The sequence below is a fragment of the Symbiopectobacterium sp. genome (genome assembly GCF_047692315.1).
GTDB lineage: Bacteria > Pseudomonadota > Gammaproteobacteria > Enterobacterales > Enterobacteriaceae > Symbiopectobacterium.
Window position 1 is genome coordinate 57,672 of record NZ_JBLLJS010000021.1, and the last position, 57,671, is coordinate 115,342.

Sequence of the window (57,671 nt, forward strand, 5' to 3'; positions counted from 1 at the left end):
CGTACCACGCTTCGCACCTGGTGGGCGGAAACAACCTGGCAAATGCAGCGCCTGCGTGATAACCCGCACTGTGCCGATCAAGAACATGCGGCGAAGCAGGATGAGAGCGACCCGGGCCTGAATGTCGAACTGACGTTCGAACCTGCACAGGATATTGCTGCGCCTTTCATCGCGAAGGGAGTTTATCCTAAAGTGGCGGTGCTGCGTGAGCAGGGCGTTAATTCTCACGTTGAAATGGCAGCTGCGTTCCATCGCGCCGGTTTTGACGCCATCGATGTGCATATGAGTGATTTTCTGGCAGGTCGTCGCTCACTGCAAGACTTCCAGGCTCTGGTCGCTTGTGGTGGCTTCTCTTACGGTGATGTGCTGGGGGCGGGCGAAGGCTGGGCGAAATCTATTTTGTTTAACGCTCGAGTGCGCGATGAGTTTGCCGCTTTCTTCCAGCGGCCGCAAACTTTGGCGCTCGGCGTGTGCAACGGTTGCCAGATGATGTCCAACTTACGTGAACTGATCCCTGGTGCGAACCACTGGCCGCGTTTTGTGCGCAACCTGTCCGATCGTTTTGAGGCGCGTTTCAGCCTGGTTGAAGTCACGAAAAGCCCATCGCTGTTCATGAACGACATGGCCGGATCGCGCATGCCAATCGCGGTCTCTCACGGTGAAGGACGCGTTGAAGTGCGTGACGAGGCTCACCTGGCTGCGCTGGAACATGAACATCTGGTCGCTCTGCGCTTTGTAAACAACTTCGGGCAGGTGACAGAAAATTACCCGGCTAACCCGAACGGCTCTCCGAACGGGATAACGGCGGTCACCAGTTCCAGCGGCCGTGCTACGGTGATGATGCTACACCCTGAACGTGTGTTCCGCACCGTCAGCAACTCCTGGCACCCGGAAAGCTGGGGTGAAGATAGCCCGTGGATGCGCATGTTCCGCAACGCGCGTCGTCAGCTTGGCTGAGGTCTAGCAGAACATTAAGTTTAAAAGGGGCTATTAGCCCCTTTTAATGGAAATAAATCAGTCAATGTCTGCGTTGTCGCGATATGGTGACAATTTGGATTATGTTTGTCTCCATTCGGATAAGTTTAATTTATTGATTTTATATTTTGCATTGCATAAATCGTCTTTTTTTGACGACAGGTTTTAGCGATCAACGGAGTGAAATGGCGCTAACGAAGACACTTTATGGCATTTAAGGTGATTCGTGTAAATTTAAGTTATTATTTATCAATCAATTAAAATCGATATTGCGGATTGGAATGAATGGTGCATAATATCGGGCGTTGCTCATTCACCTCGTTATGATTGCGCTGTTGATGATTTCTTTTTGCGCTCATAACACCCCGAATGATGCCACAAGAAAGGGTGCCTATCGTCCACTACACCGATAACAGTCTGCAATGCAGCTTTATCAAGCATCGGGCGACACGTTGAGTGAGGCACCGCCTATTCAGTTGCCCGGTTAGCTTCTACGCAACCGGGCAACGCCTGCTCTCTTTTCTGCTCTTTTCATCACATCCGCTTGCTCAAGGGAAAAACATTGCGCTTTTATGCCACTTCGTTAGCATCATGACGGATGAATAAACAACGAGATGATTTCTTTGAAACGCTGGCGTCTGTTTCCGCGCTCTCTGCGCCAATTAGTGATTATGGCGTTCCTGCTGGTGCTGGCCTATCAGGCGTATGACAGCCTGGATACCCTGAGTGAACAGGCTGCGGATATCAACAAATCCATGCTGGTTGATGCGCGTCGCAGCGAAGCCATGAGCGGTACCGCACTGGCGATGGAGCGCAGCTATCGTCAATACTGCGTGCTGGATGACAGCACGCTGGCAACCCTCTACCAAAGCCAGCACAAACAGTATGCACAGATGCTGGAGGCGCATAGAAATGTCCTGCCCGATGCGCGCGCTTATCAACAGCTAAGCCAACATCTTGCCGATCTGGCGAATCTGGATTGTGCCAATAGCACACCCACCAACGCCGCGCAGGAGCAACTGACGCAATTTGCGCAGGCTAATGCGCAACTGTTGCAAATGACCCGTGAAGTGGTGTTTTCGCGTGGTCAACAATTGCAACAGGGTATTGCCGAGCGCGGTAAGTTCTTCGGCTGGCAGTCTCTGGTACTGTTTATGGTCAGTTTGCTGTTGGTGGTGCTGTTTACCCGTATGATTATCGGACCGGTCAACGGCGTAGAGCGCATGATAAAACGTCTGGGCGAAGGGCGCTCGCTCGGCAATACCAGCACCTTTAAAGGGCCCCGCGAGATTCGTACGCTGGCGCAGCGCATCATCTGGCTGAGTGAGCGGCTTTCCTGGCTGGAGTCGCAGCGGCATGAGTTTTTGCGTCATATCTCCCACGAGCTGAAAACGCCGTTGGCAAGCCTGCGCGAAGGCACCTCGCTGTTAGCTGACGAAGTGGCGGGACCGTTGACTGCCGATCAAAAAGAGGTGGTGGCTATCCTGGATAACAGCAGCCGGCATCTGCTGGAGCTTATCGATCAGTTGCTGGATTACAACCGAAAACTGGCAGATACCCCAACGGAGATGGAGCCTGTCGAGATTGATGAAGTGGTGGATATTGTGGTCTCTTCGCACAGTCTGCCTGCTCGCGCCAAAGCGATCCACACCGAAATGCGGCTTGATGTTACCCAGTGCTGGGCCGAGACCACCTTACTGATGCGCGTTATCGACAATCTCTATTCTAATGCGGTGCACTATGGCAAGGAATCCGGTAACATTTGGATTCGGAGTCGCCAGCATGGACACCGGGTTCAGATTGATGTCGCCAACGACGGCGCGGCGATCCCAGAAGCAGAACAAAGCATGATTTTTGAGCCCTTTTATCAGGGAAGCCACCAGCGCAAAGGCGCGGTTAAAGGCAGCGGGCTCGGATTAAGCATTGCACGCGATTGTATTCGTCGTATGCGGGGGGAATTGAGCCTGATACCGGTGGATTATGCTGACGTCTGTTTTCGTATTGAATTGCCCTTAACCGCTGAGAATGAATAACAAATGAAAGCATGGTGCTCTGACAACATGGTACGCGGATCGGTTTTGGCGCTTTTAGCTCTGCTCGCAGGCTGCGTTGACAGCACCCATCACCGTATTGCGATACGTGATGTCGAAAATGTCACACCGAAGGAACAAGTGAGTGATTATCGGCTGGCGCAGTGCGACAGCCTGTGGCGCACTGACGATCGTGACGCGGTGAACAATGCACTTTACTGGCTGGCGCCATGGATTGTGCTGAGCGATTAACCCCACTACAGGCGCGCGAAACAGCACAGATGCTGGCCGGAGAGACGTGGGATCAGGCGTTCAAGCAAGGTATTTTACTCGATCAAGTCAAACTTACCCCGGCGGAACGGCGTCAGGCGCTCGATCGTCTGAATGGTTATCAAGCGGATTTCCCTGCGGCATTGCGCCCGCTGCTGCAAGCCTGGCATGACAAGCAAACCTTCTGGCTGGCACTGACCGACGAACGCTTGCGCACTCAGTGCTTGCAGGAGGCCAACGACAAACAGCTCGAAGCGATGCGGGCGCAACAGAATAATTTGCAATATCAACTGGATGTCACGACGCGCAAGCTGGAAAACCTGACTGATATTGAACGCCAGCTTTCCACGCGTAAACCGATGAGCGGTGAACTTCCGGAGCCTGCGGCTTCGCATGAGTGTCTGGTGCGGCGGAACGCCACAGTGCGCCTGCGACGTCAAAATAGGAGCCTACACGCCCATGACAATTTGGAAAACGGCTGATTTGCTGCTGGTGGATGATGATCCCAGCTTGCTGAAACTGCTGGGTATGCGTTTAACCAGCGAAGGAGATTCCATGTTGTGACGGCTGAAAGCGGCGCTGAGGCGTTGCGCGTTCTGGCACGCGATAGAATTGATCTGGTCATCAGCGACTTACGCATGGATGAAATGGATGGCCTGGCGCTGTTTTCTGAGATACAGAAGCATCAGCCGGGGCTGCCCGTCATTATTCTCACCGCGCACGGATCGATTCCTGATGCCGTAGCTGCGACGCAGCAAGGGGGTGTTTGGCTTTTTGACCAAGCCGGTGGATCGCGATGCACTTTACAAAGCGATCGATGATGCGCTGGCGCTCAGTGCCCCCGCCGGAGAATCCCACTGGCGGGAAAACATCGTTACGCGCAGCCCGGTGATGTTGCGTTTGTTAGAGCAAGCTAAACTGGTGGCCCAGTCTGATAGCGTGCTGATTAACGGGCAGAGTGGAACCGGGAAAGAGGTGCTGGCGCGCGCGATCCACAGTGCCAGCCCGCGTGCAAAAAACGCGTTTATTGCCGTTAACTGCGGCGCATTGCCGGAACCGTTGCTGGAGTCTAAACTGTTTGGCCATGCCAAAGGCGCTTTTACCGGCGCGGTCAGCAGTCGCGCCGGGCTGTTTCAGGTGGCAGAAGGGGGAACGCTGTTCCTTGACGAGATAGGTGATATGCCGCTGTCGCTTCAGGTCAAACTGCTGCGCGTATTGCAGGAACGCAAGGTACGTCCGCTGGGCAGCAACCGGGATATTGATATCAATGTGCGTATTCTTTCCGCCACGCACCGCGATTTGCCGGTTGCGATGAAAAAAGGCGAATTTCGTGAAGATCTCTACTACCGTTTAAATGTAGTGACCATGAAATTACTCGCGCTGCATGAACGAGCTGAGGATATTCCGCTGTTGGCAAATCATCTGCTGCGTGACGCGGCTAATCGCCATAAGCCTTTCGTTCGCAGTTTTTCCAGCGATGCAATGAAACGCTTGATGACGGCGAGTTGGCCCGGTAATGTGCGTCAGCTGGTGAATGTGATTGAACGCTGCGTGGCGTTAACCAGTGCACCGGTGATTAACGATGCTCTGGTAGAACAGGCGTTGGAAGGTGAGAATACCGCGTTGCCGACCTTTGTGGAGGCACGTCACCAGCTTGAGCTGAACTATTTACGTAAGCTGCTGCAAATTGCCAAAGGCAATGTGACGCAGGCTGCCAGAATGGCGGGGCGTAACCGCACCGAATTCTACAAGTTGCTCGGACGTCACGCGTTCAACGATTTTAAAGAGTGACAACGCGCTCTGCGCGGTGTTGCTCTTGGCTTTACCGTTTGATTGAATGTTTTTTACTGATGCCCGACTGCGGTCGAAGAGAAACAGGTTCACAAAGGTTATTTCATGAAAAAAATAGATGCGATTATCAAACCGTTCAAACTGGACGACGTGCGTGAAGCGTTAGCCGAAGTGGGTATCACCGGCATGACCGTCACGGAAGTAAAAGGATTCGGACGCCAGAAGGGCCATACCGAACTGTATTGCGGTGCAGAATATATGGTCGATTTTCTGCCCAAGGTAAAAATCGAACTGGTGGTTGCCGATGACATCGTCGATACCTGTGTAGAGACCATCATACAGACTGCACAGACCGGCAAGATTGGCGACGGCAAGATTTTCGTGTTTGATGTGGCGCGTGTGGTGCGTATCCGTACCGGCGAAGAAGACGAAGCGGCTATCTGATGCTGAGTCACGATCCCCGCAGGGTGGGGATCGTGGCGCGCAATATCAAGGTGCGGTTGGCGTCCAGCCAGCCAGAACCTTTTCCTTGCTGTATTCTGCTGCCTGCTCTGCGGTGAGCTGGCGACGTCCGTCATTTTTTTCTGCGCCCGCACCGGTGGATTGGTATTCGAAGAAACGCGAATCCTGCGGCTGGAACCAGATTTTCTCGCCTTTGATATTCTTACCGGACATTTTGTCCCAACCGTAGATCACATCGTCCATCTGGGTGTTGATAAACACCGTCTGTCCGATGGCGTTAGGATCGGCATAGCGGCCGTCGGGGAAGGTGGTGGTCGGGTGCCAGGGGCGGCCGAGCGCATAGCTTTTCGCGGGCACATTATTACTTTCTTTACACACCCTACTGTTGGCGATCACCAGACCATACTTCTGGTTGATGTCGGTGCTGGGGGCTGTCAGATAGCCATAGGATTCATCGCCGGGATTGACGCGCGTACGGGCGACGATATCGCAATCATCAAACAGCGCCGTGCCGTTACCAAAAATAAAGTCCACGGTGCTGCTGATACGGCATTTCTCAAAGAAGCTGCGCCCACCTTTGACATACAGCGTGTCTTGATAGCCGACCAGACTGACATCGTGGAAGTAGGCACGATCGCTTTTCTCGGCCACTAACAGTGCCACGGCCTGAGTGTCTTTTATCTTGGTCGGGTCATCGCTCTTTTTGGCTTCATTGCCCAGATAGTCAAAATCGTTGCGGATTGTCAGCGTGCGCGCACTGAAATCAGGCGCATCGATCTTCACCGTATAGCTGCCGGATGTGCCCCATTTGGAACCGTCTGGCTTCAGTGCACCGGCGGCAGTGTCTACGGCAATAATGGTGTGGTCACGATCTTCGCCTTTGAGGTGGACATTGGGGCGTGTAATGACCAGGCGCTCGTGGTACGTGCCATTTTTAATGTAGATAACGAAGGGCGTCGTGTCTGCGGGAGCACTGGCGATCGCCTGACCAATGGTTTTGAAGGTGTTGGCTGCGGCAGGGGCTGTGGCGGAAACCACGGCGTTAACATCTGTGCTGGCTAATGCGTGCTGCCAGGGGGCGGCCGCCAGAACGGCCAGCGCAATCGCGCCCGAGAGAGGTTTAAACATACCAATCATTCCTTAACTGTAGTGTCCGAGAGGTAAAGCCCATCCATTCGCACGATGGGAAAGCGCCCCTGGGCAAAAGTCCAGGGGAGAAAACCTTAGTGTTTTTTCTTGAGCAGAGAATCGGCCAGAGGACGCAGCGTTTCGTCGGCGCGAATGCTGTCTGCGATGATCTCGGCTACGGCAATAGCGCCTTTTTGCTGGAAGTGGGTCGTATCCGGTTTGGTGATGCTGCCGCCCTGATCTTTGTAGTACGGGTAGCGTTTGGGATCAATCACCAGCCAATACTGTTTCCAGTGCTGCCCGTTATCCCGGTTAGCCAGTGCAATCGTGTCGGACTCAATATCCAATAAGGGAACATTGTTTGCCTTGGACGTGTCTTTGATGGTTTGGCTGTAGTCGCCGATAAAGGCAAAACCGTTTTCGGCATTTTGACGCGTGAAGTGACTGTGAACGGCAGGCGTGCCGTCTTTGCCTTGCGCATCTTTCACGCGGGTTGTCGGTGTCAACAGCACTGGAATCATCTGATGCTGGCGGGCATAGGTGATGTAGCACTCCAGCGCGTTCTGGAATGACATATCGGATTTGCCTTGCGGGAATTGGCGTTTGCCTGCCGCATCGTTGGGATAGGTGCAGAGGTTGCCGACATCCGCTGCGCCACGTACCGCTCTGGCACCGTTACAGTTCTGATCGTTGTGGCCCATCTGAATGAAAATGTAGTCGCCGGGCTGCATCAGCGGCTGCATCTGTCGGAACCAGCCTTCATAAAAGAAATCGCGCGAGCTGCGTCCGGCACGTGCGCCGTTGATCACTTTGACGCTGCCGTCATGACGGAATTGCTGCTCAAATACCTGTCCCCAGCCCATACGTGGGAAACGCAGTTTCTCATAGTTGGCGGCCGTGGAGTCACCCACGATAAAGATGCGCGTTTTGGCCTTTTTGATCTCATCCAACTGACGACGCGCATAGCTGTAATCCAGCGCTTCATGGCCGCCATCGGCGGAAAGCCCAACGATTGGACGAAACACACTGTCTGTCAGTACGGTGTGGCCCGCTTGTCCGCTGTCATTGTGGTAGTTACGGTTGTGATTGATAACCTCGACCAACTGGCTAACTGCTTTTTGCTGTGTCGCTGGGTAGTGCAGCGGATCAAAATGCGCCGGGTTACTGATACCTGCTTGTTTCAATGCGGCGCTGAAACCGGCATGAAAGACCGCATTGGCCTGTTTCCAGGTTGCCGCTGAGAGCGCGGGCGTGCCAGCATCATCAGAGAGCTGTTGTGGGCCGATATAGCCTGCCGCAGCCGCCATGTCTGAGGCGATGCGATCGGTGAAAGGGTTGATGTTGGCGGTGTTCCCTTTACCCGACTGGGCGGTTGGCAGCAGCGCGCTCAGGCAGATTGCGCGCGCCTGATTGTTCAGCAAGCAATTATTTCCGCCGGACTCTACCGCAGACAGGCGCAGCGGTGCCGTCAATTCAGACACATCCAACTGATAGTGACCCTGCTCATCCGTTTGCGTCTGTCGACGATGCCCTTGCTGGTCACGCACAATAATGGTGGCGGGCAGGCGCGCATCGCGGTGTGAAACGGTGCCTTCGAGCGTGGTGTGTTCTCCTAACACGGTGGTGGGCAACGTCTCGGTGGCAGGCGCTGCATTTTCTTGTGCATGGGCATAGCCCACGGAAGCGCTAATCAGCAGCGCGAGTGTAATACGGTGAGAAAATCGTGTAGACATGGTCAGATACATCCCTTGTAGCGAAAAGTAGTAAAAAAGACGACGTCGTTTTGGGTGTGTGCAACGGTTCTGCACCAGTGATAATGATTTTTACACAAACTCCTTGTTAGTTCGGCCAAAAAAGTGGGATGCAGGCAGGCCGTGGAGCAAATAAACGGAGGTAAAACCCCATTCTTTAAAATGAAACGTTATTTTAATTATGGCGTGGCGGATTTTTGTGATCGACACCGTTTTTTATCATTACCGGGTCGGGTGGGAGCATAAATTTGTGATCGTGGATAAGATTAACGCGAGGACGTTTGTCCTCGCGCCATGTTATTGCAGTTGGAGATCTCACACCACTTTATGTGGACCAAAGCACTCATAGTTTAGCTGTGAGGGGGCGATGCCCAATTCAAGGAGTTGGCGAGCGACGAATTGCATAAAGGCTACCGGGCCGCACAGGTAAAAATGCATAGCCGCATCGGTCAGACGGGGCGCCAGTTTGTCCAGTGCCATTAACCCTTGATAGTGGAAATCTTCGACCGGACGATCGTCTGCACCGGGCTGGCGATACCACACGTAGCGTGTTAACGCGGGCCAATGCTGATTGATGCACGCCAGTTCGTCGCCGAAGGCATGTACATCGCCGTTTTCAGTCGCGTACAGCCACAGCACATCCGCATCGTGGGCTTGATCCTTTAACGTGTGCAGCATGCTGAGCAGTGGCGTTTGCCCCACGCCCGCAGAGATGGGTGTGACGGGGGTCGCGGAAGAGGCCGACAAAAAGAAATCCCCGTGGGGTGCAGCCAGTGAAATGATATCGCCTTCCTGTGCAATGTCATGGAGATAGCCGGAAACACTACCTTGGTCTTCGCGTTTTACCGCAATGCGGTAGGTGCGGCCATTAGGCGCGTGAGTGAGGGAATACTGACGAATTTCCTGATGAGCGAGACTCTCGTGTCGGATATAGACCGCCAAATATTGGCCGGGTTTAAAAGCCACCACGGGCTTACCATCGACAGGCTCCAAAGTGAAACTGGTGATCAACGTACTCTGCGCCTGCTTTTTCACAATACGGAACGGGCGCGTGCCTTCCCAGCCACCGTGCTGGCTGGCGGCATCCTGATAAATGGCTTGTTCACGCTGAATAAAGACATTGGCCAGGACATCATACGCTTTCCCCCAGGCATCCAATATCTCCGCACCGGGGTTAAACAGTTCCTCCAATGTGGCCAGTAAATGCTCGCCAACAATGCAGTATTGCGCGGGCTGGATAGAAAAACTGGCATGTTTCTGCGCAATACGCTCTACCGCAGGCAGCAGCGGAGAGAGGTTGTCGATGTTGGCCGCATAGGCGCAGATGGCGTTGAATAAGGCTTCTCGCTGATCGCCGTTGCTCTGGTTGCTCATATTGAAAATATCTTTCAGTTCAGGATTGTGACTGAACATGCGCTGATAAAAGTGGGCGGTCAGTGCCGGACCGGTTTGTGCCAGCAAGGGGAGGGTGGATTTCACGGTGGCTATGGTTTTTGCGTCTAGCATGGTGACTCCAGGTGGTTTTATAAGATGTATTTTTAATAAATCTTACGCGAGCGGTACGGCGTTGTAAATCCCTGCTTTATGCTGGTGTTTATTGTGTCGGCGGGAACACAAAATGAAGAAAATGCAGGATGCAGATGAAGAAAACTCCCTTGCCAGCGCACTAAGTCATTAGGCTGCAAAGCCTTGCGCTGCCTGAAGCTAATCGTTTGTGTAAAAACCTCTGTCAAGCCCTATCATGCAAGGGGATAAACAGTTTACATTGTAGGCCATTACCCGTCTGGGGAATTTTTACCGTTTATGCAGTTTTACTGTACGCCATGTCGTTTAGCTGTTCATAAGTGGTTTAACTGAACATATAGTTAGCTGAGTTAGGAGATGCGGATGTTAAAGCGTGAAATGAACATTGCCGATTACGATGCCGAACTGTGGCACGCAATGCAGCAAGAAGTGGTGCGTCAGGAAGAACATATTGAACTGATTGCGTCAGAAAACTACACCAGCCCCCGTGTTATGCAGGCTCAAGGGTCTCAGTTAACCAACAAATATGCGGAAGGATACCCCGGCAAACGTTACTACGGCGGCTGTGAATACGTTGATATCGTAGAACAGCTGGCGATTGACCGCGCTAAAGCGCTGTTCGGTGCCGATTACGCTAACGTGCAACCGCACTCCGGTTCTCAGGCCAACTTTGCCGTGTACACCGCGCTGCTGCAACCGGGTGACACCATTCTGGGGATGAACTTGGCTCATGGCGGCCACCTGACTCATGGCTCGCCGGTTAACCTGTCTGGCAAGCTGTACAAGGTGATCCCTTACGGTATCGATGAAAGCGGTAAAATCGATTACGAAGAGATGGCTGAACTGGCGCAAACCCACAAGCCGAAAATGATTGTGGGCGGTTTCTCTGCCTACTCAGGCGTGGTGGACTGGGCGAAAATGCATGAAATCGCTGACAGCATCGGCGCTTATCTGTTTGTGGATATGGCGCACGTTGCGGGTCTGGTCGCGGCGGATGTTTATCCTAACCCGGTTCCTCATGCGCACATCGTCACCACCACTACCCATAAAACGCTGGCGGGTCCGCGCGGCGGCCTGATTCTGGCCAAGGGCGGTGACGAAGAGCTGTACAAGAAACTGAACTCTGCCGTGTTCCCTGGCGGCCAGGGTGGCCCGTTGATGCACGTTATCGCCGGTAAAGCGGTGGCGCTCAAAGAAGCGATGGAGCCTGAGTTCAAAGTTTACCAGCAACAAGTGGCGAAGAATGTCAAAGCGATGGTTGACGTCTTCCTGACACGCGGTTTCAACGTAGTCTCAGGCGGTACCAGCAACCACCTGTTCCTGCTCGATCTGGTGAGCAAGAACCTGACCGGTAAAGAGGCAGATGCCGCTTTAGGTCGCGCGAATATCACCGTCAACAAAAACAGCGTGCCGAACGATCCGAAGAGCCCATTCGTTACCTCCGGTATCCGTATCGGTACTCCAGCGGCTACGCGCCGTGGCTTCAAAGAAGCGGAAGTGCGTGAGCTGGCGGGCTGGATCTGCGATGTGTTGGACAACATCAACGATGAAGCGACCATTGAGCGTGTGAAACAAAAAGTACTCGCTATCTGCGAGCGCTTCCCGGTTTATGCCTAATCGCCAGTCACGTTTCTGTTAACGCCAGCCTTCGGGCTGGCGTTTTTTTTACCGTACGTCCCCATCATATATGCGTAACCCCCTGATATACCCACTCTGATACCCCCAAAGCCAGAATCAGAATATGAAAGTTTTCTCCTGCGCCCCGTCTACCCTTTGAGACAGTTCTTATAGCAAAGGTGTTGTTTCCAGGAGGTCTTCTTTTAATTGATAACAATAAATTATGTTTATTAATAGTTATTAATTAATTTGATATTAATATCAGAGTAATTATGAAATATCAATGATTTATTTATTTGGGAGAAGTGCCGGATGAGGTCTTCGTCATTCAAGGTCAAACCATTGGTGGTGACAGTAAGTGCCGTGCTAGGCGTTCTTTCTACTTACCCATCATCCGCTGCATCGATCGATGTATCCACCAGCTCAGGCGGCCTGAGCATCACCAATACCGGGGTGATTACCGGAACCGATTTTGGCATTACCAATACGTCGACCATTGGCCCACTCAGCAATGCTGGCGTCATCACGGGGGACAGCGGAATTTACAACACCGGATCTATCGGCAGCATGACTAACTCCGGTTTGCTTTCCGCGAATGACAATATTGGTGTGTGGAGTAATGCCGGCAACATTGATTCGTTGTTTAACACCGGCACCATTACCGGGCATAAAGGGGTCTATTTCGAAAACGGCAGCTTCCTGGGGGATTTTAACAACGCGGGATACATCAACGGTGATGAAGATGCTGCCTTTATGGTGAATGCCAGCAACCTGTGCACATTCGAAAACTCGGGCGAGATAAGCGGTAACCAGGGCGTCGTACCGGAAAATGATGCCATGCTGTATACGCTGGTCAATTCCGGCGTGATCGCTTCCGGTGATGAAGATGTTGCCATCCTGCTCAACAGTTCCAGTATCTATTCCATCGATAACACCGGTTTGATTACCGGTGATGCGGGGATCGTTCTGGAAAATGACGCCGGCGTGGAGTCGTTAATCAACGGCGGCACGATCAGCGCTGAGTTGGGTATTGGCGTATTTGGCGACAACGTTGAGGAAGTGAGTTCGATCGGCTCAATTTCCAACAAAGGTATTATCGATGCCAGCGATGGGCTGATTGTGGCAGGTGGTGCGTATGTCGGTACCTTCTTTAACTCGGGCACGTTGAGCGCCAATCTGGGGATAGGTGCGTTTGGCAACCCAGAAAATGCCGTCAGCACGATTGCCTCCATTAACAACAGCGGACTGATTGACGCAGATGACGGCCTGGTGGTTGAAGGCGGCTCCTATGTCGGGACGTTCTTTAATTCTGGTTCCATTGACACCAACATCGCCATGGGGGTTTACAATGGCGGAACGCTCGGCGCTATCAATAATGAAGGCATTATCGGCGGTGAGTCCGCCTCTCTATCCATTGATGGGGGGAGCGTGGGGTCGATTTATAACGACGGCGTAATTGCCGGAAACATTTACTCCACCAGCGGCCTGACCTTCTTTGGCAGTGAAGGTGAGGACATCGGTACCTTGACCGGGTATGACAAAGGCAGCATCGGCACCATTTCCATCGCGGCCGGCGACCTGACCTTTGTCACGGGTAACACGGTGCTCAATGACAACGTCATTCTGGGTGAAGGACAATTGGTGAATGGTTCCGCCCAACTCCTGATCAACAATGTGCTCACGATCGATGGCGACTATCAACAAGGTGGTGGGGCTGGTCTGCTGTTTGGCGTGAATAACTACCTCGCCACCAACGGCGATATCAACTCCTATAACGGATATGGCCGATTGGTGGTGTCTGGCAGTGCCAATATTACCAGCGGATCTAACGTGGGGCTGGTGGGTAACGGCCAATATGCGTTCGCACAAGGGCAGCGTTATGTGGTGATTCGTGCAAACAGCGACGGCACAGACTACAACGCAGATAAACTGGATTACTGGGCTGAAAATTATACTGGCCTGCTGACCGGTAGCACGGTAACGCACGGCAGCACCAGTGATCTGGTGGTGACGCTGGGAGACTGCAATGGAGATTACAAACCGATCAGTTATGCCACAACGTCAAACGCTGTCTCTTCCTTGAATGGCTTGTTTAATTATGGTGGTACGGAATCGTCATTGCTCAATCTGTTTAATGCCGGTGCCGCTGTTGGCAATACGGCAGAGGCTAACCGCGCAGGCGCGCAACTGAGTCCGGCGGCCATCGCTTCTGCATCGGCTCAGGCGGCAGCACTGCCGGCCATGTCGGTGCTGGATGTGTTAGCGCAGCGCAGCGCGGCGAGGCCATTCGTCTGGCAGGGGCGGGCAGTGGTATTTCTACCGGTGAAAATGACGACGGTCCGGTGGCCTGGGGTCAGGGCTTTGGTGGAAAGGTTAACCGAGGTCAGCAAGGGGATATCGCCGGTTACGACGGACATTTCGTTGGCGTGATGTTAGGGGGCGATGGCGAGGTCAATGACAACTGGCGCCTGGGGGGATTAGGTAGCTATACCACCACCATGGTGAACAGCAGCGGCGATAATCTGGGCAGCTCGGCCCACGTCAAATCTTACGGCCTGTTCGGCTATGTCAACTATGAGGGTAACCCTTGGTACGTAAACCTTACTACAGGGGGCATTTTCCACCATTACGGCACCAAACGTCAGATTGATTTCACCGGGTTTAACGGCAATACGGCTGCCAGCTTCAAAGGGAACCAGTTCATTGCCTCCGGTCTGGTCGGGTATCCGCTCTCGATGTGGACTCGGTTGACACCGATCGCTGCCTTGACCTACAGCAAACTGGGTCAGGATGGCTACACCGAATCTGGCGGCAACGGTGCGGGATTACGGGTCGACGATACAACGGTCACCTCGCTCAAAAGCGATCTGGCGTTAAAACTGGATCACCGCTTCAAGATGTCAGACGGCGAAATCCAGCCGTTTATCCAGGGCGGATGGCGTCATGAATACCATGACGATGCCTTGCAGTCGGTGGCCAGTTTCTCTGCTGACAGCACCGGGGCGAGTTCATTTGTGGCGCGTGGCTCAAAGCCTGTCGTGGATACCGGGGTGTTCTCGGCGGGGGTTTACCCTTGTTGGCTCTCGCGATCTCAGCGTCACGATAAAATATACCGGTGAAGTGGCCCGGCATTATCAAAGTCACATCGGTAATCTGCAACTGCGTTGGCAGTTCTGATACCGATTTGCCAGAGGCGCAGTGATGCCTCTGGCGCATTATTTCAGTTCATGCATCGGCACCTGGGAGTTTTTTTGTGCTTAATCCTACTCACCCAGTGACGGCACCGCTCACCGTGGAGACGGCCATGCGGCGCGCGTATGCACACTGGCGGGCTGGTCAGGCGGCGCAGACAGAGCTGCTCTGTCTGCGCATTTTACGTGTATCACCGCAGCAGCCGGGAGCCATGCATCTGCTTGGTATCATGGCTCATGCGTATGGTTTCCTGGATCGGGCTGTTGGCTATTTGGAGGCGGCTACCCGCCAGCCACAAGCACCAGCGGTGTTTCACAGCAATCTGGCGGAGATGTATCGTTAAAAGGGGCAACTGACGGAGGCTGAGCAGTCGGCCCGCAAGGCGGTCGCCGCCGATCCGCACCTGATGGATGCCTGGAACAATCTGGGTATCATCGCACAAGAGAGTGGCAAACTGCCTTTTAGCGAAACCTGTCTGCGCAACGTGCTGGCTGCTCGCCCTACCAGCCCGCAGGCACACAATAATATGGCAAATACACTGCGTCGTTTAGGGGAGAGTCAGCAAGCATTGCATCACTATCAGCAGGAGCTGACGCTCGATCCTCATTTTGTTCAAGCTTGCATTAACCAATCCTCACTGTTACGCGAACTTGGCCAGATAGAGTAGGCCGTCGGGTTAGCGGAGCAGGCGATAGCCCTCGCCCCGCGCTGCGCGGAAGCCTATCTCAATCTTGCCGATCTGGCGATTGCTGCCTGTCATCAGCAGGTACTCGAACTTTCTGCGCAAGGACGCTACGCCGAGGTAGAAGCTTTGCTGAAGCACACGCTGGCTAAAGGTAACGGGCCACCGACGTTATGGCACCTGTTGGCGCGGGCACTGCGTGCTCAGTTAAAAATGGAGCCAGCATTGCGCATTATGGCAATGCTGGTGCGGGTTCGGCCCGGCGAGATGACGGCGCGCTTCGATCTGGCATCACTGCTGCTGGTGACGGGCAATTTCTCACATGGCTGGCGCGAATATCGCTTTCGCTACCAAATGGAACATACAGCCAAGGTGTGCCGACATGTGCAGAAACCACGCTGGGAAGGGCAGCGACTCGCCGGAAAATGCTTGCTGATTCACGATGAACAGGGCTTCGGCGACACGTTTCAGTTTTTGCGCTTGGCGCAAACTGCCCGCGAGCGCCGCGCCGCGCGCATTATATTGCAAGTGAACAACGAATGCCTGCCACTGGCACGTCGCTGCGATGGTTGGGATGAGATTATTGTGCGCGGGAGTTTACCACGGCCATTTGATTATCACTGTGAACTGATGAGTTTGCCGATGGCACTGGGCCTGCAATTGACAGATTTGCCCGGCACTGTGCCTTATCTGTTTGCCGATCCCCTGCGCATTGCCGTCTGGCAGCGTCGGCTGGCGCATTTACCCCGTCCGCTGGTTGGGCTGGTTTGGGCGGGGCGACCCGAGCACAATAATGATAAAAATCGCTCGATGACCCTGAACGATCTTGCGCCGTTGGCACAGCCTGGCGTTGCCTCGCCCTGCAAAAAGGCGCTGCCGCATCACAAGCTGCTACGCCGCCTGCGGGCATGAATCTGCTGTCGCTGAGTGATGAAATCGCCGATTTTGACGATACGGCGGCTATCTTGTGTGTCATTGATCTGTTGATCTCGGTGGATTCTTCTCCGGTACATCTGGCGGGCGCGCTGGGGCGGCCAGCATGGGTGATGCTGCCTTACGAGCCAGAATGGCGCTGGTTGCTGGCGCGTGATGACTCTCCCTGGTATCCCTCATTAACGCTGTTTCGTCAACCACAGCACGGGCAGTGGACGCCGGTGGTGCAGGCCATGTCACAGCGGCTTGCATCGTGGCCGCAGCATCCGCCATGTTGAGTCGCGCATTTCTCGCCGCATGCAGCATGCTGTTGCTGCTATTGTCCACCGGCTTGACAGGGTGCCACTCCGATCCGCGCTATCATGCCGAACAGTTGGCTCTGCGCGGTGATTTACACCATGAAACGCTGTGGGTTGCCCCCTTTCGCTTAACCACCTATGTGCGCATTACGCGTGTCGATCGTCCATTGCACGTTTATATCGAGGGCGACGGTCGCGCATGGCGCGATCGCTATCGGGCGTCGCGCTATCCCATGCCGCGACGTGCGATGGGGCTGGCATTGGCAGCGGCGGATACTGCCGCCAATGTGGTTTATCTGGCGCGTCCCTGCCAGTTTACGCCTGTCGAACATACATCTGCTTGTCGCTCGGAATACTGGACGGACAAACGCTTTGCGCCCGACGTCGTCGCGTCGATGGATGCGGCCATTTCGCACTATCTGCGCCAGTTGCCGGGGCAATCCGTGGTATTGACCGGGTATTCTGGCGGCGGCGTCGCGGTGCTGATTGCTGCACGGCGTAAGGGCATTGCTCTGCTGCGCACGGTGGCGGGTAATCTCGACCATGTTGCCGTTAATCGCTTACACCGCGTAGCCCTCATGCCCGATTCACTCAATCCTGCCGATGTGGCGAACGAGATTGCCGCTGTTCCGCAACTGCATTTCAGTGGCGATACCGATCGCATTGTCCCTTCCGTTATTGCCCATTTTTTTTGTTGCTGGTGTGGGGCGCGGTGCCGATGTGCGTGAAGTACACGACCTGGGGCATGAGGGGGATTGGTCCGCCGTTTGGCCTGCCTTGTTGCAGATACGCGCACCCTGTGAAGATCCCGCACAATGGCATCTGCTCCGCTCCTGATAGACCGAATTTTGCGAACCAGCTCTGGGAAGCCACGGCCTTACCTGTTAGGCTAAGACGCCTTTTTGGGGCGCGATGATGAGTCTGTAGCCGAGCAGTGGCAACATGTGCTGCGCAGCTGACAAGGAGAGACGATGGTTTTGCAATCCACCGACTGGCTGGCGCTCAGTTATTTCACCTACTTTTTTTGCTATGGCATTTTCCTGCCTTTCTGGAGCGGCTGGCTGAAAGGGGAAGGTCTCTCCGCTGAAAACATCGGTTTGCTGCTCGGTGCCGGGCTGATCGCGCGTTGCGTTGGCAGCCTTTTCATCACGCCTTGTGTAAAAAACCCCGCCCATCTTATCAATGCGATACGTCTTTTGGCGTTACTGTCGCTGCTCCTTGCGCTCGGTTTCTGGCTGGGGAATGCCTGGGTGTGGCTGCTGTTGGTGATTGTGGGCTTTAATCTGTTCTTTTCGCCACTGGTGCCGTTAAACGATGGGCTGGCCGCCACCTGGCAGCGCCAGATCGCCATGGATTATGGCAAAGTGCGGGTCTGGGGATCGGTAGCCTTTGTGATTGGATCCGCCGTGACGGGGGAGTTAGTGGCCGCCTGGGGACACACGGCAATCCTGGCAACACTGACCGTTGGGCTGCTCTGTATGCTGTTGGGAATGCTACTGCGACCTTCCGTGATGCCGGTTGCCGGCGCGGGTGGAGAACACGCTGCGCCAGCAACGCCCTGGCCTCAGTTATTGCGTGAATCAGGCGTGTGGCGTTTCCTGGTTTGCGTTGCTCTGCTGCAAGGTGCGCACGCGGCCTATTACGGCTTTAGCGTCATCTACTGGCAAGGAGCTGGCTATTCGCCAGCCGTGATTGGTTATCTCTGGTCACTGGGCGTGGTGGCCGAGGTGGTGGTGTTTATGTTCAGCAAGCGCTGGTTTCAGCGCTTCAGTGCTCGCGATCTGTTGCTGCTGTCTGCGCTGTCAGGCATTGTACGCTGGAGCCTGATGGGAGCCACCGTAGCGCTGCCCTGGCTGATTGTGATACAGATATTGCACTGCGGTACCTTTACCCTGTGCCATCTGGCCGCGATGCGCTTTATCTCTTCGCGTCGTGGTGGGGATGTGCTGCGTTTGCAGGCCGTCTATTCGGCACTGGCGATGGGCGGCAGCATTGCGGTGATGACGGTGGTATCGGGCTTTTTGTTTGAGCATCTCCAGCACGGTACGTTTTGGGTGATGGCAGTGCTGGCGATTCCCGCGCTGTTTTTGCGACCCGCTGCGCCCGCTCAGCACCCGTAAAGCGGGTATCACATCCATTTCGGAATTAGGATGACACTCGGGAAATCCGGGTGTCATCACCTGCGTCAAGAGACGATACATTATGTTACTTTATAACACTTTCGGTGGTTGTTGCACTCGGTTAGGGTGGCGTTGGGGCATGCTGTTCTCACTGCTCGCACTCGCTATACCTTCGGCATGGGCGCATCCCCATAGTTTTATCGATATTCAGATCACGGTGGAAGGGGAGAACGACACCATCACCGGGTTACGTATGCACTGGACGATGGATCCGATTACCTCGGCAGACCTGCTCTACGATGCCGGTAATGCGAAAAGTGACTCTGAAATCTGGAAAAAGCTGGCGGCAGAAGTGATGGCGAACGTGTCGGGGCAACACTATTTTACCGAGATCTATCGGGATAACGCAGCGGTGAAGTTTCAATCGATGCCGACAGAATATCACCTGTCGCGGCAGGGTAACAAAGCGGTGCTGGAGTTTGTGTTGCCGCTGGCGCATCCGCAGGCCTTGAAAGGCGCGCCGCTACAGATTTCTACCTATGACCCGACCTATTTTGTCGATATGTCCTATCAGGACAAAAACGCTGTCCGCCTTGCGCCTGCGCTGGCGGAACACTGTAAAATATCGTTGTTTACCCCGAAACCTAGTGCTGATTTACGCTCTTATGCGCTGTCGCTGGATAAAGCCGATGCCCCGATGAGGATCTGGCGCTGGGGAAACAGTTTGCACAACGTATTACGCTGGAATGCCATTGACTGTGTTTGAAAAACTGAAACGCAAGCGCACATTGAGAATTTGCCTTGGCCTGTGGCCGTTAGCGGTTTTTTTACTGCTGCTGGCGGTGGGCACTCACGTGGCGCTGCGCTACTGGCCGGATATTCTGCTGCAAAGCGTTGCCTAGCAGAAGGTGATGCATCAGCGGATGTCAGCGCTGCTCGAGGCGGTGGATAAGCAGCCGCATCAGGCGGGGTTGAGCCTGCTGGCGTTCAGTCTGGTATACGGCATCTTGCACGCAGTGGGGCCGGGGCACGGCAAAGTCGTGATTACCACCTATCTTGCCACGCATCCGGCACAGCTTAAAAACAGTCTGAAACTGACGTTGGCGTCATCGTTGCTGCAAGGCATCATGGCGATTGTGTTGGTGAGCGTGACGTTGGGGGTTCTGCAACTCTCCAGCCGGGCACTGCACGCCAGCAGTTTCTGGATGGAAAAGGCCAGTTTTATGCTGGTGGCGCTGCTGGGATTGTGGCTCAGCGTGCGTGCCCTGAGGCGTCTGTGGGGCGCGTGTACCCATGCGCGACATGTGAGTATGCCAAAAATTCAACGCGTGAGTGTATTAACCCCGGGTTCGCGTGTGCGACCTTTAGCGCCTTCATCTGCGGTGACTGATGATGACGTATGCGGTTGTGGTCATCGCCATCTCCCTTCGCAGGCGGAATTGCAACGCGGTGATGACTGGCGCACCCGATTGGCGATTGTGTGTGCCATGGGGTTGCGTCCCTGCTCAGGGGCCATCCTGGTGCTCTTGTTCTCCAAAGTCATCGGCGTGTTTGCCTGGGGCGTTGCTTCCGCGCTCGCCATGGCGCTGGGCACGGCCATTACCCTCTCCGTGTTGGCGCTGTTGGTGTTCTTTTGCCGTCGAGTGATTGAACGCATGGGGCGCTCGCGTGCACCTGCGCTGTGGCAACAGGCGGCCTGGAGCACACTGTCTCTGACGGGCGGTATGGTGCTGTTCGGCGCCGGAGTTCTGCTTTACTTAACGGCACAACCTGCGATTACGGGTGGCATCCGCCCGTTTTCCTGACGTGCCTGATTCTGTTTTTTCTCCCTGACCGTTAGCTGGCGTCAAAAAGCCATTGCGTCTTCTCTGGCGCGCAGCATATCATTTTATACGGATAATGAGACTCATTATCCGTATAAAATCAGGGATAAAAATGAAGAAAACATTGCATTGGATAGCGGCCATCGCGCTATGGAGTATAACCTGCCTGTCATATGCCGCTCCAATCGTTATCGAAGATGTCAGTGGTCGCAAGGTTGAAATTGCTGGCGAAACCAAACGCATTATTTTGGGCGAAGGGCGACAGATTTACCTGCTGGCGGCCTTTGATACCGATGTACCGTTTAAACGCGTGGTAGGCTGGCGCGACGATCTGCCAAAAGCGGATTTTGATGGCTATATGGCCTATGAAAAACAGTTTCCGAGTATCACATCGCTGCCGACGTTTGGTGGCGCTAAAGACGGTACCTTTAACGTTGAGCAGGCGTTAACGCTTAAACCCGATTTGGTGCTGATGAACCTGGAATCGAAAGCGGCGACCGATGAAGGCAAACTGATTGAAAAGCTTGAGCAGTTGGGTATTCCGGTGGTGTTTATCGATTTCCGTGAGAAGCCGTTTGAGAATGCGGAAAAGAGTATTCACATCATGGGGCAACTGCTGAATAAATCGCAGCGTGTGCAGGAGATCATTCAGTTCCGCCGTGACCAGATTGCCGTGGTGGAAGAACGCTTGAAGCACTATCAGGGGCCGCGTCCCACAGCCATGATCGATCGCGCTGGCGGCTATGATGACGAATGCTGCATGTCCTTTGGTAACGAAAACTTTGGCAAGATGGTGGAAGTCGCCGGTGGGAGCAATATTGCCAAAACGGCGATCCCCGGCACCTTTGGCATCTTAAATCCGGAATTTATCATCAGTGCGCGTCCGGATGTGGTGATTGTGACTGGCGCAAACTGGAAGAACTATAACACGGCGAACAAGTGGGTTGGCGTCGGTCCAGGGGCGGACACGGCGGAAGCCACCAAACGTCTGACTGCGCTGATGCAGCGTTCGGCCTTCAAAACCTTGCCGCTGCCGTATCAACCGGGATATTGGGTAACATTGCCGCCGCAGCAGAAATAACTACGCATGAAAAAGCCCGCATAAATGCGGGCTTTATGACAGTTCAACGCATCAGCGATCACATCGTCGGCTCAGACACCAATCCATCGATCATCACCTGCGGTATGCCTTGAGAACAGCGCTCTATGCGCCCGCGCACACCATACACCTGCGCCAGGCTATCAGCGCTGATTACCTCGGCGGGGGCACCATCGGCAATCAGTTCACCGTTTTTCAGCATCAGTACATGGTCGCCGTGGCGCAGTGCAATATTGATATCGTGCACTACCACCAGCGTGACGATATTGCGCTTGCGCGTCTCTTTACGCACCAAATCCATCACGTGAAACTGATAGTTCAGATCCAAGGCGCTTAAGGGTTCATCCAGTAGCAGCAGGGAAGGTTGGCGAATCAGCGATTGCGCCAGCCCCACCAGTTGCTTTTGGCCGCCGGAGAGCTGATCCAGATAGCTCGTCGCCAGATGTTCAATGCCGAGCTGGCGCAGCAGCATGAGCACCTCATTATTCTCTTTCTCGCGCGAGTTCAAACCGCCCGAAGCACGCTGCGCCACGATGATCGATTCCAGCACATGCAAATGCACACCCGCGGGCAACGATTGCGGCAGATAAACTACCTGTTCCGCTCGCTTGGCGAACGGCAATTGCATCAGTTCAGTGCCATCCAGATGCAATTCACCTTTGGCATTGCCAAGCCCGGCCAGCGCGCGTAGCAGTGTCGATTTACCACTGCCGTTCGGGCCAAGCAGTACCGTAATTTTACCGCGCGGAAGCAGCGGTACGTTGAGATTCTGGATAATTTGTCGTTTTGGGTAACCTGCTTCGAAACGGGATATCCGCAAACCGGCGTGAGACATCGTTTGGTTCATACATTCCCCCGGTGGCGCAGGATAATGCTCAGGAAGAAGGGCTCCCCAACCGGCGATGTCACGATCCCAACAGGAATCATCACGCCGGGGATCAGGTTTTTAACGCTACCGACGCCAGCGATAACACCAGCGCACCAATCAGCGCGCTGGTGGGCAGATAGAAGCGATGATCTTCACCGAACACCATGTGGGCAATGTGGGGAGCCACTAAACCGATAAAACCGATCGGACCGACAAAGGCCACTGACAGCGCCGAGAGAATACTGATGCGCAGTAGCGTCGCCAGACGTAGACGGCGCACGTTGATGCCAAAACTGGTGGCACGATCTTCGCCAAGACGCAAAGCAGTCAGCTTCCATGAACTCATAAACGACAGTGGCATCATGACGAATCAGTGCCAGCACCAGCACACCCAGCTTTTCCCACGAGGCGCGCGCCAGGCTGCCCATGGTCCAGAACACCAGCCCCTGCAAGGTATCTTCATTGGCAATGAATTGCAGCATTGATACCAGCGCATTGAAGGTGAATACCAGCGCGATGCCAAACAGTACCACGCCGGACGTTGCAACGTTGGTCCAGCGGGTAATACCATCGAGCAACAGTGCTGCCATCAGCGCAAATAAAAATGCATTGGCGGAGATAAACCACTGGGCCGAAATGCCGGGAATACCAATCCCCAGCACAATCGCCAGAGCAGCGCCGAATGCGGCGGCCGAGGAGACGCCCAGAGTAAACGGGCTGGCTAACGGGTTATTCAGGATGGTCTGCATCTCCGCACCCGCCAACCCTAAGGCCAGCCCGAAGATCAGCGCCATCAGCGCATAGGGCAGGCGAATATCCCACACAATAACGCGGGTACCTGCATCGGCCTGCGCCGGGTTCGTCAGGGTTTGCCACAGCACATCGAGCGAAAGCCTAGACGGCCCCATGGTGAAGTCCAGCAGCAGAGACGCAACGATGGCGGCAACCAGCAGCAGCATGATCAGCAACCGGTGGCGCAGAATATCTTGATAATGGCGGAGGATATCCGATTCAGCCGCCTTCTGGCGGCTGATGTCAGTGGTGGTATTCATCGACTACTTGGCCAATTTTTGACTGAAAATAAACGGCGTGTCCGGAAGCTTGGTGAAGCGACGTACGATATCGTGGTAGGTCTGGTCCGGGTTTAATGCTGCCAGCGCTTGCGGGTAGGCAATTTTCGCCAGATATTCCATGCCGACAATGTTGTACGGATGGTTATAGAAGTGGTGATACACCCCGTAAACCTGACCTGCTTTGATAGCGGGGACTTGATCGATACCTGGGCGGCTCAGCAGCACATCGGCTTTCGCCTGGATATCCTCGGCCGTGGCGTTGTAGCCGAACGACAGAATTTTGTTGGCGCTGTTGCCGCGTTTGGAGCCGGTCATGATGTAGGCATCCGGTTTTTCTGCAATGACTTTTTCCAGCGAGATAAAACCGGTGGCACCCGGCAGCAGATCGGCGGCGATATTGGTCACCCCAACGGCTCTCAGCAAACCACCCCAGCCATTATCTTTATGGCTGAAACAGCAGGCATCGCTGTTTCCTGCAATAGGTTCGATAAAGACGCGCGGTTTGGGCGTAATCGCTGCGCTCTTTTGCTGGATGTCTGCGGCGTGTTGACGATAGAAGTCGGTGTAGGCTTTGGCGTTCTCTTCACGGTTGAGCACCTTGCCAAGCAGGTCGATGCTGTCAGCGGTGTTCTTGGCCGGATCGATTTCGTAATCGACAAACAGCAACGGAATGTACGGTTCGTTTAGCTTGTTGACGACGCCATTACCTTCGAGTGACGCCTGGGCACGCAGTTGCGCCACCATCAAATCCGGTTTTTTGACCAGCACGCTTTCCAGCTCGATATCGCCTTTGTCACCAAAGCCCATATCAAGAATGTTTTCCGCTTCCGGCCATTTACCCTTCAACAGATTCCAGGTGGCGGTATCCTGCTTTTTCGGCAGCTTGTTCCAGGCCACCAAACGCTGGAACGGATCGTCACGATCCAGCAGCGCCAGCGCCATAATGTCACGTCCGTCCTGTAGCACCAGATGCTTCGGTTCTTGTTGCAGGGTGACGGTATTGCCCGCCATATCGGTGAGGGTTAATGGATACTGTGTGGCGTGGCTGAAAAGCGGTGTGGCAAGAAGCGCGGTGAAGAACAGAGAGTTGATGGATTTTTTAAACATGGTGTCGTCCCGTTACCATCTGTCCTGATGAATTAAGCCTTTCCTAATACAAATCAGACAGATGTAATGCATTTGATAATCATTATCGTATTACCATACGCCAAAAGTTAACAGGATCGCAATGTAAGGAAAAATATCTGATGTTGTCCCTCCCACCGACGGCGAACGGGACAATGGACAGCCTTAGCGTTTCAGGGCTTCGCTAAGTTGTTCACGGATAGTTGCCAGAATGGACTTCACCATGCGCGGGTTACCTGCAACCAGGTTGCCAGAAGCGAGATAATTGTGGCCGCCCACGAAGTCAGTCACGATACCGCCCGCTTCACGCACCATCAGTTCGCCACCGGCGAAATCCCAGGGCTTCAGGCCAATCTCGAAGAAACCGTCTACGCGACCCGCGGCCACATAGGCTAGATCCAGCGCGGCAGAACCGATACGACGGAAGTCAGCGCAGGTGGTAAACAGGGCTGACACCATATTGATGTAAGAGGTGGCATGCTGTTTCTGCTTGAACGGGAAGCCAGTGGCCAGAATGGTGCCTTCCAGATCGCGGGCGTTGCCGCTGCGCAGACGATAGCCGTTCAACTGAGCGCCCTGACCGCGCGTTGCGGTAAACAGCTCATTGCGCATCGGATCGTAAACCACAGCCACTTCGGTGCGGCCTTTGATGCGCACAGCAATGGAAACAGCAAAATGGGGGAGACGTTTAACGAAGTTGGTGGTGCCATCCAGCGGATCGATAATCCATTGCACTGTGCCGTCTTCACCGACTAATTCGCCGCACTCTTCACCAATGATGGTGTGCTGGGGATAAGATTTGCGAATCACCTCAATAATCAGGCGTTCGGCGTCGCGGTCAACGTTGGTGACAAAATCGTTGCTGCCTTTTTGGCTCGCTTCAACGGCGTCAGGGGTTTCATAATTCTTGGCAATTAAATTACCGCCCTTGCGCGCAGCGCGCACAGCGATGTTAAGCATCGGATGCATGGTATCGTCCACTAGGATGTTAAAGAACAGAAAGCGAGGTGCAGTATAGCAGGGGAAAGAGAAAATAGCGAAGTCTGTGATACACTAACTCCTGTTTTTCACTCTTTTTTCTTCTTTATTACTGCTGAGTCAACATGTTAGAGAATATTCGCATCGTTCTGGTGGAAATCTCGCACACGGGCAACATGGGGTCCACCGCCAGGGCGATGAAGACCATGGGGTTAAAAAACCTCTATCTGGTGAATCCGCTGATCAAGCCGGATTCACAGGCGATCGCACTGGCCGCGGGTGCCAGCGATATTATCGGCAATGCCACGTTGGTGAACACGCTGGATGAGGCGCTGGCCGGGTGCAGTCTGGTGGTCGGCACCAGTGCGCGTTCACGTTCTCTGGCCTGGCCTATGCTGGAACCGCGCGAGTGCGGCGTACGCAGTGCGCGTGAAGCGCAGCACGCGCCAGTGGCGCTGGTGTTTGGCCGCGAACGCGTAGGTTTGACCAACGACGAACTGCAAAAATGCCATTACCACGTGTGTATTTCCGCCAACCCAGAGTACAGCTCGTTAAATCTGGCGATGGCGGTACAGTTGATCGCCTACGAAATTCGTGTCGCACATCTCGACTTGCTGGCGCAGACCGCACCGGAGGTCTCGGAAGAACCTTACCCGCTGGTTGATGACCTGGAACGCTTCTATACCCATCTGGAAGAAACGCTGCACTACACCGGTTTTATTCGCAAGGCACATCAAGGTCAGGTGATGCACAAGCTGCGCCGCTTATTTACCCGTGCGCGCCCGGAAGAGCAGGAGTTGGCCATTCTGCGCGGCATTTTAAGCTCAGTGCAGAAAAACCGGCATGACAGCAAGGAAGAGAACGGCGTAGAATAAATACCTGAGTGAATCACTCGGTTAAATAGTTGACTAAAACACTCGGGAATGTCAGACTCAAAGGGTGCTATGCAAGTACATGCATTCTCAGTGCATGTTTATAATAACCGTGTTCGATAATAAGCTGTTTTATCTATACAGGTACCACTATATATGAGACTGACATCAAAAGGCCGTTATGCCGTTACCGCCATGCTTGATGTGGCGCTGCACTCCAAAGAAGGGCCGGTTCCTTTGGCTGATATTTCCGAACGGCAGGGAATATCACTGTCGTATCTGGAACAACTGTTCTCTCGCTTGCGCAAAAACGGACTGGTTTCCAGCGTCCGTGGGCCGGGCGGTGGCTACCTGCTGGGCAAAAACGCCAATGAAATCGCCGTCGGTGCCGTGATTTCTGCCGTAGACGAATCCGTCGATGCGACCCGTTGCCAGGGGCGTGAAGGCTGTCAGGGCGGCGATTGTTGCCTGACGCACACACTGTGGCGCGATCTCAGCGACCGTATCACCGATTTCTTGAACAATATCACGTTGGACGAACTGGTGAATAACCAGGAAGTGCTGGATATAGCGGATCGTCAGGATGCCGACATTCGTCGCACCGCTAACGGACGTATTCAAGAAACTATTAATGTTAATCTGCGCGCCTGACAGTTCATCCTCGCAGGAATAATAAAAACAAAACGCATTGTACGCATTGTACGCATTGTACGTTTTGAAGTGATGTACGGAGTTTATGAGCAATGAAGTTACCCATTTATCTAGACTATTCAGCCACGACGCCGGTTGATACGCGCGTGGCTGAAAAAATGATGCAGTTTTTGACCCTGGACGGTACGTTTGGCAACCCGGCTTCCCGCTCTCACCGCTTTGGTTGGCAGGCGGAAGAGGCGGTGGATATCGCGCGTAACCAAATCGCCGATCTGGTCGGTGCCGATCCGCGTGAGATTGTGTTTACTTCAGGCGCGACCGAAGCGGACAACTTGGCCATCAAGGGGGCTGCCAACTTCTATCAGAAGAAAGGCAAGCACATCATTACCAGCAAGACCGAACACAAGGCCGTGCTGGATACCTGCCGTCAGCTCGAGCGTGAAGGCTTTGAGGTGACTTACCTTGCGCCGCAGCGTAACGGTATTATCGATCTGCATGAGCTCGAAGCGGCAATGCGTGAAGACACCATTGTGGTTTCCATCATGCACGTGAACAACGAAATCGGTGTGGTGCAGGATATCGCGGCTATCGGCGAAATGTGTCGCGGCCGTGGCATTGTATTCCACGTCGATGCGACGCAGAGCGTGGGCAAACTGCCTATCGATCTCAGCAAGATCAAAGTGGACTTGATGTCTTTCTCCGGTCATAAAATCTATGGCCCGAAAGGCATTGGCGCGCTGTATGTGCGTCGTAAACCCCGTATCCGTATCGAAGCTCAGATGCACGGCGGTGGCCACGAACGCGGTATGCGTTCCGGTACCCTGCCTGTGCACCAGATCGTCGGCATGGGTGAAGCGTACCGTATTGCCAAAGAAGAGATGGCAACGGAAGTGGCTCGTCTGAGCGCACTGCGTCACCGTCTGTGGAACGGCATCAAGGATATTGAAGAGGTGTACCTCAATGGCGACCTGGAACAGGGCGCGTCGAATATCCTGAACGTCAGCTTCAACTATGTCGAGGGTGAATCCCTGATCATGGCGCTGAAAGATCTAGCTGTCTCTTCCGGTTCTGCCTGTACCTCTGCGAGCCTCGAGCCATCCTATGTGCTGCGTGCGCTGGGCATGAATGATGAATTGGCGCACAGCTCGATCCGCTTCTCTCTCGGCCGCTTTACTACCGAGGAAGAGATCGACTACACCATCGATTTGGTACAGAAATCCATCGGGCGCCTGCGTGACCTTTCCCCGCTGTGGGAGATGTTCAAGCAGGGCGTGGATCTGACCACTATCGAATGGGCTCATCATTAATTCGCGGCACGGGGAACCTTAATCATGGCATACAGCGAAAAAGTTATTGATCATTACGAAAATCCGCGCAACGTCGGCTCCTTTGACAATGCTGATCCCTCGATTGGCAGCGGTATGGTGGGCGCTCCGGCGTGTGGCGACGTAATGAAATTGCAAATCAAAGTCAGCGACAACGGCATTATTGAAGACGCACGTTTTAAAACCTACGGTTGTGGCTCGGCCATTGCTTCCAGTTCGCTGATCACCGAGTGGGTGAAAGGCAAGTCGCTGGACGAAGCTGAAGCGATCAAAAACACCCAGATCGCTGAAGAGCTGGAACTGCCGCCGGTGAAAATTCACTGCTCTATTCTGGCGGAAGATGCCATCAAAGCAGCGATTGCAGATTACAAAAGCAAACGCACAGCGAAATAATCTGTCAGCGAACCGTGCTGCCCGGCGTGAATACGTTGGGCAGCAGGCGTGCTAACGATACCGAGGTTGTTGTATGTCTATTTCTCTTAGCGATAGCGCAGCGCAACGTGTAAGCACTTTTATGGCAAATCGAGGCAAAGGCGTCGGCCTGCGCCTGGGCGTGCGGACGTCAGGTTGCTCTGGCATGGCTTATGTGCTTGAGTTTGTTGACGACCTTAACGACGACGATGTGGTGTTTGAAGATAAAGGGGTGAAAGTCATCATTGATGGCAAAAGCCTGGTTTACCTCGACGGCACGCAACTGGATTTCGTCAAAGAAGGTTTGAACGAAGGGTTCAAGTTCAATAACCCCAACGTTAACGGCGAATGCGGCTGCGGCGAAAGCTTTACGGTCTGATTCGTTTTGCCCGTGTTAACGGGGGTATGCTCATGACGCATTGGCGCAGGGCGGCTACCCGTTAGCGCCAGAATGTCCGAGCACACTATGGATTACTTTACGTTATTCGGGCTGCCGGTTCACTACAACGTGGATGGCAGCCTGCTCCTTTCTCGTTATCAGGAACTGCAACGTCAGTTTCATCCCGATCGTTTCGCCACGGCTCCCGAGCGAGAGCGTCTGCTGGCAATCCAGCAGGCTGCTACGGTTAATGATGCTTACCAGTCGCTGAAACATCCGCTGAAACGCGCTGAATATATGTTATCGTTGCACGGTTTTGATCTGGGTAACGAGCAACACACGATGCGCGATACCGCCTTTCTGATGGAGCAATTGGAAGTGCGCGAGCAGTTGGATGCGATTTCGCATCAGGCAGATGCTGAAGCCGCGCTGGCTGATTTTGCTAACGAGTTAACGGCCATGATACGGCAGCGCAGTGCGCAGATGCAGTCCGAATTGGCGCAGGCGTCGTGGTCTGTGGCCGCAGATACAGTGCGCAAACTCCGCTTTTTGGATAAGCTGCAACAGCAGGTGGAACAACTCGAAGAACAACTGCTGGATCGCTAATCTACGCAGTGATGCACATAATCGAATAACGTCCTTTTTTCTCTCGTCGGCGCAACTGTGGCACCGACAGCCAATTGATGGAAGCTCAATATGGCCCTATTACAAATTAGTGAACCTGGCCTGAGCGCGGCACCACACCAGCGCCGTCTCGCGGTGGGGATTGATTTAGGCACTACCAACTCGCTGGTGGCAACGGTGCGCAGCGGCGAAGCACAAACGCTGGCGGATGCCGAAGGGCGTGAACTGCTGCCGTCGGTGGTTCGCTACGGCGCAGAAAGCATCGACGTCGGTTGGACGGCGCAGGCGCAGGCGGTGAACGATCCGGCCAATACCGTCAGCTCTGTCAAGCGACTGATGGGGCGCTCGCTGGCCGATATTCAGCAGCGCTATCCGCATCTGCCTTATCACTTTCAGGCCAGCGACAACGGCTTGCCCGTGTTGCAAACCGCCGCTGGTAACAAAAACCCGATTCACGTTTCTGCCGATATCCTCTCTGCGCTGGCGGCACGTGCTGAAGCGGCGCTGGGCGGCGTGCCGGATGGCGTGGTGATCACCGTTCCCGCCTATTTTGATGACGCACAGCGCCAGGGCACTAAAGACGCCGCGCGTCTGGCCGGGCTGCATGTGCTGCGTTTGTTGAATGAACCCACGGCGGCAGCAATCGCCTACGGGCTGGATTCAGGCAAGGAAGGGGTGATTGCTGTCTACGATCTTGGCGGCGGCACCTTTGATATCTCCATTCTGCGTTTAAGTCGCGGGGTGTTTGAAGTGCTGGCAACCGGCGGTGATTCTGCGCTCGGCGGCGATGATTTCGATCACCTGTTGGTGGAATGGTTACGTGAGCAGGCTGGCGTCGACGATCGGTCTGATGCCCGCGTGCAGCGCGAACTGATTGAAACCGCGCTGTGCGCCAAGGTTGCGCTTAGCGCTGCGCCGTCAGTGACGGTGCAGGTTGGAAGCTGGCAGAGAGAGTTGAGCCGTGAACAGTTTGATGCGCTTATCGAGCCGCTGGTAAAACGCACGCTGCTTTCCTGCCGTCGGGCACTGAAAGACGCGGGCGTTCAGGCGGATGAAGTGCAGGAAGTGGTGATGGTGGGGGGCTCAACCCGCGTGCCGCTGGTGCGCTCGCGCGTAGGCGATTTCTTTGGCCGTACGCCCCTTACCTCGATCGATCCAGATAAAGTGGTAGCGCTGGGCGCCGCCATTCAGGCAGATATTTTGGTGGGTAACAAGCCGGACAGCGAGATGCTGCTGCTGGATGTGATTCCACTTTCACTCGGTCTGGAAACCATGGGCGGTCTGGTCGAGAAGGTGATTCCGCGCAACACCACCATCCCGGTGGCGCGTGCGCAGGAGTTCACGACGTTTAAAGATGGTCAGACCGCCATGATGATCCATGTGCTGCAAGGGGAACGCGAGCTGGTGCCGGATTGTCGCTCATTGGCGCGATTCTCGCTGCGCGGCATTCCGCCGCTGCCCGCAGGCGGTGCGCGCATTCGCGTCACCTTCCAGGTGGATGCAGATGGCCTTCTGAGCGTCACGGCGATGGAGAAATCCACGGGCGTGGAAGCATCGATTCAGGTCAAACCGTCGTATGGACTGAGCGATGATGAAATCGCTGCGATGATCACCGATTCGATGCAGAATGCCCAAAGCGACGTGGCGGCACGTATGTTGGCGGAACAGAAAGTCGAAGCGGCAAGGGTGCTGGAAAGCGTGCAAAGCGCGCTGGCAGCCGATGCGGACTTGCTGAGTCGCGAAGAACAGGCGGCCATCGCTCAGGCGGTGTCGGCGTTGCAACAGGTGAGTGCAGGCAATGACGTCGCGCTGATTGAAGCCGCAATAAAAACAGTAGATCAACAAACCCAGGGGTTCGCCGCGCGTCGCATGGATGCTTCCATTCGTCGGGCGCTGGCAGGACACTCTGTGGATGAGGTGTGAGCATGCCTAAGATAGTTTTTTTGCCTCATCAGGATTTGTGTCCTGAAGGCGCGGTATTGGAAGCCAAAGCGGGCGAGACGATTCTGGACGTCGCCCTGCGCAATGGTATTGAAGTCGAACACGCCTGCGAGAAATCCTGTGCGTGCACCACCTGCCATTGCATTGTGCGCGAAGGGTTTAATTCTCTCGCGGAAAGCACAGAAGATGAAGACGACATGCTGGATAAAGCCTGGGGGCTGGAGCCAGAAAGTCGTCTGGGCTGTCAGGCGCGTGTAGCGGGCGACGATCTGGTGGTTGAGATCCCGCGTTACACCATTAACCATGCCCGCGAGCATTAACAGGAGCCGCATATGGGATTGAAATGGACAGACAGCCGTGCCATTGGTGAAGCGCTGTATGACGCGTTTCCCGATACGGACCCGAAAACGGTGCGTTTTACTGACATGCACCGCTGGATTTGCGAGCTGGATGAGTTTGATGATGCACCGGATGCTTCCAACGAAAAGATCCTGGAAACGATACTGCTGGTGTGGCTAGACGAAGCAGAATGATTATTCGGGGCTGCCTGACGGGCGGCCCTTTTTTTCAGCGCTAACCGCTGTTAAGTAAATTATCCACGGAGCTGATATGACAAGCGAAGCTATGCAGATTTCACTCTCCACCCAGCCCGCTGATGCGCGCTGGGGAGAAAAAGCGTCGTTAAGCGCGAACGAACAGGGATTCACTATTCATCTGCCTGCAGGGGCTGCGCTGGGCACCATTCAACGCGCGGGGCGCAAGATTGATGGGCAAGGTATCAAGCACGTCAAGCTGGTTGGCGAAGGTTGGGATCTGGAAACCAGCTGGGCGTTCTGGCAAGGATATCGTGCACCGAAAGGTAAACGTACCGTTGAATGGGCACCGTTGGAAGATGCGCAGCGTAAGGCGCTGGATCTGCGCTTGAAGGTCGTCGACTGGGTGCGCGATACCATTAACCTGCCCGCAGAAGATCTGGGGCCAGAGCAACTGGCAACGCGTGCGGTGGATTTGCTGCACGATGTGGGCGGCAATGCTGTCAGTTATCGCATTACCAAGGGTGGAGATCTGCGCGATCAAAACTATATCGGTCTGCACACCGTGGGGCGCAGTTCTGAACGCCCGCCAGTGTTGCTGGCGCTGGATTTTAACCCGACCGGCAGCCCGGATGCACCGGTGTTTGCTTGTCTGGTGGGAAAGGGCATCACCTTTGACAGCGGCGGTTACAGCCTGAAGCCGAGTGGGTTCATGGATTCCATGAAATCCGATATGGGTGGGGCGGCGCTGGTTTCCGGCGCGTTGGCGCTGGCAATTGCACAAGGATTAACCCGTCGCGTAAAAATCTACCTGTGTTGCGCCGATAATATGGTGAGCGGTAATGCTTTCCGTCTGGGGGACATTCTGCGCTACCGTAACGGTAAGACGGTTGAAGTCATGAACACCGATGCGGAAGGGCGTCTGGTGCTGGCGGATGGCCTGATCGACGCCAGTGCGCAAACCCCGCAGTGGATTATCGATTGTGCGACGCTCACCGGTGCGGCGAAAACCGCGCTCGGTAACGACTATCACGCCCTGTTCAGTTTTGACGATGCCTTTGCTGAACGCCTGCTCACCAATGCCAAACAGGAAAACGAGCCGTTCTGGCGCTTACCCCTGGAAGAGTTCCACCGCTCACAACTGCCGTCCAGTTTTGCTGAGCTGAATAACGTCGCAGGCGCGGCGAACAGCGCTGGTGCCAGCACGGCGGCGGCGTTCTTGTCGCATTTTGTGTCGTCTTACCAAAAAGGTTGGCTACACATTGACTGCTCTGCCACTTATCGCAAAGGGGCGGTGGAGCAGTGGGCGACCGGAGCGACCGGTTTGGGCGTGCGCACGCTGGCTAATCTGCTGCTGAGCGGAGACCAGGACTGAGTGAAAATAGGGCTTGAGTGAAATAAAAGTATGACATTTACACCGCAAAACAAGCTGGAAGAGGTACTGATGAAGGCGACTACCGAGCCTGCTCATCGGCCTGAGTTTTTCACTGAACTGATGGACGCGACCGTCTATATCATCGGCAACAGCGATGACGCGAGCGAACAGGGAGCCAGTACGCTGCCTGTTGGCAGCCAGGTTGAGATCCAGCACTGGGAAAAACTGGATGGCAGTACGGCTATCCCATTTTTCTCCTCACTGGAAGCGTTGCAGATGGCTATCTCAACGGAAGCCTCTTTTCTGGCGCTGCCTGCGCGCTCGCTGTTTGAATTGACGCAGGGGCAAACGCTGTTCCTTAATCCTAAACTTCCCTACGGCAAAGAGTTCCTGCCGCAGGAGGTGGAGCATATGCTGGCGGGAGAAGGCAATGGCTTTGTGCAAAGCCGCGTTGTTGAACAACCGATGGAAGTGCATCTCAGCCAGCCAGATCCCTCCCCCGATCAGATGATTGATTCGTTGACGCAACTGCTTGCCAAGCACCGTCCGGTGCGCCGTGCGTGGGTTGCGCAGATTCAGGAAGGTGAAGCGGAGCCTAATCTGTTGATCGCTCTGGAACTGGTCGATTTGAACGAGGTTGAGGCAGTTGTTCAGGCGGTGGGCACCGTTGCCAGTGATACCGTCGTGGGCGATCAGCCGGTGGATATTTGTCTTGTCGATAAGGAAGAAAAGGACGGCGTAAGCCACTATTTTCTGCACCACGCCACGCCGTTTTATGAGCGTAAGTGGGGTAGCTTCCTGCGCGAGTTCAAACAGACGGGCAAAGCGTAATTGACCTTATGCATCCCCTGTCAGGGGATGCCATCTACTCCGGGTTGCCCGTGGTCGCCCGCAGCAGCAGTAAATCAATCAGCAGCACCAGATTGGACTCGAACGAGCTGACCTCTCCTGCTTCGGCAGCAAAATGAACGGCGTCATCATGCAAGCGAAAATGCAAATCTGCCACGTTGGCGAGTGGATTCAACGACGCGCGGGTGAATGCGACGACCGTCATGCCGATGTTCCTGGCGATTTGCGCTTTTTCAATCACCTGCTCGGTTTCTCCGCTGCGCGAGATCGCGATAAAAATCTGGCATTTGGGCGCATTGCTAAGAAAAATCCCTTTACTGTCTCCAAGGCCGGAGACAAACGCATCTTTGCCGAGTATTTGCAGTTTTTTGGCGAAATACTCGGTGAACAAATGAGAGAACCCGGCACCGTAAAGAAAAAAATGGCTCTCGTGGCGCAAGATATGGCAGAAGGCGTCCATCAAAGCGGGCGTCACGTACGCGAAGGTTTTTTCGTAGTTGGCGACAAAATGGCGATAGGCTTCGGGTATGCCGTCGCTGGCAAGGGGGGAGTGGCTAGCAGCAGACGCGCGTGGTATCTCGGCTAGCAGCTGTTTGCAGTGGTAGATGAATTCGCTGTAGCCGCTGAATCCCATTTTTTGGCATAGGCGCACGATGGTCGCCGTAGAAACATAGGTTTGCTGCGCCAGTTCACGCACCGTGATTTTGCCGATCAATGACGCATGCTCGGCGATAAAAACCAGCACGCGATGCTCTGCACGCGTCAGATCTCTGCCGTGATGAACCAGTGACGTCAACCGGCTATCCATCGTGATGCTCCTGCGCGGCAATCAACCTTGCGCGATAGGGGTATCGTCCTGACCGCCCCATTCGCTCCAGGCGCCGTCGTAAAATGTGACATTGGGCACGCCCAACTGCGTAAGTGCCAGGATTACCACCACTGTTACGCCGGAACCGCAGCTGGCAACAATCGGGCGGCTGAAATCCACGCCCGCTTTATGCAGAATGGTTGCCAGTTCAGGGCTGGGTTTCAGGGTACCCTGTGTCACCAGATCCCCCCATGGCACGTTCAGACTACCGGGAATATGGCCGCGATGCAGGCCCGGGCGGGGTTCATCCACTTCTTCCCGAAAACGCGGGGCGGGGCGCGCATCGACGATCTGCGCTGAACCATCGCGGCTGATCGCCAGCACCTCTTCACGAGAACGGATCGCGCCTTCGGTCAGTACAGCGTTGAAATGCGCTTTTGTGGGATGCGCCTCTCCCTGCTCAATGGGATAGCCCTGCGCTTTCCATTCGGCGAGCCCGCCGGAAAGAATGGCCACCTGACGAGCACCAAAGTGGTTTAACATCCACCAGGCGCGCGGGGCAGAGAACAGGTTACCTTCATCGTAAATCACCAGCGATTGCTGGTCGCTGATACCCAATTCGCCCACGGTGCTGGTGAAAGCTTCCGCGCTGGGCATCATATGGGGTAACGAGGTGTTGGGATCGGACAGCGCTTCAATATCAAAAAAAAACCGCGCCGGGCAGATGCCCTGAGCGGTATTCAGCATCGATATCCCGGCTGGTTTCACCCGGAGGTAACATGCGCGCATCGATCAGTGTGATGTCATCGGAAGCCAGATGCTCCGCGGGCCAGTCGGCGGAAACAAATAAACGGGAAGAGGAAGCTGACATATAAACCCCACGCAAGGATGGTGCGTGCCACCCTGAGTGAAACAGTGGTAAATATTGTCAGCCATTTTTCCTTTTCCGACAAGCAGCTATTCGGATTTACCTGTGTTCACCGCCACGCCGTCGCGGTAGGCCTGTTTCAACTGCGGCCAATATTCCCGGTTCGCCGCGATCATCTCATCAAGGATCGCTTTGGCATGTTGCATGGTGGGCACGGTACGATTGAGGGTAAACGCCTGCAACGCTTTCTCGTAGCTGCCTTCAAGGGTCGCTTCCACCAGTAATTGCTCGGAGGCCAACTGCTGCTCCAGCAGCGCACGGTGGAAAGTAGGCACATTCACCATGCGCACCGGTTCCGGCCCATGAGCGGTAATATAGGCAGGCACTTCCACCATCGCATCATAGGGAAGATTGGCAATAGCCCCTTTGTTCTCAACGATCACCAGATGGCGCTGGCGCAGATCAAACGCCAGTGAGCAGACTACGTCGACAATAAACGCCCCGTGCACGCCGACATGGAATGCATCCGGTAAAATGCCGGTTTGTTTATAGGTGGCTGCGGCGGCAAACAGCTTCTTCTCACGTCCATCCATCACTTCGTTGGCGCGGGTGTAGTTGGGATCCTGATGCGCGACGATGTCGTTAGGCATCAGATAGTACTGCAAATAGGGATTCGGCACGAATTCCGGGAAATGATCCATTACCGGCTTGATATTGCGCTAGGTTTTCACCCAGGAGGGATCGGCGTGCTGGGGATCGGTGTCGGCAGCATTCGCTGTCAGCAGGCCATAACGTGCGATATGCTCACGCAACTGCGGTAAGCGATCTTCACCGTCTACCAACACGCGGGTAAACCAGCCAAAGTGATTCAGGCCGAAGTAATCAACGGTGATCTCTTCGCGGTTTACGCCCAGCACCGCAGCAATATTGCGCATCGCCGCCACCGGCATATCGCAGATATTGAGCACTCGCGCGTCAGGGCGCAGGCGACGGATCCCCTCCGCAACAATGGCAGCCGGATTGGAGTAGTTAACAATCCAGGCCTCCTTGTGTGCGAAGCGCTCAACCAGATCGATCAGTTCCACCATCGGCAGAATGGTGCGCAGGCCATAAGCCAGTCCACCGGGACCGCAGGTTTCTTGCCCAACGACGCCGTGACGTAGCGGGATCTTCTCATCCTGCCCGCGCATTTTGTATTGCCCAACGCGCATCTGCGCAAACACAAAATGTGCGCCGGAAAAGGCCACTTCCGGGTCGGTGGTGACGCAGAAACGAATACTGTCTCTGTGATCGCGAATCACCTTTTCGACCACCGGAGCGATGGTGTCCTGACGTTGACTGTCGATGTCATACAGGCGGATCTCGGCGAGCGGGAAGTCCGTCAGGCGTACCATCAGGCTTTTCACAATGCCTGGCGTATAGGTGCTGCCGCCGCCGGCAATGGTCAGGATGAAAGGGGGTTTGGTCATCGTCTGTCTCCTTTTAAAGCGCATTTTCTACGGCTTCACGAACGGTTTTCACATGCAGGCCGTACACCACCTGGACGTTGTTGCCCTGACGGATAACAGCTTTGGCACCGGTAGTTTTCAACTGTTGGTCGTCGACCAGCGCGGTGTCTTTCACTGTTACGCGCAGTCGGGTGTAACAGTTATCCACCACCTCAATATTGGGTTTGCCGCCCAGCCCGGCGATAACGGTGGCACCGTCTGGGACGTTACTGCCTTTTTCCTGCGCTTTGCTTTGATAGTCGGTTTTGGAGTAGGGCCGTGTCTCGTCTTCATCCGCTTCACGTCCTGGCGTTGGCATGTCGAAGTAAAGAATCAGGGTGCGGAAGACAAAGAAGTAAATCACCGACATGGTCAGACCGACCGCGATGTACATCGGCCAGTTAGATTTGGCGATGCCCAGCGGCAGGTTATAGAGCAGGAAATCAATCACGCCGTTAGCGCCAATGGCATGTACGCCAAGCAGTGAGAACAGCATCATGCCCAGCCCGGTCAACACCGCGTGCACCACAAACAGTAACGGCGCGACGAACAGGAAGGAGAATTCCAGCGACTCGGTGACACCGAGCAGGAAAGAGGTAAAGGCCGCGGGAATAAGAATCGCTTTAGCTGCGACGCGTTTTTCTGGCTTGGCAGTGACATACATCGCCAGTGCCGCAGCGGTCAGGCCGAACATTTTACTGATGCCGCGTGCATCCCGGGCGACGGTGGGGCTCTCAGTTGCGTGACGCTCGGACACGCCATTTCGGCGAAATAAATATTACGTGCGCCCTGATACAATTTGCCGCACACGTCTGCGGTTCCACCCACTTCGGTATAGAGGAACGGGGTGTAGACCAGATGATGCAGCCCTGTCGGGATCAGAATGCGCTCAAGGAAGCCGTAAATCGCCACGCCGAACGGCCCTGCGCCTTTGATCGCAAAAGCCAGTGCGCTGATGCCGTGCTGGGCATAGGGCCAGACGGAACTCATGACAAAACCCAGCAAGATCGCGCTGGAGATCGCCAAAATGGTTACAAAACAGTGGCCGGAGTAGATGGCCATCACGCCATTAAACTGCTTTCTGGAATAACGGTTAAACAAATAACCGGCAAATGCACCAATGAGGATACCGGCGAACACGCCCATCTCCAGCACCCGCACGCCCAGTACCATGCCTTGCCCGGCAGGGCGCATCTCCGCTGCGGGCACCAGTTTGCCTTGCAGTTGCAGCGTAATATTCATCGCGTTGATGAAAATGATAAAGGTCACCAACCCGATCAAGGCGGCATAACCTTTGTCCCGCGCGGCAAGGCCGATGGGGATACCGACGGCAAACACCAGCGCCAGGTTGGCCAGAATGGCAACGGCGGATTTGGCGATCAGTTGACCAAAATTCTGAATCATGGGGTGGTGAAGCAAAGGCAGATATTCGGCCAGGTTGCCGTTACCAAACACCTTGCCAAACGCGATAAACAACCCGACGATTGGCAGGATCAGCACCGGACCGTACAGTGATTTGCCGAAATTCTGCAACGCATTGACGGCTCTTTTCATTTTTTGCCCTCTTCGTGCTATTGTTAAGGGTAACGTCTGTCAGGTGTAACCTGAGAAGGAGTAGCGTACAGGCAAAGCCTAGCAGTGAATCATGCAGTAATTCCAGTTATATTATTGTTTTAAAAACAAATTACTCAAAAGGTAACAAATTACTCTGGGAAGTGTGATCGCGCAGCGATTGCCGTGGTACGGGCATTTGTTCGCCCCTGTCTCTATGCGCATAATGACGTGACAAAAAGATACGATTTTTTTAAGAAAATGTTATATAAGCCGGTAGGCAAGGGAATGCTGCCACCCTATAATCGGCGGCACTTTCACTGACTGGTATGATAATTCTTCTAATCCGGTCGTTATTCGCTTGTGACATAATGAGGTCAATATGACGGTAGAACGTACCTTTTCCATCGTAAAACCCAATGCCGTAGCCAAGAATGCCATCGGTGCCATTTACACGCGTTTTGAAAGCGCCGGATTCAAGATTGTGGCAGCGAAAATGGTGCAGTTAAGCCGCAAGCAGGCAGAAGGCTTCTACGCCGAGCATCAGGGCAAACCGTTTTTTGACGGGCTGGTGGATTTCATGACCTCAGGGCCGATTATGGTGCAGGTGCTGGAAGGGGAAAACGCCATTCAGCGCAACCGTGACATCATGGGGGCCACCAATCCGGCGAATGCACTGGCAGGTACGCTGCGCGCTGATTATGCGGACAGTTTCACCGAAAACGCGGTACACGGCTCCGATTCTCCGGAATCTGCCGCGCGTGAGATAGCCTACTTCTTCAGCGCCGAAGAGATCTGCCTGCGTTGCCGTTAATCCGCTGCGGCGGTTTTTCTTCCGCCAAACGTAAAAAAACGCGACGGCGGTAGCATCGCTGTTTTAAACTTTGTACAATGCCGCGCCCCGGATGAGCACGCACTGTTTGTCCGGGGCGTTTCTTTATCAAAAACGTCGTCATCTGTCGCGCCACAACGTGTAATAACGAGGCCAAGAGTTACCATTATGAGCATGTCCCAGTCCCCGTCTTTGGCGGAAAGCACTACCCTGTCTGCCACCACCTGTTCCTCCACTGCTGCTGATGCGGCACCTGTCGTTAAAACCGACGGTGAAAAGATCAACCTGTTGGATTTGAACCGTCAGCAAATGCGCGCTTTTTTTGCTTCTATTGGCGAGAAGCCGTTCCGCGCCGATCAGGTGATGAAGTGGATGTATCACTACTGTAGCGATGATTTCGCCGAAATGACGGACATCAACAAGGTGTTGCGTCAGAAGCTACAGCAGATTGCCGAAATCCGTGCGCCGGAGGTGGTCGCTGAGCAGCGTTCCTCGGACGGCACCATCAAATGGGCGATTCTGGTCGGTGGGCAGCGTGTCGAAACCGTGTACATCCCGGAAGAAGATCGCGCCACGCTCTGTGTTTCCTCACAGGTGGGCTGTGCCCTTGAGTGCAAGTTTTGTTCTACCGCGCAGCAGGGGTTTAACCGTAACCTGCGCGTGTCGGAAATCATTGGTCAGGTATGGCGAGCCGCGAAAATTATCGGCGCTCAGAAAGTAACCGGCCAACGTCCAATCACCAACGTGGTGATGATGGGCATGGGGGAGCCGTTGCTCAATCTGAACAACGTGGTGCCCGCCATGGAGATCATGCTGGATGATTTCGGTTTTGGTTTGTCCAAGCGCCGCGTGACGCTCTCCACGTCTGGTGTGGTGCCGGCGCTGGATAAATTGGGCGATATGATCGATGTTGCTCTGGCGATATCGCTGCACGCGCCGACGGATGAAATCCGTAATGAAATCATGCCGATTAACAAGAAGTATGACATTGCCACCTTTCTGGCCGCCGTGCGTCGCTACCTGGAAAAATCCAATGCCAACCAAGGACGCGTCACGGTGGAATATGTGTTGCTGGATCACATCAACGACGGCACCGAGCATGCGCATCAGCTTGCCGAGTGTTTAAAAGATACCTCTTGCAAGATCAACCTGATTCCCTGGAACCCGTTCCCGGGCGCACCGTATGGACGCAGTTCCAACAGCCGTGTAGATCGTTTCTCCAAGGTGCTGATGGAGTATGGTTTCACCACCATCGTGCGTAAGACGCGTGGTGATGATATCGATGCGGCCTGCGGCCAGTTGGCGGGCGAAGTGGTCGATCGTACCAAGCGTACGCTGAGAACCAAACGTGCCGGTGAACCAATTCAGGTAAAAGCGGTCTAATGTCTTAATGTGCTTAATGAAATGGCAAAGGTATCGAATCAGGATGCCAAATGTCTTTCATCGGCATATGATGGCGTCCGTGATCTTACCGTGTATCTGCTGAATACGCGGGGAAGCTTGTAAGGGAAGCGGCAGCAGTGGGAGCGGGAGCGTACGGACAGGGAATCCGTTGATCAACGGAGGGTCAGGATGACACCTCGTATTCAGCAAGAGTATGTACAACGTTTTGTTTTATTTGTGCTTAGCATCGTACTGTCACTGTTGACCGGGTGTGCCAAGGTGCAGCGCTCGTCAGCGAATGACACGTTGATTACTACACGATTGCAACTGGGTATGGCCTATCTGGCGCGAGATGATCTTGACGCGGCGCGACGTAACCTGACTTGCGCCGTTGCGGCCGCTCCAGGTGATTATCGTACCCAACTGGGCATGGCGTTGTACGAACAGCGTATTGGCGAATATGGTGCAGCAGAACAGCACTATCGAACAGCACTGCGTCAGGCACCGGAAAATGCCAGCGTAATGAATAATTACGGTGCGTTTCTCTGTAGTTTAGGGCAGTATGTAGCGGCGCAGAAACAGTTCAGCGCTGCGGCGCAACGCCTTGATTATCGGGAAGTTGCGCAGGCTTTGGAAAACGCGGGATACTGCCATTTCAAAGCGGGAAAATGTGATGAGGCACGCACATTTTTAGTTCGGGCGCTACACTATGACCCGACAAAAGGCGACAGGGTGTTCAGTGAAGTCGGGCATCGACTGGCCGTCCGACAATTTAATGAAGCCAGGCACCTTTTGGATATTTATCACCATAGCCTTCCGGCCAGTGCCGAGAGTCTATGGTTAGAGATTCGTTTCGCCGCGTTGGCGGGCCGTGATGATGAGCGTAACTATCATGGCGACAGGCTGGCGCGAAGTTTTCCACACTCTAAACAGTACCAGCAGTTCTTAGCTAATGAATACTGAAGCCACTCTAGAAAATACCACCCCTGCCACTCCTGGCGAGCGTCTGCGTCAGGCGCGTGAGCATATGGGTTTGACGCAGCAAACTGTCGCTGAACGTTTATGCCTCAAAGTGACCACCGTGCGAGAGATCGAGGAGGGCAGTACCTCTCCCGATTTGGCGCCCACTTTTTTACGCGGTTATATCCGCTCTTATGCCAAGCTGGTACATTTGCCGGAAAGTGAACTGCTGCCGGTATTGGATAAACACGTGGTGCCGAAAATCGCTAACGTGACGTCAATGCAAGGCTTTGCCTTGGGAAAAAGCCGCAAGAAACGCGACGGTTGGTTGATGTCCTTCACCTGGTTGGTGGTGCTGGTGGTGTTAGGATTAACCGGTGCCTGGTGGTGGCAGAATTATCAGGTGCAGCAGCAGGAGATCAGCTCAATGGTCGATCATGCTGCCGCCAATACGCCGGACGGTTCTGATGGCCAAACGGTTGTTCCGCTGGATAATTGGGGTTCGCAGACCATCGATCTGACGCAGATTGCGCCAGCCGCGCCTGAAGGTGCCAACACCGCTGCGAGTTCGGTGCCGGTCAATACTCCTGCGGCCAACACAACGCCGACCACAAATACCCAGAGTGCGCCGGTGACGGCACCGCAGGCAAACAACGGGCAACAGCCCAGCGCCTCCGCGGTAACTCATCCTCCAGTGGCGGCAGACAGCACCACGCCGACAAACACAGCGCCTGCGGGTGACGCTGGCAATACCATTGCCATGACGTTCAGCGCTGACTGCTGGCTTGAAGTGATAGATGCCGCAGGCAAAAAACTCTACAGCGGCGTGCAGCGTAGCGGCAGCGCGTTAAATCTGAGTGGTCAGGCGCCCTATCGACTGAAGATTGGTGCACCAGCGGCCGTGCAAATTCAGTATCAAGGTAAACCGGTGGATTTGAGCCGGTTTGTAAGAAGCAACCAGATTGCTCGTCTGACGCTGGCCGCGGAGTAATTTCCTGCGCCGGTGATGCTGTAAATGTGGAGAAGAAGTAATGCATAACCCTGCACCCATCGTCCGCCGCAAATCAACGCGTATTTACATCGGCAAGGTGCCTGTTGGTGACGGTGCGCCGATTGCTGTGCAATCGATGACCAATACCCGAACCACCGATGTGGACGCCACGGTAAAACAGATTAAATCGCTTGAACGTGTTGGTGTGGATATTGTTCGCGTTTCTGTGCCCACTATGGACGCGGCGGAAGCGTTTAAACTGATCAAACAACAGGTCAATGTTCCGCTGGTGGCGGATATCCATTTTGACTACCGTATTGCACTGAAAGTGGCAGAATACGGCGTGGACTGCCTGCGTATCAATCCCGGTAATATCGGCAATGAAGAGCGTATTCGCTCCGTGGTCGATTGCGCGCGCGATAAAAACATTCCTATTCGCATCGGGGTCAACGGCGGTTCGCTGGAAAAGGATATTCAGGAAAAATACGGTGAGCCCACGCCGGAAGCGCTGTTGGAATCCGCAATGCGTCACGTGGACATCCTCGATCGTCTCAACTTCGATCAGTTTAAGGTGAGCGTAAAAGCGTCGGATGTGTTTCTGGCGGTGCAGTCTTACCGCTTGCTGGCGGCGCGTATCGATCAGCCGTTGCATCTGGGGATCACGGAAGCGGGCGGCGCACGCAGCGGCGCGGTCAAATCGGCTATCGGTCTGGGCCTGTTGCTCTCGGAAGGGATTGGCGACACCCTGCGCATTTCACTGGCGGCCGATCCGGTTGAAGAAGTCAAAGTCGGTTTTGATATCCTCAAATCGCTGCGCATTCGCGCACGTGGCATCAATTTTATCGCCTGTCCCACCTGTTCTCGTCAGGAATTTGACGTTATCGGCACGGTCAACGCTCTGGAACAGCGCCTGGAAGATATCATCACACCGATGGACGTTTCCATTATCGGTTGCGTGGTGAACGGGCCGGGAGAAGCGCTGGTCTCAACGCTGGGTGTGACCGGTGGTAACAAGAAAAGCGGCTTTTATGAAGATGGCGTGCGCCAGAGAGGGCGCTTTGACAACGACGACATGATTGACCAGTTGGAAGCAAAAATTCGCGCCAAAGCGGCGATGTTGGACGAAACCAAGCGCATCACGGTGAATGTGGTAGACAAATAATCCGCCACCGCATCGTCAGCGACGATAACGCACGCCTGAACCCGGTGGTGGCTTCAACGTTGAAAAGAGCGTGTTGAACCCCCTATAATCGGGTTCCATTGGACAAACGATTTTAAAACGTATAGAGAACTGACGTGGCGAAAAATATCCAAGCTATACGCGGCATGAATGATTATCTGCCTGTCGAAACGGCCTTATGGCAGCGTATTGAAGATAGCCTGAAAAAAGTACTCCGCAGTTACGGCTACAGTGAAATCCGTCTGCCTATCGTTGAACAGACGCCGTTGTTTAAACGCGCGATTGGCGAAGTGACAGACGTGGTCGAAAAAGAGATGTATACCTTTGAAGACCGTAACGGGGATAGCCTGTCACTGCGCCCGGAAGGGACCGCAGGGTGCGTGCGCGCCGGTATCGAACACGGCATTCTCTATAATCAGGAGCAACGCCTGTGGTATATGGGGCCGATGTTCCGCCACGAGCGTCCGCAAAAAGGACGCTACCGTCAATTCCATCAGTTGGGCTGTGAAGTATTTGGTCTGCAAGGGCCGGATATCGATGCTGAACTGATCCTGCTCAGTGCGCGCTGGTGGCGTGAACTGGGCATTGCTGAGCATGTTGCGCTGGAACTGAACTCTATCGGTTCGCTGGAGGCGCGTGCGCGCTACCGTGAAGCGCTGATTGCCTTCCTGGAGCAACACAAGGATCAACTGGACGACGATTGCTTGCGTCGCATGTATACCAATCCGTTGCGTGTACTGGATTCCAAAAATGCGCAGGTGCAGGCACTTCTCAATGACGCGCCGGTGCTGACGGATTATCTGGATGACGAATCTCGCCAACACTTTGAGCAACTGGGTGAACTTTTAACGCAAGCGGGTATCCCATTTACGGTGAATCCGCGTTTGGTGCGCGGCCTGGATTATTACAACCGTACGGTGTTCGAGTGGGTGACGACCAGTCTTGGTTCGCAGGGTACGGTGTGTGCGGGCGGCCGTTATGACGGCATGGTGGAACAGCTCGGCGGGCATGCCACACCTGCAGTCGGGTTTGCCATGGGGCTGGAGCGTTTGGTGCTGTTGGTGCAGTCTGTTAACCCGGATTTCGCAGCACTGCCTGGCGTGGATGTGTATCTGATTTCCTCCGGCGTCGTCACGCAGTCAGCGGCCATGCAACTGGCCGAAAAGCTGCGTGATGCGCTGCCGGAGCTGAAACTGATGACCAACTACGGCGGCGGCAATTTCAAGAAGCAATTTGCCCGCGCGGATAAATGGGGCGCTCGTATCGCGCTGGTGTTGGGCGAGAATGAAGTGGCTTCCGGTCAGGTGGTTGTGAAGAATCTGAGCAGCGGCGAGCAGGATACTTTGGCGCAGGCGGATGTTGCCGCGCGTCTGGCAACGTTACTGGATTGAGGAGAGAGACACCGTGGAAGTCTATACCACTGAGAATGAGCAAGTTGATGCGTTGCGCCGCTTCTTTATTGAAAATGGTAAAGCGCTGGCGGTAGGTATTGTGCTGGGTATCGGTGCCCTGGTCGGGTGGCGTTTCTGGCAGAATCATCAGTCTGAAGGAGCTATGTCCTCCTCGTTGGCTTACCAGCAGGCCAGTGAAGCGTTGGCAAAAGGGGATGCACCAGGCGTTTCAGCGGCGGAGAAATTCTCGAGCGAGAACAAAAATAGTTATGGCGTGTTGTCCTCCTTGCAACTGGCGCGCTATCACGCAGATAAAGGGGAGTTCGCTCAGGCGGAAACCCAATTGCGCACGGCATTGACGAAAACCAAAGATGTCGATTTGCAAGCATTGACGGCGCTGCGTCTGGCGCGTGTTCAAGTGCAGCAAGGCAAAGCGGATGACGCGTTGAAAACGCTGGATACCATCACGCAGGCGGGATGGGCTGCCATGGTGGCGGACGTGCGCGGTGATGCGCTAGTGAGCAAAGGCGATAACGCGGCCGCGCGCGCGGCGTATGACAAAGGGGTAGCGGCGAATCCGCCGCAGGCATTGCAGGCGTTGCTGCGTATGAAATTAAATAACCTGCCGGGCTAAGAGGAACGTCATGCAATTGCGTAAAACACTTGTGGTTGGGATGCTTTCTCTGGCTTTTTTGAGCGGATGTTCATTGTTTAGCGGCGAAGAAGACGTGGTGACCATGTCTCCGCTGCCCAAGGTAGAAAACCAGTTTACGCCGACCAAAGTCTGGAGCAGTTCTGTCGGGAGCGGCCTTGACGGGCACTATTCCAACTTGCGTCCGGCCTGGCAGGGCGATCGTGTCTTTGCTGCCGATCGCAAAGGGCTGGTGAAGGCGATGGATTTGGCGAATGGCAAAGAGCTGTGGCGCGCCGATCTGTCCACCAAACGTGGGCTTCTTTCTTCGCGTGAATCGGCGCTGCTTTCCGGCGGTGTGACAGTTTCCGGCGATCACGTATATGTCGGTAGCGAACGCGCTGAGGTATTTGCGCTCAATGCGGCAGACGGTACAATCGCGTGGCAAGCCACAGCGGCGGGTGAAGTGTTATCGCGCCCGGTGGTGAGCGATGGTGTGGTGCTGGTGCACACCAGTAACGGCATGTTGCAAGCGTTGAACGAAAGCGACGGAGCCATCAAGTGGACAGTCAATCTGGATATCCCGACGCTTTCACTGCGCGGTGAATCTGCGCCCGCAACGGCGTTTGGTGCCGCTATTGTAGGCGGTGACAATGGTCGTGTGAATGCGGTGCTGATCAACCAAGGGCAGTTGATTTGGCAACAGCGTATTTCTCAGCCGAGTGGCGCGACCGAAATCGATCGCCTGAACGACGTCGATACTACGCCAGTGGTTGCCGGTGAGTTGGTATATGCTCTGGGCTATAACGGCAATATGACCGCGCTGGATCTGCGCTCTGGCCAGATTGTGTGGAAACGTGAGCTGGGCAGCGTGCAGGATTTCATCATTGATGGGGATCGCATTTACGTCGTGGATCAAAACGATCGGGTGGTGGCACTCAGCACCAACGGTGGCGCTAATCTGTGGCGACAAAGCGATCTGCTGCACCGTAACCTGACCGGTCTAGCGTTGTACAATGGCTATCTGGTGGTGGGTGACTCCGAAGGTTACCTGCATTGGATCAATACTGCGGATGGCCGCTTCGTGGCGCAGCATAAAGTGGACAGCGCCGGTTTCCTGAGCGATCCGGTTGTTGCCAGTGACAAGCTGCTGATTCAGGCGAAGAACGGCGACGTATACGCAAAAAAGATCGTCTCTGGGCTGCACTACCTATGCAGAGCGCGCCTCGAAACGGCTCCTGAAGGTATCAGGGGCCGTTTCGTCTTTTAAATGTCAGCGGGCTGATTCGCTGTAACATGTTGAAATATAATTAATGAGGTTGTGAAATGATACCTGTCGTCGCGCTCGTTGGGCGCCCGAATGTGGGAAAATCTACCCTGTTTAACCGCCTGACGCGTACGCGTGACGCCCTGGTGGCGGATTTTCCTGGGCTGACGCGTGACCGTAAGTACGGTCGGGCTGAAGTGGAAGGGCAGGAGTTCATTATCATTGATACGGGCGGTATCGACGGCTCGGAAGAGGGCGTGGAAACCCGTATGGCGGGGCAATCGCTGGTCGCCATTGAAGAAGCGGATATCGTACTGTTTATGGTGGATGCGCGCGCGGGCCTGATGCCTGCGGACAAGGGCATTGCACAGCATTTGCGCAGCCGCGAAAAAGCGACCTTTTTGGTCGCCAACAAAATTGATGGCGTTGATGCCGACAGCGCAATGGCAGAGTTTTATGCGCTGGGGCTGAGGGAAGTGTACCCGATGGCGGCCTCTCACGGTCGCGGTGTGACGTCTTTGCTGGAAAACGTGCTGCTGCCTTATGCCAAAGAAGAAGATGAACCGGTTGAGCTGACGGAAGAAGAAGCCAATGCTGCCTATTGGGCGGGGCAATTGGGCGAAAATACCGAGGCTGAAGGAGAAGGGGAAATCGAAGATACCTTCGATCCGGAAAGCATGCCGATCAAACTGGCCATCGTTGGCCGCCCCAACGTCGGCAAATCGACCCTGACCAACCGCATTCTCGGCGAAGAGCGCGTGGTGGTGTATGGTATGCCGGGAACGACCCGTGACAGTATCTACATTCCGATGGGGCGCGATGGTCGTGAATATGTGCTGATCGACACCGCCGGGGTGCGTAAGCGCGGCAAGGTGACGGAAACCGTAGAGAAATTCTCGGTGATCAAAACGCTGCAAGCGATCGAAGATGCCAATGTGGTGCTGCTGGTGATCGATGCACGTGAAGGCATTTCCGATCAGGATCTCTCGCTGTTGGGCTTTATTCTCAATACCGGGTGTTCACTAGTTATTGCGGTAAACAAATGGGACGGGTTATCGCAGGAGATCAAAGAGCAGGTGAAAGAGATGCTCGATCTGCGCCTTGGCTTTATTGATTTTGCGCGCGTGCACTTCATCTCTGCACTGCATGGCAGTGGCGTAGGTAACCTGTTCGAATCGGTGCACGAAGCCTACACCTGCGCGACCAAGCGGGTCAGTACCGCGTTGTTGACGCGTATCATGCAAATGGCTTCTGACGATCACCAGCCGCCGCTGGTACGCGGTCGTCGCGTGAAGCTGAAATATGCGCATGCCGGGGGCTACAACCCACCGATTGTGGTGATCCACGGCAATCAGGTAAAAGACCTGCCGGATTCCTACAAGCGCTACCTGATGAACTATTACCGCCGTTCGCTGAACGTGATGGGCACGCCCATTCGTATTCAGTTCAAAGAGGGGGAGAACCCCTTTGCCGAGAAACGTAATACTCTCACGCCAAATCAGCTGCGTAAGCGTAAGCGCTTGATGCAACACATCAAGAAAGGTAAATAATCCGAATGGGGCAGAATCGATGATTCTCCATATTTTTATTATGGCCTTTGGCTGGCGATGACCGTTAACCCTCTATGAAATCGTAAGTTATGTCTTGGGGAAACCTGGAGTTTTACCTTTAATGTCACCATGCCCAACCTGTTTATTCTGCTAATTGGCATGGGGTTGCGCCTTTTGGGGCAGTTGGATGATGCCTTTTGCGATTCGGCAATGAAGTTGGTGTTTAATCTGGCGTTGCCTTTCCTGCTCTTTTTCAGCGTGGCGACCAGTCAACAGTCAATTGCCACGCATCTACCCATGATCTTGTATGGTGCAGTGGGCACCGTTACCACGTTTTTATTGCTCGAGTATGCCGCTGTTTATCTGATGAAAGATCCCCGTGAGCGCGGTATTTTCGTTCAGGGGGGGATTTCGATCCAACACGGGTATTATGGGGCTGGCTTTCACGGTGCGCGCCTATGGTGAGCAGGGGATTGCGGTAGGCTCGCTCTACCTGACCATCACCGTGATCTTGTTCAATGTGCTGTCAGTGATCACTTTAACGCGCAGCTTGCGGCGCGGTAAGGATGGTGGCAGCGTCAGCAAGAAAGCGCTGTTAACCAGTATTGCGACCAACCCGCTGATTATTGGGCTGTTACTGGGCGTGTGCTATTCCCAGTCTGGATTGGCGCTGCCCGAAGTGGTTCGGCAAACCGGTCAGCAGATCTCTTCTCTGGCGCTACCGTTGGCATTGTTGTGCGCAGGTGCAAGTCTGGATTTCAAGACCATGCTGCGTACCAGTAACGTTGCGGCGCCCTCGACTGTGGCTAAACTGGTGGTAGTGCCAGGCCTGCTTACACTCGGTGGCTGGCTGGTGGGTTTTCGTGGTGTGCAGTTGGGTATCATCTTTCTCTTTGCCTCAACCCCTACCGCAGCGGGCAGCTATGCTATGACACGGGCCATGGGCAGCAACGCCACGCTGGCAGCCAACATTATCGCCATGGCCACGGTAGGCTCATTTTTTGCAACGGCTTTAGGCGTTTATTTGTTACGCGTCTGGGGCATCGCTTAAGACTGAGAGGGAGAATCCGATGGAAACGTTGTGCCCGCATTGTCAACACACCATGAACCGGCGGCATGACAGTCAGTTTCAGTGCTCGCAGTGTCATCAACGTTTTGAACAACAAGCACGCTGCCCTGAATGCCAGCAGCCGCTACAAACGCTATCCGCCTGCGGTTCCGTCAGCTATTTTTGCCAACAGGGCCACGGTTTAATCTCTCGTCAACGCGTGCTGTTTAGCTACCTGCCAGTGCAGGAATAACGGCGGTGTTGAGCCGGCGGGAGGCGCTATGGCGCTTTCCGGCATGTACGTTTTTTGGCGTCTGGCGTGACCTGTGTGACCTGGCTTTCTACCCAGCCATCCTGCAATCGAGTTTTTAGCGTGTCGCCGGGGGTGGCTTGCGCAGTAGCGCGTAAAACTTGCCCGGATGGCGTGGTGGTCACGTTATAACCGCGAGCCAGTGTTTTTAGCGGACTGACGCCTTCCAGATGAGAGCAAACTTCACCTAACCGTTGCTTATTCTCGCTCAATTGGCGAGTGATCAGCCGTTGCAATTGATACTTCACATGTTGCAGGTGCTGTTGAGCACGGTGAATGAGTGAAAGCGGCTGCTGCTGCGTCAGCCTTTGCTGCAACCGTTCGCTGCGCAGGGTTGCGCGCCGAAGCTGCTGCTGCATACTTTCATCAAGCCGGCGGCTCAGGGTGATCAATTGATTAAGCTGACGCGCCAGGCGCAATTGCGGGTGCTGCTGCAAGCGATGATAGATCCGGGAGAAATCGCGCTGGCGCTGTGCCAGTGAATAATCCATCGCCATTTCCAGCCGCTGACGCTGTGCCTGTAGCTGGCGCAGCAGTTCGTTACGATCGCGACTGACCAACTCAGCCGCCGCCGACGGCGTAGGGGCGCGCAAGTCAGCGATGAAATCGGCGATAGTGACGTCGGTTTCATGGCCGACGGCGCTGACCACGGGAATTCGGCTGGCAAAGATGGCACGTGCCACCCGCTCATCGTTAAAGCCCCAGAGATCTTCCAACGAACCGCCGCCACGCCCAACGATCAATACGTCACATTCCTGCCGCTGGTTAGCAAGCTGAATGGCACGCACAATTTGCGGTGGAGCGTCTTCGCCCTGCACCTGACTCGGATAAATCACCACGGGCAGCGCCGGATCGCGCCGTTGTAGCACGTGCAGAATATCGTGAAGTGCAGCCCCGCTGGGTGAAGTGATGACACCGACGCTGTTGGCTGGGCGCGGCAGCACCTGCTTGAACTGCTGATCGAATAAACCTTCTGCGGCTAACCGCTGTTTTAGCTGTTCGAACTGCTGTTGCAGCAGGCCATCGCCCGCGGGCTGCATGCTCTCTGCCAGCAGTTGGTAATCACCGCGCGGTTCGTACAGAGTTATCGTGGCGCGTAGTAGCACCTGCTGCCCGTTTTGTGGACGGAACGTTACGCGTCGATTGCTAGTGCGAAACATGGCGCAGCGTACCTGAGTGCGCTCATCTTTCAGCGTAAAGTACCAGTGGCCTGAGGAGGGCTGGGAGAAGTTGGAAATCTCGCCGCAGAGCCAGATTTGCCCCATTTCCATTTCTAGCAGTTGTCTGACCGTTTGATTTAAGCGGCTGACGGTAAAAATAGCGGATGAAGGCGCTTGGGACATGGCGTTGGCTAACCCGATTTAGTGAGCGAGATCAAATTTCAAAACAGAGGGTTAATTAACCGATACTACCTTGCCTAAAAGGTTAATCAAGTTTTTTTATAAAAAAAATCTGGAGGCAACCGATTACGCTCTGTATAATGCCACGGCAATATTTTATCGCATCCCCACATGAGATATTGCCCATGCTACGTATTGCCAAAGAAGCACTGACGTTTGATGACGTCCTCCTGATCCCCGCTCACTCTACCGTTCTGCCGAACACGGTTGACCTTAGCACCCAGCTCACGAAGAACATTCGTTTGAATATTCCTATGCTCTCTGCCGCCATGGATACCGTTACGGAATCCGGTTTGGCCATTGCACTGGCGCAGGAAGGGGGTATCGGTTTCATTCACAAAAACATGTCCATTGAGCGCCAGGCAGAAGAAGTCAGTCGCGTGAAACGTCATGAAAGCGGTGTTGTTGTCGATCCACAAACCGTAACGCCAACCACCACATTGCGTCAGGTAAAAGAACTGACCGAACGTAACGGTTTTGCCGGTTACCCGGTGGTGACGGACGAGAACGAACTGGTGGGTATTATCACCGGTCGTGACGTGCGTTTTGTGACGGATTTGGAACGTCCGGTTAGCGCTGTGATGACGCCGAAAGAACGTTTGGTTACGGTGCGTGAAGACGAAGCGCGTGAAGTTGTGCTGCAAAAAATGCATGAGAAACGCATTGAGAAAGCGCTGGTGGTGGATGACAGCTTCCATCTGCTCGGTATGATCACGGTGAAAGACTTCCAGAAAGCAGAACGTAAACCTAACGCCTGCAAAGACGAGCATAGACGTTTGCGCGTCGGGGCTGCGGTGGGGGCGGGTGCAGGTAACGAAGAGCGTGTTGACGCGCTGGTTGCTGCCGGTGTTGACGTGCTGCTGATTGACTCCTCACACGGCCACTCGGAAGGCGTGTTGCAGCGCATTCGTGAAACGCGTGCCAAATACCCCGATCTGCAAATCATCGGCGGTAACGTGGCGACCGGTGCCGGTGCCAAAGCGCTGGCTGAAGCGGGCGTGAGCGCAGCGAAAGTCGGTATCGGCCCTGGCTCTATTTGTACTACCCGTATCGTAACCGGCGTAGGTGTACCACAGATCACCGCAATTTCCGATGCGGTGGAAGCACTTGAAGGTACTGGTATTCCGGTGATTGCCGATGGCGGTATCCGTTTCTCCGGTGATATCGCAAAAGCGATTGCCGCGGGCGCAGCCTGTGTGATGGTGGGCTCCATGCTGGCGGGTACGGAAGAATCTCCGGGCGAGATCGAACTCTATCAGGGCCGTGCGTTTAAATCTTATCGTGGTATGGGCTCTTTGGGTGCTATGTCCAAAGGCTCTTCTGACCGTTACTTCCAGAGCGACAATGCGGCTGACAAACTGGTGCCGGAAGGGATCGAAGGGCGTGTGGCTTACAAGGGCCGCCTGAAAGAGATCGCGCATCAGCAGATGGGCGGCCTGCGTTCCTGCATGGGGTTAACCGGGTGCGGCACCATTGATGCACTGCGCACTCAGGCTGAGTTTGTACGCATCAGCGGTGCGGGCATTCAGGAAAGTCACGTACACGATGTGACCATCACCAAGGAATCCCCGAACTATCGTATGGGTTGATTTGGCACAGGCCAATCTGCCGATGTGATGGCTGATTTGACAGAAACCCGGTAAACTTCGCCGGGTTCTCTTATTTTTTGCTCCTTAACGTATTTTGGAATGTGCCTCTCATGACAGAAAATATTCATCAACACCGCATACTCATTCTGGATTTTGGTTCGCAATACACTCAACTGGTTGCACGTCGCGTGCGTGAACTGGGCGTTTATTGCGAACTCTGGGCATGGGACGTTACCGAAGCACAGATTAGCGAATTCAATCCAAACGGCATCATCCTTTCCGGTGGACCGGAAAGCACCACCGAGTACAACAGCCCGCGTGCGCCGGAATATGTGTTCCAGGCCGGTGTGCCTGTGCTGGGCGTGTGCTACGGCATGCAGACCATAGCGATGCAACTGGGCGGGCACGTGGAAGGCTCCAGCGAGCGTGAGTTTGGTTATGCGCAGGTCGAAATCAAGGCGGAAAGCGCCTTGCTGCGCGATATTCAGGACGCACTGAGCGAAAGCGGCGCGCCGCTGCTGGACGTATGGATGAGCCATGGCGATAAAGTGACGGCCATTCCGTCCGATTTCGTTACCGTTGCCAGCACCGACACCTGCCCGTTTGCCATTATGGCCAACGAGGAAAAACGCTTCTACGGCGTGCAGTTCCACCCGGAAGTGACCCATACCCGTCAAGGGCAACGCATGCTGGAGCGCTTTGTGCGCGATATTTGCCAGTGTGATGCGTTGTGGACACCGGAGAAAATCATTGATGACGCCGTAGCACGCATTCGCGAGCAGGTTGGCAACGACAAGGTTATCCTTGGCCTTTCCGGCGGAGTGGATTCTTCCGTGACCGCAATGCTGCTGCACCACGCCATTGGCGATCGTTTGACCTGTGTGTTCGTGGATAACGGCCTGCTGCGTTTGAACGAAGCGGATCAGGTGCTGGAAATGTTCGGCGACCACTTTGGTCTGAATATCGTGCACGTGGCTGCGGAAGATCGTTTCCTGTCTGAACTGGCGTGTGAAAACGATCCGGAAGCCAAGCGTAAGATCATCGGTCGCGTATTTGTCGAAGTGTTCGACGAAGAAGCGAACAAGCAGACCGACGCGAAATGGCTGGCGCAGGGCACCATTTACCCTGACGTGATTGAATCCGCCGCGTCTAAAACCGGCAAAGCGCACGTGATCAAATCGCACCACAATGTGGGCGGCTTGCCGAAAGAGATGAAGCTGGGTCTGGTTGAGCCGCTGAAAGAGCTGTTCAAAGACGAAGTGCGTAAGATAGGTTTCGAACTGGGCTTGCCGTACAACATGCTGTATCGCCATCCGTTCCCCGGTCCGGGCTTGGGTGTACGCGTGCTGGGCGAAGTGAAGAAAGAGTATTGCGATCTGTTACGTCGCTCTGATGCAATCTTCATCGAAGAACTGCACAAAGCCGACCTGTATCACAAGGTGAGTCAGGCCTTTACCGTGTTCCTGCCAGTACGCTCCATCGGTGTGATGGGTGATGGTCGTAAATACGACTGGGTAGTCTCGCTGCGTGCCGTCGAAACCATCGACTTTATGACCGCACACTGGGCGCACCTGCCGTATGACTTCCTGGGCCGCGTTTCCAACCGCATCATCAACGAAGTGGATGGCATTTCCCGCGTGGTGTATGACGTGTCCGGCAAGCCGCCAGCGACGATTGAGTGGGAATGATCCCCGGCAACCGTACCTAAGCCTTGCAGCATGATGTTAGCGGAGAATGTCTTGTGACATTCTCCGCTTGCTTTACGACGCACTACTCTTAATCTCTTCGTTCAAACTAACAATACTTCACTATGCCGTTGTTAGAGATTAGGGTTAACTTTACTGATTAAGACTTCCGCACTAATACCCTTTATCGTCCCGTGGGATGAATATTCCCAGACTATCCAGTTACCCTTTGCCCCAGGGGTAAAGGGTAACTGGATAGTCTGGTTGTGTTCTCCAATGCTCAGGCCAAATTTTTATTTTCCGAAAGAAATCATCATGCAACTCCCATGCAACGATATTCTTCTAGGTATCAATATTGGTTTTAATGTATAGATTATTAGTATAGACAGGAATATCAGAATCAATAATACGTTGTATTAGATCGGCAAGGTTGTTGGCCATTTCATTTTTTGTGGCAGTCTTATTACCCCCACTTTTATTATATACTTCAAAAGCAAAAGAATCTTTGTTGGTAAACCCAGCCTCTTTTAAGGTGTTAATTATCGTTCTCGCCTGTGCTTCTGGAGTGTTTGATTTAGCACGGAAAATATGCCAGGCCCCAGAGGGAATGCCAGCAATTCTGGATTTTTGGAAATTTTCAGAAAAAGTCGGGTCAATATAAGTCTCACCTTCTCCCAAGCGAGAAAACGCCATTTTGACACCATCCTCTTTTACCTTGTTCCACTCAATAGTTCCCTTGGAATCTGGAGATGGCAATAACTTTATCGTTCATAATAATTCCTCTCTGTTTATGTGTGTCATATTTTTGTTGAGTTTCAATGTGATGATGAGATTAACTCGTCCAGGTAATGACTCCTAATTTTTTGGACAACAATCAGAGAGAATTTTATTAAACTGTATATCAACCATCAGGGAATAAATGCGGTGCTTAATACAAAGACGACCGCAATTTCCCTGATTTATTAAGGCTTATTTATGCAGCGACAATCCCTTGATGGCCTTATCCACTCCCTTTTTCGGGCCGCGCATCGCCAAACCAACGAGATTAAGGGTATTGGCGTCTTCGGCCATGAATACCTCGCGATTAGCGTCATCATGGCCAGTTGAGAACATGGCGTGGACGTAAAGAATCAGCGTGAGCTCGCGTTCGAGCCCTTTGCGATGTGCCGTTTGCAACCCGTCAAGGTCAGCTTCAAAAATAAGCATCGGCTGCCCCGAGATATTGCCGTAGTGGCGCCCCAGTGAATCCACATAGGGCGCTCCCATAATATCAGGGTGAGGTTGATGAAGTTTATCAAGATCGTAAACGTGACCATTGTCTGCGTATTGCTGCTGTCGTTTTGGCAAAGTTGGGCACACTCGATGCGCGGTGGTGAAGCGCTGAGCGGGTAGGGATGGTGGTCCGCTCGGCGTGATTCTGCGGGCGTCGCGCCCGATCCGGTGCGCTGGCGCGATACCGCCATTGTTCAGGTGTATGCCGCACCGACCTATGGCTGGCGTGGTCTGGTGGCGGTACACCCCTGGATTATCCTGAAAGCCAAGGGGGAAACGCGCTATCGGCGTTACGAAGTGATCAGTTGGGGAAGCGACAATGTGGTTCGCCTGAATTACACGCTACCAGACGGGTTTTGGTACGGCGCGACGCCAAAACTGCTGGTTGAACATCGTGGTGAGGCAGCCCAGGCGATGATCCCGCAGATCGATGCAGCAATCAAAAGCTATCCCTGGCCGCAAACCTATCGTGCCTGGCCTGGACCGAACAGCAATACCTTTCTCGCGCATATTGGTCGTGAAGTGCCCGCTTTGAAGCTTGATATGCCGGTCAACGCCATCGGCAAGGATTATCGTTCAATTGCGAACCCTGTGGGGTTGGCCCCCTCTGGCAGTGGCGTTCAGGTCTCTGTTCTGGGGGGCTCTGGGCGTTACGCTGGCGCTGGAAGAAGGGGTAGAAGTGAATCTGCTGGGCGTCGACTTTAATCCGCCAGCATTACGCCTGCCTTTCATTGGTCGATTAGGTTTTGACAATGTCGATCAGCATCA

46 protein-coding genes and 11 pseudogenes (2 of these 57 cut by a window edge) are annotated in these 57,671 nt (G+C 54.3%); 43 read left to right on the forward strand and 14 right to left on the reverse strand.

Annotation, left to right across the window (positions count from 1 at the left end; translation table 11 throughout):
* From purL to glnB, 6 genes and pseudogenes are all read left to right on the forward strand, one after another.
* Positions 1–957, forward strand: the end of a protein-coding gene (purL, locus tag ACMZI0_RS11200) for a phosphoribosylformylglycinamidine synthase (protein ID WP_415673114.1). The gene continues 2,928 nt to the left of window position 1, outside the view; the window shows 957 of its 3,885 coding nt (coding positions 2,929–3,885); its start codon lies off the left edge, out of view; the stop codon is at positions 955–957.
* 632 nt (positions 958–1,589) lie between these two features.
* Positions 1,590–3,008 carry a sensor histidine kinase gene (locus ACMZI0_RS11205; RefSeq protein ID WP_415673022.1) on the forward strand — a complete coding sequence of 473 codons (1,419 nt, stop codon included), beginning with the start codon at positions 1,590–1,592 and terminating at the stop codon, positions 3,006–3,008.
* A 45-nt stretch (positions 3,009–3,053) separates the two neighbouring features.
* The gene (locus ACMZI0_RS11210) at positions 3,054–3,257 is read left to right on the forward strand and encodes a hypothetical protein (protein ID WP_415673023.1); all 204 of its coding nucleotides are present in this window, start codon (positions 3,054–3,056) and stop codon (positions 3,255–3,257) included.
* Positions 3,236–3,757 carry a hypothetical protein gene (locus tag ACMZI0_RS11215; RefSeq protein ID WP_415673024.1) on the forward strand — a complete coding sequence of 174 codons (522 nt, stop codon included), beginning with the start codon at positions 3,236–3,238 and terminating at the stop codon, positions 3,755–3,757. The genes ACMZI0_RS11210 and ACMZI0_RS11215 overlap by 22 nt, the downstream gene beginning before the upstream one ends.
* Positions 3,735–5,066 (forward strand): annotated as a pseudogene (gene glrR, locus ACMZI0_RS11220) (two-component system response regulator GlrR). Before ACMZI0_RS11215 ends, glrR begins: the two are co-directional and overlap by 23 nt.
* A gap of 105 nt (positions 5,067–5,171) precedes the next feature.
* Positions 5,172–5,510 (forward strand): nitrogen regulatory protein P-II, encoded by a 339-nt coding sequence (gene glnB, locus ACMZI0_RS11225; RefSeq protein WP_415673025.1) that lies wholly within the window; start codon positions 5,172–5,174, stop codon positions 5,508–5,510.
* A 45-nt stretch (positions 5,511–5,555) separates the two neighbouring features.
* Here the strand turns inward: glnB and pemA are convergent, their stop codons facing one another.
* From pemA to hmpA, 3 genes are all read right to left on the reverse strand, one after another.
* Entirely contained in the window at positions 5,556–6,656 is a 1,101-nt protein-coding gene (gene pemA, locus ACMZI0_RS11230; protein ID WP_415673026.1) for a pectinesterase PemA, read from the reverse strand.
* Between the two features lie 95 nt (positions 6,657–6,751).
* A complete protein-coding gene (paeY, locus tag ACMZI0_RS11235; protein ID WP_415673027.1) occupies positions 6,752–8,389 on the reverse strand; it encodes a pectin acetylesterase PaeY in 1,638 nt (545 codons plus the stop codon).
* A 333-nt stretch (positions 8,390–8,722) separates the two neighbouring features.
* A complete protein-coding gene (gene hmpA, locus ACMZI0_RS11240; RefSeq protein ID WP_415673028.1) occupies positions 8,723–9,913 on the reverse strand; it encodes an NO-inducible flavohemoprotein in 1,191 nt (396 codons plus the stop codon).
* Positions 9,914–10,294: 381 nt separating this feature from the next.
* Between hmpA and glyA the strand changes: the two genes are divergently transcribed.
* From glyA to ACMZI0_RS11300, 12 genes and pseudogenes are all read left to right on the forward strand, one after another.
* Positions 10,295–11,548 carry a serine hydroxymethyltransferase gene (glyA, locus tag ACMZI0_RS11245; protein ID WP_415673029.1) on the forward strand — a complete coding sequence of 418 codons (1,254 nt, stop codon included), beginning with the start codon at positions 10,295–10,297 and terminating at the stop codon, positions 11,546–11,548.
* 312 nt (positions 11,549–11,860) lie between these two features.
* Positions 11,861–13,978, forward strand: coding sequence for a beta strand repeat-containing protein (locus ACMZI0_RS11250; RefSeq protein ID WP_415673030.1), 2,118 nt, complete (start codon positions 11,861–11,863; stop codon positions 13,976–13,978).
* Positions 13,891–14,667 carry an autotransporter outer membrane beta-barrel domain-containing protein gene (locus ACMZI0_RS11255; RefSeq protein ID WP_415673031.1) on the forward strand — a complete coding sequence of 259 codons (777 nt, stop codon included), beginning with the start codon at positions 13,891–13,893 and terminating at the stop codon, positions 14,665–14,667. Before ACMZI0_RS11250 ends, ACMZI0_RS11255 begins: the two co-directional genes overlap by 88 nt.
* A gap of 134 nt (positions 14,668–14,801) precedes the next feature.
* Positions 14,802–15,083, forward strand: a complete 282-nt coding sequence (locus ACMZI0_RS11260; RefSeq protein ID WP_415673032.1) for a hypothetical protein — start codon at positions 14,802–14,804, stop codon at positions 15,081–15,083.
* 63 nt (positions 15,084–15,146) lie between these two features.
* The gene (locus tag ACMZI0_RS11265) at positions 15,147–15,407 is read left to right on the forward strand and encodes a tetratricopeptide repeat protein (protein ID WP_415673033.1); all 261 of its coding nucleotides are present in this window, start codon (positions 15,147–15,149) and stop codon (positions 15,405–15,407) included.
* A gap of 144 nt (positions 15,408–15,551) precedes the next feature.
* Positions 15,552–16,334, forward strand: coding sequence for a hypothetical protein (locus ACMZI0_RS11270; RefSeq protein WP_415673034.1), 783 nt, complete (start codon positions 15,552–15,554; stop codon positions 16,332–16,334).
* Complete coding sequence (locus ACMZI0_RS11275) at positions 16,331–16,633, forward strand: hypothetical protein (protein ID WP_415673035.1); 303 nt, start codon at positions 16,331–16,333, stop codon at positions 16,631–16,633. The genes ACMZI0_RS11270 and ACMZI0_RS11275 overlap by 4 nt, the downstream gene beginning before the upstream one ends.
* Positions 16,609–17,382, forward strand: coding sequence for an alpha/beta hydrolase (locus tag ACMZI0_RS11280; RefSeq protein ID WP_415673036.1), 774 nt, complete (start codon positions 16,609–16,611; stop codon positions 17,380–17,382). Before ACMZI0_RS11275 ends, ACMZI0_RS11280 begins: the two co-directional genes overlap by 25 nt.
* 243 nt (positions 17,383–17,625) lie before the next feature.
* Positions 17,626–18,774: a 3-phenylpropionate MFS transporter gene (locus ACMZI0_RS11285; RefSeq protein WP_415673037.1), complete on the forward strand. Its 1,149-nt coding sequence runs from the start codon at positions 17,626–17,628 to the stop codon at positions 18,772–18,774.
* A gap of 139 nt (positions 18,775–18,913) precedes the next feature.
* Positions 18,914–19,530 (forward strand): annotated as a pseudogene (locus ACMZI0_RS11290) (DUF1007 family protein).
* A pseudogene (locus ACMZI0_RS11295) lies at positions 19,521–20,579 on the forward strand (nickel/cobalt transporter). The pseudogenes ACMZI0_RS11290 and ACMZI0_RS11295 overlap by 10 nt, the downstream one beginning before the upstream one ends.
* Positions 20,580–20,709: 130 nt before the next feature.
* Positions 20,710–21,678, forward strand: coding sequence for an ABC transporter substrate-binding protein (locus ACMZI0_RS11300; RefSeq protein WP_415673038.1), 969 nt, complete (start codon positions 20,710–20,712; stop codon positions 21,676–21,678).
* 58 nt (positions 21,679–21,736) lie between these two features.
* Here ACMZI0_RS11300 and ACMZI0_RS11305 read toward each other — a convergent pair whose 3' ends face one another.
* The 4 genes and pseudogenes from ACMZI0_RS11305 to suhB all read right to left on the reverse strand — a co-directional run bounded on the left by ACMZI0_RS11305 (position 21,737) and on the right by suhB (position 25,731).
* Positions 21,737–22,531 (reverse strand): ABC transporter ATP-binding protein, encoded by a 795-nt coding sequence (locus ACMZI0_RS11305; protein ID WP_415673115.1) that lies wholly within the window; start codon positions 22,529–22,531, stop codon positions 21,737–21,739.
* Positions 22,532–22,539: 8 nt separating this feature from the next.
* Positions 22,540–23,616: pseudogene (locus ACMZI0_RS11310) on the reverse strand (FecCD family ABC transporter permease).
* Between the two features lie 3 nt (positions 23,617–23,619).
* Positions 23,620–24,744, reverse strand: coding sequence for an ABC transporter substrate-binding protein (locus tag ACMZI0_RS11315; protein ID WP_415673039.1), 1,125 nt, complete (start codon positions 24,742–24,744; stop codon positions 23,620–23,622).
* 183 nt (positions 24,745–24,927) lie between these two features.
* Positions 24,928–25,731 carry an inositol-1-monophosphatase gene (gene suhB, locus ACMZI0_RS11320; protein WP_415673040.1) on the reverse strand — a complete coding sequence of 268 codons (804 nt, stop codon included), beginning with the start codon at positions 25,729–25,731 and terminating at the stop codon, positions 24,928–24,930.
* Between the two features lie 134 nt (positions 25,732–25,865).
* Between suhB and trmJ the strand changes: the two genes are divergently transcribed.
* From trmJ to sseB, 11 genes are all read left to right on the forward strand, one after another.
* Positions 25,866–26,615, forward strand: coding sequence for a tRNA (cytosine(32)/uridine(32)-2'-O)-methyltransferase TrmJ (gene trmJ, locus ACMZI0_RS11325; RefSeq protein ID WP_415673041.1), 750 nt, complete (start codon positions 25,866–25,868; stop codon positions 26,613–26,615).
* A 153-nt stretch (positions 26,616–26,768) separates the two neighbouring features.
* The gene (gene iscR, locus ACMZI0_RS11330) at positions 26,769–27,263 is read left to right on the forward strand and encodes a Fe-S cluster assembly transcriptional regulator IscR (RefSeq protein ID WP_415673042.1); all 495 of its coding nucleotides are present in this window, start codon (positions 26,769–26,771) and stop codon (positions 27,261–27,263) included.
* A 92-nt stretch (positions 27,264–27,355) separates the two neighbouring features.
* Complete coding sequence (locus ACMZI0_RS11335) at positions 27,356–28,570, forward strand: IscS subfamily cysteine desulfurase (RefSeq protein ID WP_415673043.1); 1,215 nt, start codon at positions 27,356–27,358, stop codon at positions 28,568–28,570.
* A gap of 24 nt (positions 28,571–28,594) precedes the next feature.
* Entirely contained in the window at positions 28,595–28,981 is a 387-nt protein-coding gene (iscU, locus tag ACMZI0_RS11340) for a Fe-S cluster assembly scaffold IscU (protein ID WP_195315164.1), read from the forward strand.
* Between the two features lie 73 nt (positions 28,982–29,054).
* Entirely contained in the window at positions 29,055–29,378 is a 324-nt protein-coding gene (iscA, locus tag ACMZI0_RS11345) for an iron-sulfur cluster assembly protein IscA (RefSeq protein WP_415673044.1), read from the forward strand.
* Positions 29,379–29,465: 87 nt separating this feature from the next.
* Positions 29,466–29,984 (forward strand): co-chaperone HscB, encoded by a 519-nt coding sequence (hscB, locus tag ACMZI0_RS11350; protein WP_415673116.1) that lies wholly within the window; start codon positions 29,466–29,468, stop codon positions 29,982–29,984.
* Between the two features lie 90 nt (positions 29,985–30,074).
* Complete coding sequence (gene hscA / locus ACMZI0_RS11355) at positions 30,075–31,925, forward strand: Fe-S protein assembly chaperone HscA (RefSeq protein ID WP_415673045.1); 1,851 nt, start codon at positions 30,075–30,077, stop codon at positions 31,923–31,925.
* Positions 31,926–31,927: 2 nt separating this feature from the next.
* Complete coding sequence (fdx, locus tag ACMZI0_RS11360) at positions 31,928–32,263, forward strand: ISC system 2Fe-2S type ferredoxin (RefSeq protein WP_415673046.1); 336 nt, start codon at positions 31,928–31,930, stop codon at positions 32,261–32,263.
* Positions 32,264–32,275: 12 nt separating this feature from the next.
* Complete coding sequence (iscX, locus tag ACMZI0_RS11365) at positions 32,276–32,476, forward strand: Fe-S cluster assembly protein IscX (RefSeq protein WP_415673047.1); 201 nt, start codon at positions 32,276–32,278, stop codon at positions 32,474–32,476.
* Positions 32,477–32,552: 76 nt separating this feature from the next.
* Positions 32,553–33,851: an aminopeptidase PepB gene (gene pepB / locus ACMZI0_RS11370; protein ID WP_415673048.1), complete on the forward strand. Its 1,299-nt coding sequence runs from the start codon at positions 32,553–32,555 to the stop codon at positions 33,849–33,851.
* Positions 33,852–33,881: 30 nt separating this feature from the next.
* Positions 33,882–34,682, forward strand: coding sequence for an enhanced serine sensitivity protein SseB (gene sseB, locus ACMZI0_RS11375; RefSeq protein WP_415673049.1), 801 nt, complete (start codon positions 33,882–33,884; stop codon positions 34,680–34,682).
* A 34-nt stretch (positions 34,683–34,716) separates the two neighbouring features.
* Here sseB and ACMZI0_RS11380 read toward each other — a convergent pair whose 3' ends face one another.
* The 4 genes and pseudogenes from ACMZI0_RS11380 to ACMZI0_RS11395 all read right to left on the reverse strand — a co-directional run bounded on the left by ACMZI0_RS11380 (position 34,717) and on the right by ACMZI0_RS11395 (position 39,417).
* A complete protein-coding gene (locus ACMZI0_RS11380; protein WP_415673050.1) occupies positions 34,717–35,508 on the reverse strand; it encodes a MurR/RpiR family transcriptional regulator in 792 nt (263 codons plus the stop codon).
* Positions 35,509–35,529: 21 nt separating this feature from the next.
* Positions 35,530–36,379, reverse strand: a pseudogene (gene sseA / locus ACMZI0_RS11385) (3-mercaptopyruvate sulfurtransferase).
* A gap of 86 nt (positions 36,380–36,465) precedes the next feature.
* Positions 36,466–37,845, reverse strand: a pseudogene (locus tag ACMZI0_RS11390) (6-phospho-alpha-glucosidase).
* A gap of 13 nt (positions 37,846–37,858) precedes the next feature.
* A pseudogene (locus ACMZI0_RS11395) lies at positions 37,859–39,417 on the reverse strand (PTS transporter subunit EIIC).
* A 379-nt stretch (positions 39,418–39,796) separates the two neighbouring features.
* On the opposite strand from ACMZI0_RS11395, the gene ndk reads away from it, so the two are divergent.
* The 11 genes and pseudogenes from ndk (at position 39,797) to ACMZI0_RS11450 (ending at position 50,900) form a co-directional block, all read left to right on the forward strand.
* Complete coding sequence (gene ndk, locus ACMZI0_RS11400; RefSeq protein ID WP_415673051.1) at positions 39,797–40,228, forward strand: nucleoside-diphosphate kinase; 432 nt, start codon at positions 39,797–39,799, stop codon at positions 40,226–40,228.
* Between the two features lie 192 nt (positions 40,229–40,420).
* Positions 40,421–41,629 carry a bifunctional tRNA (adenosine(37)-C2)-methyltransferase TrmG/ribosomal RNA large subunit methyltransferase RlmN gene (locus tag ACMZI0_RS11405; RefSeq protein ID WP_415673117.1) on the forward strand — a complete coding sequence of 403 codons (1,209 nt, stop codon included), beginning with the start codon at positions 40,421–40,423 and terminating at the stop codon, positions 41,627–41,629.
* A 189-nt stretch (positions 41,630–41,818) separates the two neighbouring features.
* A complete protein-coding gene (gene pilW / locus ACMZI0_RS11410) occupies positions 41,819–42,592 on the forward strand; it encodes a type IV pilus biogenesis/stability protein PilW (protein WP_415673052.1) in 774 nt (257 codons plus the stop codon).
* Entirely contained in the window at positions 42,582–43,580 is a 999-nt protein-coding gene (rodZ, locus tag ACMZI0_RS11415) for a cytoskeleton protein RodZ (RefSeq protein ID WP_415673053.1), read from the forward strand. Before pilW ends, rodZ begins: the two co-directional genes overlap by 11 nt.
* Before the next feature lie 40 nt (positions 43,581–43,620).
* Positions 43,621–44,742, forward strand: a complete 1,122-nt coding sequence (gene ispG / locus ACMZI0_RS11420) for a flavodoxin-dependent (E)-4-hydroxy-3-methylbut-2-enyl-diphosphate synthase (protein ID WP_415673054.1) — start codon at positions 43,621–43,623, stop codon at positions 44,740–44,742.
* Positions 44,743–44,876: 134 nt separating this feature from the next.
* The gene (gene hisS, locus ACMZI0_RS11425) at positions 44,877–46,151 is read left to right on the forward strand and encodes a histidine--tRNA ligase (RefSeq protein WP_415673055.1); all 1,275 of its coding nucleotides are present in this window, start codon (positions 44,877–44,879) and stop codon (positions 46,149–46,151) included.
* A gap of 13 nt (positions 46,152–46,164) precedes the next feature.
* The gene (locus tag ACMZI0_RS11430; RefSeq protein ID WP_415673118.1) at positions 46,165–46,785 is read left to right on the forward strand and encodes a YfgM family protein; all 621 of its coding nucleotides are present in this window, start codon (positions 46,165–46,167) and stop codon (positions 46,783–46,785) included.
* Positions 46,786–46,795: 10 nt separating this feature from the next.
* Positions 46,796–47,965 (forward strand): annotated as a pseudogene (gene bamB, locus ACMZI0_RS11435) (outer membrane protein assembly factor BamB); the annotation flags it as partial.
* Positions 47,966–48,108: 143 nt separating this feature from the next.
* Entirely contained in the window at positions 48,109–49,599 is a 1,491-nt protein-coding gene (gene der / locus ACMZI0_RS11440; protein ID WP_415673056.1) for a ribosome biogenesis GTPase Der, read from the forward strand.
* An 89-nt stretch (positions 49,600–49,688) separates the two neighbouring features.
* Positions 49,689–50,650: pseudogene (locus ACMZI0_RS11445) on the forward strand (AEC family transporter).
* 19 nt (positions 50,651–50,669) lie between these two features.
* A complete protein-coding gene (locus ACMZI0_RS11450; RefSeq protein ID WP_415673057.1) occupies positions 50,670–50,900 on the forward strand; it encodes a zinc ribbon domain-containing protein in 231 nt (76 codons plus the stop codon).
* 26 nt (positions 50,901–50,926) lie between these two features.
* Here the strand turns inward: ACMZI0_RS11450 and xseA are convergent, their stop codons facing one another.
* Positions 50,927–52,300, reverse strand: a complete 1,374-nt coding sequence (gene xseA, locus ACMZI0_RS11455; protein WP_415673058.1) for an exodeoxyribonuclease VII large subunit — start codon at positions 52,298–52,300, stop codon at positions 50,927–50,929.
* A 182-nt stretch (positions 52,301–52,482) separates the two neighbouring features.
* On the opposite strand from xseA, the gene guaB reads away from it, so the two are divergent.
* Together guaB and guaA are read left to right on the forward strand one after the other, a co-directional pair.
* Complete coding sequence (guaB, locus tag ACMZI0_RS11460; RefSeq protein WP_415673059.1) at positions 52,483–53,946, forward strand: IMP dehydrogenase; 1,464 nt, start codon at positions 52,483–52,485, stop codon at positions 53,944–53,946.
* A 110-nt stretch (positions 53,947–54,056) separates the two neighbouring features.
* Positions 54,057–55,634 carry a glutamine-hydrolyzing GMP synthase gene (gene guaA / locus ACMZI0_RS11465; protein ID WP_415673060.1) on the forward strand — a complete coding sequence of 526 codons (1,578 nt, stop codon included), beginning with the start codon at positions 54,057–54,059 and terminating at the stop codon, positions 55,632–55,634.
* A 339-nt stretch (positions 55,635–55,973) separates the two neighbouring features.
* On the opposite strand, the gene ACMZI0_RS11470 is transcribed toward guaA, so the two are convergent.
* The gene (locus ACMZI0_RS11470) at positions 55,974–56,387 is read right to left on the reverse strand and encodes a GH25 family lysozyme (RefSeq protein ID WP_415673061.1); all 414 of its coding nucleotides are present in this window, start codon (positions 56,385–56,387) and stop codon (positions 55,974–55,976) included.
* A gap of 213 nt (positions 56,388–56,600) precedes the next feature.
* Positions 56,601–56,906, reverse strand: a pseudogene (locus ACMZI0_RS11475) (DUF2000 family protein); the annotation flags it as partial.
* Positions 56,907–56,915: 9 nt separating this feature from the next.
* On the opposite strand from ACMZI0_RS11475, the pseudogene ACMZI0_RS11480 reads away from it, so the two are divergent.
* Positions 56,916–57,671: pseudogene (locus ACMZI0_RS11480) on the forward strand (DUF3750 domain-containing protein) (it continues 10 nt past the right edge of the window).

Coding starts and splice junctions, on each gene's coding strand:
- ACMZI0_RS11205 (WP_415673022.1), top strand. CDS start 1,590: ATGATTTCTTTGAAACGCTGGCGTCTGTTTCCGCGCTCTCTGCGCCAA.
- ACMZI0_RS11215 (WP_415673024.1), top strand. CDS start 3,236: ATGGATTGTGCTGAGCGATTAACCCCACTACAGGCGCGCGAAACAGCA.
- glnB (WP_415673025.1), top strand. CDS start 5,172: ATGAAAAAAATAGATGCGATTATCAAACCGTTCAAACTGGACGACGTG.
- pemA (WP_415673026.1), bottom strand. CDS start 6,656: ATGTTTAAACCTCTCTCGGGCGCGATTGCGCTGGCCGTTCTGGCGGCC.
- paeY (WP_415673027.1), bottom strand. CDS start 8,389: ATGTCTACACGATTTTCTCACCGTATTACACTCGCGCTGCTGATTAGC.
- hmpA (WP_415673028.1), bottom strand. CDS start 9,913: ATGCTAGACGCAAAAACCATAGCCACCGTGAAATCCACCCTCCCCTTG.
- glyA (WP_415673029.1), top strand. CDS start 10,295: ATGTTAAAGCGTGAAATGAACATTGCCGATTACGATGCCGAACTGTGG.
- ACMZI0_RS11250 (WP_415673030.1), top strand. CDS start 11,861: ATGAGGTCTTCGTCATTCAAGGTCAAACCATTGGTGGTGACAGTAAGT.
- ACMZI0_RS11265 (WP_415673033.1), top strand. CDS start 15,147: ATGGATGCCTGGAACAATCTGGGTATCATCGCACAAGAGAGTGGCAAA.
- ACMZI0_RS11275 (WP_415673035.1), top strand. CDS start 16,331: ATGAATCTGCTGTCGCTGAGTGATGAAATCGCCGATTTTGACGATACG.
- ACMZI0_RS11285 (WP_415673037.1), top strand. CDS start 17,626: ATGGTTTTGCAATCCACCGACTGGCTGGCGCTCAGTTATTTCACCTAC.
- ACMZI0_RS11300 (WP_415673038.1), top strand. CDS start 20,710: ATGAAGAAAACATTGCATTGGATAGCGGCCATCGCGCTATGGAGTATA.
- ACMZI0_RS11305 (WP_415673115.1), bottom strand. CDS start 22,531: ATGTCTCACGCCGGTTTGCGGATATCCCGTTTCGAAGCAGGTTACCCA.
- ACMZI0_RS11315 (WP_415673039.1), bottom strand. CDS start 24,744: ATGTTTAAAAAATCCATCAACTCTCTGTTCTTCACCGCGCTTCTTGCC.
- suhB (WP_415673040.1), bottom strand. CDS start 25,731: ATGCATCCGATGCTTAACATCGCTGTGCGCGCTGCGCGCAAGGGCGGT.
- trmJ (WP_415673041.1), top strand. CDS start 25,866: ATGTTAGAGAATATTCGCATCGTTCTGGTGGAAATCTCGCACACGGGC.
- iscR (WP_415673042.1), top strand. CDS start 26,769: ATGAGACTGACATCAAAAGGCCGTTATGCCGTTACCGCCATGCTTGAT.
- ACMZI0_RS11335 (WP_415673043.1), top strand. CDS start 27,356: ATGAAGTTACCCATTTATCTAGACTATTCAGCCACGACGCCGGTTGAT.
- iscU (WP_195315164.1), top strand. CDS start 28,595: ATGGCATACAGCGAAAAAGTTATTGATCATTACGAAAATCCGCGCAAC.
- iscA (WP_415673044.1), top strand. CDS start 29,055: ATGTCTATTTCTCTTAGCGATAGCGCAGCGCAACGTGTAAGCACTTTT.
- hscB (WP_415673116.1), top strand. CDS start 29,466: ATGGATTACTTTACGTTATTCGGGCTGCCGGTTCACTACAACGTGGAT.
- hscA (WP_415673045.1), top strand. CDS start 30,075: ATGGCCCTATTACAAATTAGTGAACCTGGCCTGAGCGCGGCACCACAC.
- fdx (WP_415673046.1), top strand. CDS start 31,928: ATGCCTAAGATAGTTTTTTTGCCTCATCAGGATTTGTGTCCTGAAGGC.
- iscX (WP_415673047.1), top strand. CDS start 32,276: ATGGGATTGAAATGGACAGACAGCCGTGCCATTGGTGAAGCGCTGTAT.
- pepB (WP_415673048.1), top strand. CDS start 32,553: ATGACAAGCGAAGCTATGCAGATTTCACTCTCCACCCAGCCCGCTGAT.
- sseB (WP_415673049.1), top strand. CDS start 33,882: ATGACATTTACACCGCAAAACAAGCTGGAAGAGGTACTGATGAAGGCG.
- ACMZI0_RS11380 (WP_415673050.1), bottom strand. CDS start 35,508: ATGGATAGCCGGTTGACGTCACTGGTTCATCACGGCAGAGATCTGACG.
- ndk (WP_415673051.1), top strand. CDS start 39,797: ATGACGGTAGAACGTACCTTTTCCATCGTAAAACCCAATGCCGTAGCC.
- ACMZI0_RS11405 (WP_415673117.1), top strand. CDS start 40,421: ATGTCCCAGTCCCCGTCTTTGGCGGAAAGCACTACCCTGTCTGCCACC.
- pilW (WP_415673052.1), top strand. CDS start 41,819: ATGACACCTCGTATTCAGCAAGAGTATGTACAACGTTTTGTTTTATTT.
- rodZ (WP_415673053.1), top strand. CDS start 42,582: ATGAATACTGAAGCCACTCTAGAAAATACCACCCCTGCCACTCCTGGC.
- ispG (WP_415673054.1), top strand. CDS start 43,621: ATGCATAACCCTGCACCCATCGTCCGCCGCAAATCAACGCGTATTTAC.
- der (WP_415673056.1), top strand. CDS start 48,109: ATGATACCTGTCGTCGCGCTCGTTGGGCGCCCGAATGTGGGAAAATCT.
- ACMZI0_RS11450 (WP_415673057.1), top strand. CDS start 50,670: ATGGAAACGTTGTGCCCGCATTGTCAACACACCATGAACCGGCGGCAT.
- xseA (WP_415673058.1), bottom strand. CDS start 52,300: ATGTCCCAAGCGCCTTCATCCGCTATTTTTACCGTCAGCCGCTTAAAT.
- guaB (WP_415673059.1), top strand. CDS start 52,483: ATGCTACGTATTGCCAAAGAAGCACTGACGTTTGATGACGTCCTCCTG.
- guaA (WP_415673060.1), top strand. CDS start 54,057: ATGACAGAAAATATTCATCAACACCGCATACTCATTCTGGATTTTGGT.